Origin of the sequence: Lichenibacterium ramalinae (genome assembly GCF_004137085.1) — a bacterium.
GTDB lineage: Bacteria > Pseudomonadota > Alphaproteobacteria > Rhizobiales > Beijerinckiaceae > Lichenihabitans > Lichenihabitans ramalinae.
This window is the reverse complement of the sequence record NZ_QYBC01000021.1, coordinates 1-52911: the sequence shown is the minus strand read 5'-3', so window position 1 is coordinate 52911 and position 52911 is coordinate 1. Positions and strand designations below refer to the sequence as shown.

Genomic DNA, 52911 nt, shown 5'->3' with positions numbered 1-52911 from the left:
GAGTTCGGCCGGCGCGAGCTCGCCGGCGAGGTTGGCATATTGGGTGCTGCGCTGGGGCGCGATCTGGGCCGCGAGGACGAGGTCTGTGGACATGCGCTGGCTTGGGGGCTGTTCGGAACCATGGAGGGTGGCTCGACCGGAGCCATTGTCGGACGATCGGCAGGAGACGCGCGCCGTGCGTGGCCGAGCCGCGATCACGCGCAGGCCGAGGCCCCGGGCGACAAAACGGCCCAACTTCTCGGGGAACCGCCGGGCGGCGGCTGCACGGGGCGTCGAAACTCGTGCCGGCACGGACGCACCGGCTGCGCGCCTTCCCTGCCATGCGGTTCGTCGCGCCGCAATAGAGCCGCCCCCCAGGGTTCGTGACGGTCTCTCGACTGGCACATCCCCGGCGGTGCAGCGAGGCCGTCAGGGACCCCGCCTGCGGCCCTGGCAGAGCACCACGGGCGAGCCCAGCGCGTAGCCGAAGCCGCTGCCCTGGTAGACGGTCACGTTGGACTGGCCCGGGGACAGCGTGAACGTGCCCTGGACCACGCTGGGGCTGCCGCCGGCGCCGGCCAGCGTCCACGAATACGTGCAGATCTGGGTCGGCGCCGCGGGATCGACGTGGCTGCACAGGAGTTGCGCGCCGCCGAGTTGGGCGAAGCCCCCGCAGGAGAAGGGCGCGGCGGCCCGGGCCGGCCCGGACAGGGCCGCCATCACGGCGCACGAGACCGCGACCAGAGCGACGCCGGCGACCGTCGCGCCGCTCCAGGCCCGCCCGTGAACCCGCGGCCCCCGCATCGTCCCGCATCCGCGTCGCATCATCCCATTCTCCTTCGCTGTCCGGCCCGCCGTTCCATGCCGCCTCGTCATGGCAGGCCCCCGCCGGCCGCCTCCGCCTTGTCCCACCCGGCGAGAACCGCTACATGCAGATCATAAGCATGTCTATGATCGTATGTGTCACGATCTCGATGTCGAGAAACGTCCTTCGAAACGCCTACCCCGAGCCGCCCACGCATGAACTTCCCTTCCTCCCCGGTCGGCTTCCTCCTGCACGACGTGGCGCGGCTGATGCGTCGGCGGTTCGAGCAGCGCGCGGCCGCCCTCGGCTTCACGCGGGCGCAGTGGCAGGTGCTGCTGCATCTCAGCCGCAACGAGGGCATCAACCAGGCGGGGCTCGCCGAGATCCTCGAAGTCGAACCCATCTCGCTGGTGCGCATCCTCGACAAGCTCCAGGCCCGCGGCCTCGTCGAACGCCGCCAGAAGGACGGCGATCGCCGCTGCTGGCAGCTGTTCCTCACGCCCGACGCGCATCCGAGCCTCGCCCTGCTGCAGGACATCGGCGAGCAGACGCGGGCCGAGGCGCTGGCGGGAATCGATGCGCCCGAGCGTGATGCCCTGATCCGCACCCTTTCGCTTCTCAAGACCAACCTGGTCGACGCCTGCGCCAAGCCGGCGGTCGACGACGAGGCCCAGCATGGTTGACGGCACATCCGCGCGCGAGTTCTCCGACGCCGAGGCGTTCGAGCGCCGCGACGACCACGACGAGGCCGCGCCGGCGGCGCGCGAACGCGTTGCGCCGCGCCTCCCGCCCGGGCCGGCCCCGGCGAGCCCGTCGGCCATCCCGGCGAGCGCCCCTGCCTCGCCCGTCGCCCCTGCCGCACCCGTCGAGCCGCCGCCCCGCGCCAAGCGGCGCGTCCTGCGCCCGCTGCTCTTCGCCCTGCTGCCGGTGGCGCTGGTGGTGGGCGGCTACGACTACGTGACGGGCGGGCAGGTGATGTCGACCGACAATGCCTACGTCCAGGCCCGTTCGCTCGGCGTGTCGACCGACGTATCGGGCACGGTGGCGGCGATCGAGGTTCACGACAACCAGCACGTCGAGAAGGGGCAGGTCCTGTTCCGCCTCAAGCCCGACAGCTTCCGCATCGCGCTCGAGGGCGCGGAGGCGCAGCTCGGCACGGTGCGCAACCAGGTGCTGACGCTGCAGGCGAGCTACAAGCAGTCCTTGTCGCAGATCGCCCAGGCCCAGGCCGACGTGCCGTTCTACCAGGCGACCTTCAAGCGCCAGCAGGACCTCCTGTCCAACAACTACGCGTCCAAGGCGGCCTTCGACCAGGCCGAGCACGACGTGACGGCGACCCAGCAGCGCGTCGCCGTGGCGCAGTCGCAGGCCCAGTCCATGCTGGCCCAGCTCGGCAACGACGCGGACCAGCCGGCGGAGCGGAACCCCTTCTACCTCCAGGCCGAATCCGCCGTCGACGAGGCCCGCCGCGACCTCGCCGACACCGTGGTGCGGGCGCCGTTCCCGGGCGTCGTCACCAACGTCGACGCCCTGCAGGTCGGCGCCTACCTCAAGGCCTCGCAGGCCGGCTTCAGCCTGATCTCCGACCGCGAGATCTGGATCGAGGCGAGCCCCAAGGAGACCGAGCTCACCTACGTCAAGCCCGGCCAGGCCGCGACCGTGACGGTCGACACCTACCCGGACGTCGCCTGGCACGGCACGGTGGAGAGCATCAGCCCGGCCTCGGGCTCGTCCTTCTCGCTGCTGCCGGCCCAGAACACCACGGGCAATTGGGTGAAGGTGGTGCAGCGCATCCCCATGCGGGTGCGCGTCGCGCTCGACCCCGACAAGCCGCCGCTGCGCGTCGGCATGAGCGCGGTGGTGGATGTCGAGACCGGCCACGCCCGCGGCGTGCCGACCTCGATCCAGCATGCGGTGGACTGGGCGCGGGCCGAGGTGGCGGCGCTGCGGGAGCGCTTCCATGTCTAGTGCCGCCATCGCCGGCGTCGCGCGCGGCGCGCCGGCGCCGGACGAGCTCGTCGAGCCCATCGCTTCCCCGGCCGCCGCCGCGCCCTCGCCCCAAGCCCAGGCCGGGCCGGCCGTCGCCAACCGCGGCGCCATCACGGCCTGCGTCATCCTCGCCGTGGTGATGCAGGCGCTCGACACCACCATCGCCAACGTCGCGCTGCCCTACATCCAGGGCAGCGTCTCGGCCTCCTCCGACCAGATCAACTGGGTCCTCACCTCCTACATCACGGCCGCCGCCATCATGACGCCGGCGGCGGGCTATTTCGCCAACCGGTTCGGCCGCAAGCGCGTGCTGCTCATCTCGGTGGCGGGGTTCGTGGTGGCGTCGATCCTGTGCGGCATCGCGCAGTCGCTGGTCGAGATCGTGGGATTCCGCCTGCTGCAGGGTATGTTCGGCGCCGCCCTGGTGCCGCTGGCCCAGTCCATCCTGCTCGACATCTACACGCCCGAGGAGCGCGGCTCCGCCATGGCGGTGTTCGGCGTGTCCATCATGGTGGGGCCGGTGCTGGGCCCGGTGATCGGCGGCTGGCTCACCGACAACATCTCCTGGCGCTGGGTGTTCTACATCAACCTCGGCATCGGCGCCGTCGCCTTCGCCGGCATCTCGGCCTTCGTGACCGAGACGAAGCGCGACGCCCTGGCCCGGCTCGACTGGACGGGGTTCGGCGCGCTGAGCCTCACCATCGCGTCGCTGCAGATCTTCCTCGACCGGGGCGAGCAGCTCGACTGGTTCTCGTCCGGCGAGATCCAGATCGAGGCGCTGGTCTGCGCCTGCGCCTTCTACGTCTTCCTGGTCCACACCTTCACGGCGAAGAAGCCCTTCGTCGACCCGCGGCTGTTCCTCGACCGCAACTTCACCGTCGGCATCGTCTTCATCTTCGTCGTCGGCATCACCTATCTCGCCTCGATGGCGCTGATGACGCCCTACCTGCAGACGCTGATGGACTACCCCATCGTCACGGCGGGCCTCGTCATGGGCCCGCGCGGCATCGGCACGATGGCCAGCATGTTCCTGGTCGGCAAGCTGATCGGCCGGATCGAGGTGCGCTGGCTGCTGCTGGCGGGCCTCGTCCTCACCGCCTGGGCCATGAACGACATGACGGGCTGGACGCGCGACGTGTCCGAGATGCGCATCGTCGAGACCGGCTTCGTGCAGGGGGCGGGCCTGGGCTTCCTCTTCGTGCCGCTGTCGGTCGTGACCTTCTCGACCCTGTCGTCGGCGCAGCGCCAGGACGGCACGGGCCTCTACAACCTGTCGCGCAACATCGGCTCCTCGGTCGGCATCTCGGTCGTGACGGCGCTGCTGGCCGAGAACGTCCAGGCCAACCACGCCGACATCGCCGGCTACGTGACGGCCTTCAACCCCATGGTCCACCTGCCGGCCATCGCCCGCATGCTCAGCCCCTACACGGCCCATGGCCGCGCCGCGCTCGACGGCGTCGTCACCACCCAGGCGACGATGATCGCCTACATGGACGACTTCCGGCTCCTGATGATCATGGCGGTGGCCGCCATGCCATTGGTCTTCCTGCTGAAGAAGGCCGCCGGCCCGGTCGCCGTCGACCATTCGGCCGTGATGGAGTGAGGCGGCGTCCCGCCCGGCGCTCGCCCCGGGTGGCGCGACGGTTTGCAGGCGACGGCGGAATTTGCGACATCCCGAAGCCATCGATGGGGACGGCGCTTCGGTGAAACCATGATGCGGACGGTCATTCACCGGAGCGGCGACGCTGCCGGCGGCGAACTGCGGCCCCGGACCCTGCGGCTCCTGCGGTCGTCGACGCTGACGCTGCTCCTCGTCGCCGGGGCCTCGGCGGCGCGGGCGCAATCGGTGACGGTCGCGGTCGACCGGACCAGCTTCGTCCCCCTGGCGCCGCATTTCAGCGGCGCCAACATTTCCTCGCCCGACACGCCTGTGGAGTTCGGCGACGCCGCCGTGCGCGCCTTCGTCAAGCCCCTGCAGCCCGGCATCCTGCGCTGGCCGGGCGGCACCGTGAACGACGTCTTCGATTGGCAGACCGGGCTCATCCCGTCGCCCGAGGGCTCCGCCACGTCGCGGGGGCGTCCGGGCGTGCCGACCCCGATCGACATCCTGCGGGACGTCTACGCGCAGGACCCCACGGCTCCGTTCAACAAGCAGATCGCCCGGGCCGTATCCGACCTGCAGCCGATCCTCGCCGGCAAGGGCGGCAATCCGCTCGGGGACCGGTCCAGCGGCTTCGCGGGTTTCGCCACCGCGCTCGGAGCGCCGTTCGTCGTGGTGGTCAACGCCACCACCGACACGGTGGCGTCCGCGGAGCGGCTGGCCTTCGCCGTGGCGCATCGCCGCCTGCCCGTGGTGGCCTTCGAACTCGTCAACGAGCCCTACTTCCTCCAGATCCCGGGCTCGGCGGGACCGATCGTCCTGCCGGCGGGATCGCCGCCCGTGAGCGGCCCCTACGCGGACGGGGGCGACTACCTCACCAAGATGAAGCCCTACCGCGACGCCCTCAAGCGCGGCTTCGCCGCGGCCGGCCTCGACCCCGCCCGCGCCGTCGTGGCGATCGGTGGCGGCTACGCGGCCGACGGGTCCAGCCGGAACCGGACGTGGATGGCCGACCTCGCCGCCTACACGCAGGCGCATGGCGCGTGGTGGGATGCCGTGGCCTACCACTTCTATCCGCCCGAGTCCGACGGCGACGACTTCGGCCAGAAGCGGGCCTACGCCAACGACGCCCTCGCCATCGGCACCGACCCGTTCATCGCCGCCTACCGGGCCGCCAATTGGAGCGCCGGCAAGCGGCTGCTGGTGACCGAATTCGACACCACGCTGAACGACCGCACCATCCAGGGCAGCGTCTACGGCGGCGTGTTCACGGCCGAATACGTGGCCCGCATGTCCCGCTACGGCGAAGTCGCCGACGTGATGCTGCACGAACTGTTCTCATCCAGCGACGGCATCGGGTTGCCCCGCGCCGCGATCGACGGGACCGGCGACTGGAAGTCCGAGCTGACCGCGGCCGGACAGTCCGGGCAGACGCTGGACACCACCGGCCGCATCCAGGGGTTGTTCTACACCGTGCAGGTGTTGGCGCTCGGCCTCGCCGATGCCGCCGTCAACGCGAGCGACATGACCTACGGCACGACCGTCACGGGCGCGACCGGCACGGTGCCGACCCGCACCGCCACCCTGCCGGCCGTCTTCGCGCAGGCCTACCACGGCCGGGACGGGAGCCTTCACGTCCTCGTCACCAACAAGGGCGACAGCCCCAAGCTCCTCACGCTCGCCGTGGACGGGCAGGTCGTGTCGACGCCGCTGTCGGTCGACACGCTGGCGCCGACGAACGGCGACCCGGGCCAGAAGAACACCGCGTCGGCGCAACCCGTGGCGGTGGCGCATGCCGCCCTCGGGGGGTCGGTCACCATCCCGGGCTACAGCATCACGCATCTCGTGCTCGCGGCGCCGTAAGGTGCCGCGCCGGGCGCGCGTCCCACCCGCAGGGCCGGCCTGCTCTATCGGGGCGATGCGGGAGTCACGCGGCCTCGTCGAGGTGGGCCGTGATGTCCTCCAGATCATGGATGAGCCGAGCGACGTCGTCGGGCGGTACGGCCGTGCTGAGACCGCCATGAACCACGGCATGTCTCAGGTTCGTCAGCTCCCGGAGCCTCCGAGCATCGTTCTCTTCCAGGTACCCCATCTCGGCCAGTCTCTGAACGGCTTGAGCCGGCGACAAAGGGCGCAGGAGGTCCTTCTCCTGCTGAGGAGCGACCCGCCGAGCCAGCGCTTCCAAGAGCGACCATGCGATCACCAGTGCTGCTCGCTCGTGGCCGGTCTCCAGCAACACCCGAGCCTCCGCTAGGCCGGACGCGAGTTCGACCGCCGTTGCAGTCGATGAGTCCGACTTGGGTTCCGGGGATGGCGATACGTAGAAGAATCGGAAGCTCCAGCCCTGCTGGGACTCGACCAACTTCGCCAGTTTGGCCAAGCTCTCTCTCTGCAGGTCGTGCCCACGCGCTTTGATCTCGATGACGACTCCGCCACCTGGGCCGATGCCAAGTGCATCGGGACGGTAGCCTTCGAGGAACTCAGGTATCACCTCCGATGGCGGCCGGATGTAAAAGGTCCAGCCTCGCTTTTCAGCGTCCTTCTGCAGTCGATCCATGAGATCGGCGATCTGGGTGGAGGACTCCTCTGCAGAGGAGAATCGATACGTCACGTGATTTCCCTCCAACTCAGATCATCGTCGATCCTGATGTAGACGACCGGATGCTCGGTTTCGACCGCCTCTTCCAGTTTGTCCGTGATCGACGCGAACTCGACGATCATGCCCGGTTCTATTTTTTGAACAAGGACGCGCTCCACGACTCTGTCGTTCCGATACACGATTTGCAACATGCCATCAAGAATGAGCTTGACGATATTGTCGACGTCTCCATCCATGGGAGCAGGGGCGAAGTAGAGTATCTTTGCGGCGAGTGGACGGTCATCGAGCCAGGTGAATTCGCGTTGCGCATCGATGCAATCCTTTGCCGCCTGCCGCACCACCAGCTTCCATTGCTCTTTCGCTTGCGCGTTCTTGGACTGGAACGAACGGGCGTCTTCTGGATGAGAAATTCGATCGGAAACGGCAGCGCGAACTCATTGTCGATTGCGTCGCCCATGGCTGCCTTCCAAAGTCGCCCATCCATAGCCGCAGTAGCAATTCGGCGACCTCCAGTCACCGATGTAGGCACCGAGGTTGTGGCCATCTCGCCCATCCGATCAATCGGGGGAAGCGCGCCGGACAACTGCTGCAGCACGTCGAGCCAGTTCCCTCCCCAACTCGGCCTACGGCACGGTCCGGCCCATCGCGTTCGACCTCTAACTCCCGCGCCGCGCCACCCACACCACATGCCGGATGCCGCGCTTGCCGTGGGCGCGGGGCGTGGCGACGTCCACGGCGAAGCCGGCGCGCTTCAGCCGCGCCGTGAAGCGCTCGTCGGGTTCCGAGGCCCAGACGGCGAGCGTCCCGCCCGGCCGCAGCGCCGCGAAGGCCGCGTCGAGGCCGCGGGCCGTGTAGAGCGCGTCGTTGCCCTGGCGCGTCAGCCCGTCGGGGCCATTGTCGACGTCGAGCAGCACCGCGTCGTAGCGGGGGGCGGCGCCACCCGCCGCCGCCCGGCGGATCAGCGCCCCGACGTCGCCCTCGTGGATGGCGACGCGGGGGTCGTCGAGGCTGCCGGCATGGACGGCGGCGAGCGGCCCGCGCGCCCAGGCGACCACGGCCGGCACGAGTTCCGCCACCGTCACGGCCGCGCCGGGCCCGAGCAGCTTGAGGGTTTCGCGCAGCGTGAACCCCATGCCGAGGCCACCGATGAGCACGCGGGGCGCCGCCGCGCCCGCGGCACCGGCGCAGCCGAGCCGTGCCAGCACCTCTTCGGACTGGCCGGCCCGGCTCCCCATGAGGGCGATGGGGCCGAGCCAGATGATGAACTCGTGGCCGCGGCGCATGAGGCGCATCTCGCCGCCCCCGCCGGGCACCGTGGCGGTGTCGATGAGTTCCCAGGGTACCATGGCGGTCCTCGCTCCGGCCCCGATCGAGCCCGGCGGAGCTTTAGGACAGATCGGAGCCCGTGGCAGCCACCGTGGGCAGCCACCGCGCTCCCTCTGGTCGCCGCTCCTCCTCGCCGCCTCTGCTTGCCGCCTCTGCCGCGACCGCCTATGACGGCTCGCCGCGCCCCGCGGGGCGGGGCGGCACGCGACGGAGGCGGCATGGGTTCGGCCGGAGAGGACGAGGACGCGGGCAGGCCGCCGGTCGTCCCCGCCGACCGCGCCAGGCTCGACCGGCGCGCGGAAGCGCTGCGCGCCAACCTCAAGCGCCGCAAGGCCCAGACCAGGGCGCGGGACGAAGCTCGGCGCGAGCCGCCGCGCGCTCCCGACCCCGTGCCCGAGGGCTGATCGCCGGCAACAGACAGGGCGCGCGCATCGCCGCGCCGGCCCGGAGCGAGGACACATGGACCGCATTCGCGTCGTCGGGGGGCAGAAGCTCAACGGCATCATCCGCATCTCGGGCGCCAAGAACGCGGCGCTGCCGCTGATGATCGCCAGCCTGCTCACCGACGAGACGCTGACGCTGGAGAACGTGCCGCGCCTCGCGGACGTCAACCTGCTGGTCCGCATCCTCGGCAACCACGGCGTCGACTACACGCTGAAGGGCAAGCGCCCCGGCGAGGAGATGCAGTCGGGCCAGACGGTGGATCTGCGGGCCGAGCGCATCGTCGACACCACGGCCCCCTACGACCTCGTCAGCCGCATGCGGGCCTCGTTCTGGGTCATCGCCCCGCTCCTCGCCCGCATGGGCGAGTGCAAGGTGTCGCTGCCGGGCGGCTGCGCCATCGGCACCCGGCCGGTGGACCTGCTGCTCATGGTGCTGGAGCGGCTGGGCGCCAGCCTCACGATCGAGAACGGTTACGCCATCGCCCGGGCGCCGCGCGGCCTGCGCGGCGCCGAGATCGACTTCCCGAAGGTGACGGTGGGGGGGACCCACACGGCGCTGATGGCGGCGGCCCTCGCCGAGGGCCGCACCACGCTGCACAATGCCGCCCGCGAGCCCGAGGTCGTCGACCTCGCCGATTGCCTCAACAAGATGGGGGCCCGCATCGCCGGGGCCGGCACGGCGACGATCGAGATCGACGGCGTGGCCCGGCTGCACGGCGCGCGCCACGCCGTCCTGCCCGACCGCATCGAGGCCGGCACCTATGCCATGGCGGTCGCCATGACGGGCGGCGACGTGATGCTGGAGGGCGCGCGCGCCGACCTCCTCACCGGCGCGCTGGGCGCGCTGGAACAGGCGGGCGCGACGCTCGACAGCTCGTCCACGGGCCTGCGGGTCTGGCGCAACGGCAACGGCATCCTTCCCGTGGACATCTCGACCGCGCCGTTCCCGGGCTTCCCGACCGACCTCCAGGCGCAGTTCATGGCGCTGATGACGCGGGCCGCCGGCTCTTCCCGCATCACCGAGACCATCTTCGAGAACCGCTTCATGCACGTGGGCGAGCTCACGCGCTTCGGCGCCAGGATCCGGCTCGACGGCGATGCCGCCATCGTCGACGGCGTCGAGCGCCTGCAGGGCGCGCCCGTCATGGCGACCGACCTGCGGGCCTCGGTGTCGCTCGTCATCGCGGCGCTGGCCGCCGAAGGCGAGACCACGGTGAACCGCGTCTACCACCTCGACCGCGGCTTCGAGCACCTCGAGCACAAGCTCGGCCAGTGCGGTGCCGTGCTGGAGCGCATCTCCGGCCAGGGCTGAGCCGCCGACGCGTCGATCCGCTCACCGGTCCCGGGCCCGGCGCGATCCCCCGGCGCGCCGGACGGGTCGCTTCCGAACGGTGACATGCACCGGGCGTCAAGGCTGGCGGCACAGATCGCGCAGATGTGAAGTCGCGGCGGCGCCGGGCATCTTGTGCGGTGTCGCCGCCGTGTCATTCTTCCGTCGTCGCGCCGTCATGTCGCGCGATCGAACAGGGAGTTCAGGATGTCCTTGCAGGGCCATATCGCTGAATTGAGCCGGCGCCACCAGCTGATCGACAAGCAGATCGAGGTGGAAAAGACCCACCCGGCCTCCGACCCCGTCAGGTTGACCGAACTCAAGCGCAAGAAGCTCGGCCTCAAGGACGAGATGGCCAAGCTCCGGCATTGAGACCCTCGTCGTAGCGTCGGAACCGGCTCGCCTGGTCCGTCGCGGCGCGGTCGGACACGACGGCGCCCGGGCGACACACGCGGGATGCGGCGGTGCCGGGGGCAGATGGCCCCGGCCCCTCCCGGCGACAGGTGCGGCGCAGGCGACCCGGACGGTCCTGCGCCGTTTTCGCGCGTCGCCCCGTCGGATCGTCGCGCCCGGGATCGATCCTCGATTCCGCTGCGTTGGCCGACATCGCGGACAGCGGCGACGGCGCATTAATTCTTCGCCATGTCGACGATTGGCCATACGGGCGCTGCCCTCGGCCGTCTATAAGACGGGGTTGGCGAGTCGCTGTTCTAGGGGCGCTTGCCGGGGTCCGCCGTCCTGCGGGCTCCAGAAGGAGAACATCATGGCCTATGCGCTTCCGATCATTTCGGGTGAAAGCGGGCTCACGCGCTACCTCAACGAGATCCGCAAATTCCCCATGCTGGAGCCCCAGCAGGAATACATGCTGGCGAAACGCTGGCGCGAGCACGAGGACCGTGACGCCGCCCAGGAACTCGTGACGTCCCACCTCCGCCTCGTGGCCAAGATCGCCATGGGCTATCGCGGCTACGGCCTGCCGATCGGCGAGGTGATCTCGGAGGGCAACGTCGGCCTCATGCAGGCCGTGAAGCGCTTCGAGCCCGACAAGGGTTTCCGCCTCGCCACCTATGCGATCTGGTGGATCCGCGCCTCGATCCAGGAATACATCCTGCGCTCGTGGTCGCTCGTGAAGATGGGCACCACCGCCAGCCAGAAGAAGCTGTTCTTCAACCTGCGCAAGGCGAAGAGCCAGATCTCGGCGCTGGAGGAGGGCGAGCTGCGCCCCGAGCACGTCGCCACCATCGCCACCAAGCTCGGCGTCTCCGAGCAGGACGTGATCGACATGAACCGCCGCCTCAGCGGCGACACGTCGCTCAACGCGCCGATGCGCGAGGACGGCGAAGGCGAGTGGCAGGACTGGCTGGTCGACGATTCCACCAGCCAGGAAGTCATCCTGGCCGACGAGGAGGAGAAGCATAACCGCCACGACGCGCTGGTGGACGGGCTGAAGGTGCTGAACGCGCGCGAGCGGCGCATCTTCGAGGCCCGGCGCCTTGCCGAGGACCCCATCACCCTCGAGCAGCTGTCGGACGAGTTCAACATCTCGCGCGAGCGCGTGCGCCAGATCGAGGTGCGGGCCTTCGAGAAGGTCCAGTCGGCCGTCAAGGCCGGCATGGCGCGGATCGAATCCATCCCGGCCCGCGCCGCCGACCGCGCAGCCCTGCCGGCCCACTGAAGCCGGAACCGCGGCGGTGTGGCACCGCCGCGGCCGCCTCGCCGCTCCCCCTGGCGGCGCCGCTGCCCGGGCGGGAGGATCGGCTTCGGCGGAACAGCCGTTCGAGAGTCGGCGTCGGGCATCGACGGCGGGCGGCGCTGAGGTGTCGGAGCCTTCTCGCCTCCAACCTCCTTCCCGCCGGCGAGCCCCTCCCGGGCCCGGCCGGCCCCGGGCCTCCTGCCTCAGTCCGGCTTGGTGGCGATGCCGAAGAGGCGCGGCGGCATCATCATCACCCGCACCTCGCGCACCGTGAACCCGTCCAAGACGGCGTCGCGCAGCCCCTGCGGACTCAGGCGCCAATAGTCGGGCGCGTCGTGCACCCGATACGTGATGGTGGCATCCGCGATGGCGTTGCCCTTCTGCCCCGTGATGTTGATGCCGGTCTGGCCCGCGCTCTTCGAGAAGCCGGGTGACACCACCACCAGGGTGCCGCCGGGCTTCAGCACGCGGCGGATCTCGTCCATGGTGCGCCAGAACCGCTTGTCGTGGGCGAGGCCGTTGACCCACAGCACCGTGCCGAACTGCCCGTCGGCGAAGACCCCGGACAGGTCGTTGGGGTCGGCGACGCGGGCCGTCACGCCGTCGCGGGCGCGCCCGTCGCGCGGGCCGACGAAATGGCGGTCGGCGCCCGAGAAATCGGCGTGGTTCAGCACCGCATGCTGCGGCCCCTCGTGGCCGATCTCGAGGTAGGGGCCGGTCGCGCCGTAGGTTTGGGCGAAGATGGCGCATTCGCGCGCGATGCGGTCGCGCGGGCCCGCCGGCCCGGAAGCGTGGCCCGGCAGCGACACGCCCTCGGCGAGCGGGCTCTGGCCGATGTCGCATCCGGCGGCCTGCAGGGCTTCGAGCACCTCGCCGAGGTTGGGCAGCAGGCTCGCCACCGAGCGGGTGTTCTGCCCGCTCTGGAAGATCTTCTCGTCGATCAGGGCGCGGTGCTCGGCCACCTCCTCGGGCGTGAAGCCCAGGAAGTCGAACAGGCGGTGGAGGTGGGCGAGCCGCGCCTCGCGGCCGCCCGTGTAGAGGTCCTCGTACCAGACCTCGAGGCGGGGCACGTCGAGCGAGGCCAGCGTGTCGTTGATGAAGGTGGTGGAATCCTCGCTGTGCCGGTAGTGGCCCACCACGCGGTCGATCGGCAGGGGCGCCAGCTTGCGGTCGCCCTCGGCCACCTGGGTGAAGACCTTGCGGGCGTAGTCCTTGAACCACGTGCCCTGCGACTCGGCGATGAACTTCGACACCAGGCGCGAGGGCTCGTCCCGGCGGCGCAGGACGACGTGGCGGTAGGGCGTCGCGGCCGCGACCTGCAGCAGGTGCATGTTGAACGACATGCTGAGCAGTTCGTAGCAGTGCTTGATGAGGTAGCGCTGCGCGAACAGGCCCTCCAGCGAGGCCCGCAGCACCTCGGCATTGTGGCTGCTGTTCCAGGCTTCCGTGATGGGCCAGAACTGGCGCGGCTGCTTCTTGGCCCAGTTGAACGGCTCGTGCTCGGCGCTGCGGTGTTCGGACATCTCCATCAGCAGTTCGGTCAGCGACGTGCCGCCGGTGCGCTGCATGGTCCAGATGAAGAAGGGGGACGACATGGCAGGACAACCTTTCCCGGCGGCCGGCATCGGCAAACGCGACGACGGGTTCTAGAACACGAACGGAGCCGTTGGAATGGCATTCGCGCCGGGCCCGATGAAACCGAGCGGGGTGCCGCGCCGGGCCGGGCGCCGCGCCGGGCCGGGCGGGGGCGCCCCGGGCGGGTGGGAAAACTTCCGCCGATGGGGTAGACCGTTAACCATCTTTAACGCTCTGTTAACCGCCTTGGCGTCAGATCAGCCCATTAAAGGATCGTTAAGCGGCATGACGGATTCGGCCACCCCCTCCACCCCTGTCCGGTTCCGCGGCCGCTCGCTCATGGCGCTGGTGCTGCGGCCCGAGCCTCCCATCGACGATTGGCTGATCGGTCTCGATGACCTGCTCGGCCGCTCGCCGGGCTATTTCACCAGCCGCCCCGTGGTGGCCGACCTCAGCGCCATGCCGGGCGAGGGCGACCAGCTCCTGCACCTCATGGATAAGCTGCAGGGACGCAACATCCGCGTCATGGCGATCGAGGGGGCGGACCCCACCGTCCTCGGCGTCGACGTGGCGCGCCTGCCGCCGGTGGTGACCGACGGCCGGCCGGCTTCGGCCCCGGCGCTGCCGCCGGGCGGCGAGCCGCTGCCGGGGGCCTCGCCCGATGCCGCGGCGCTGGCGGCGGCCCTCGCCGCCCAGCCGCCGCGCAGCGTACCCTCGCTGATCGTCGACAAGCCGGTACGCTCCGGCCAGTCGATCACCTTCGCCGAGGGTGACGTGACGATCCTGGGTTCGGTGGCGTCGGGCGCCGAGGTGATGGCGGGCGGCTCCATCCACATCTATGGCACGCTGCGGGGCCGCGCCATGGCGGGCTTCGCCCACAAGGACGGCCGGATCTTCTGCTCGAAGCTCCATGCGGAGCTGCTGGCCATCGACGGCATCTACAAGACCGCGGACGAGATGGACGCGAAGCTGCGCGGCCGGGCCATCCAGGCCTGGACCAGCGGCGACACCCTCGTCATCGCGGGCCTGGACTGAATCATATGGCATTCGAAGGAGACAGGTACATGTCGCAGGTCGTCGTGGTGACATCGGGCAAGGGCGGCGTCGGCAAGACCACGTCGACGGCCGCCATCGGGGCCGCACTGGCGCAGAGCGGGCAGAACGTGGTCGTGGTGGATTTCGACGTCGGGCTGCGCAACCTCGACCTCATCCTCGGGGCCGAGCGGCGGGTCGTCTACGACCTCGTCAACGTCATCCAGGGCCACGCGAACCTCAGCCAGGCGCTGATCCGCGACAAGCGCTGCGAGACGCTCTACCTGCTGCCGGCCTCGCAGACGCGCGACAAGGACGCGCTGACCGAGGAGGGCGTGTTCCGCGTCATCGAGGAGCTGCGCCAGCGCTTCGACTGGGTGATCTGCGACAGCCCGGCCGGCATCGAGCGCGGCGCCCAGCTCGCCATGCGCCACGCCGACCTCGCCATCATCGTCACCAACCCCGAAGTGTCGTCGGTGCGCGACAGCGACCGGATCATCGGCCTGCTCGATTCCAAGACCGTGAAAGCCGAGCGCGGCGAGTGGATGGAGAAGCTCCTGCTCCTCACCCGCTACGATTCCGCCCGCGCCCAGCGCGGCGACATGCTCAAGACCGAGGACGTGCTCGAGATCCTGTCGATCCCGCTGCTCGGCATCATCCCGGAATCGCAGGACGTGCTGCGCGCCTCCAACGTCGGCGCCCCCGTCACGCTGAACAACCCGGCGAGCGCCCCGGCCAAGGCCTACATGGACGCCGCCCGCCGCCTCCGCGGCGAAAGCCTCGACGTGACGATCCCGCGCGACAAGAAGAGCCTGATGGGCATGCTGTTCGGAAGGAAGGCCGCATGAAACTGCTGAAGTTCCTCGGCGTCCGCGATTCGGCGCCCGTCGCGCGGGAAAGGCTGCAGATCCTGCTCGCCCACGAGCGCTCGCTCGTCGGCCGCTCCGATCTCGTCGCCATCCTGCGCGAAGAGATCCTCCAGGTCATCGCCAAGCACTGCGCGATCGACCGCGACAACGTCCGGGTCAAGATGGCCAAGGGCGACACGCTCTCGACCCTCGAGGTCGACCTCGAGATCCGCGCCCCCGGCGGCGCCGGCATCGCCCTCGCGTCCTGAGGGCGACCGCCCGAGACATCCCCTGGGTCGGCCTCTGCCGCGAGGCCCGCGCCCAGGGTCCGGCATCATCGCCCGGACGGCTGGACCGCGACCGCTCATGGCGGTGGGCGGTTCGCCGCCGCCGTTCGGTCGTGCCGGCCGACCGTCACCCGGTCCGACACCGTCGGCAACCGGGCGCGCATTTCCGCGTTCTTTCGGCATAGGCCGCGCGCAGGGAAGGGACCATGACGGGCATCGACCGACGCATCTGGTGGGTGGTGGGGGTCATCGTCCTCGCCATCGTGCTGTGGCTCCTGCTCGACCACGTGCTGTTCCCGACCCTGCCGGTCCCGGCCGGCGCGCCGGCCATCACGCGCTAGGGCGCTCCGACGGCGCGGCCCGGCAACCCGCGACGGGACGGCGACGTTGGCGGCGGTCCCGATCCCGTGCCCGAAGGAGCCGCCGTGTCGCCCACCCCCCGCCGCATGGGCCTCCTGCTCGTCCTGCTCGTCGTCGTGATCGCCGCCCTGCTGTTCGCCAGCCACGAGTTCTTCCCGGCCTTCAACCCGGCCGGAGGCACGTCGGCGGCGAAGTGACGGGTCAGGGTCGCAGCAGCGACCCGACCCCGTCCGCCAGGAAGCGGGCGAGCCGGCCCGCCACGTCGGGCGGGCGGCCGCCCCGGGCCACGAGGGCGAGTTCCGTCGGCTCGGGATCCGCGAAGCCCTGCGCCGAATCCAGGCGCCGGTGGGTCGCCACCACGGCATCGGTGGGCAGCAGGCCGATGCCGAGGCCGGACGCCACGGCGGCCTGCACGCCCGCGAGCCCCTGGCCCACGAAGGCGACACGCCAGCGCCGGCCCCGTGCCTCGACCGCCGCGATGGCCCGGGCGCGGTAGACGCAGCCCTGCGGGAACAGCGCCAACGGGACGGGGTCGGCGCCGAGGTCGGCGTCCCGCCCCGACACCCAGGCCAGGCGTTCGGGCCAGCGGGCGAGACAGGGACCCTCGCCGGCTTCGCGCTTGATCAGGGACAGGTCGAGGTCCCCGGCCTCCAGCAGGCGCCGGAGCTCGACGCTCCAGCCGCTCGTCGTGTCGAGCCGCAGCTCCGGGCAGGCCCGGGCGAAGCCGGACAGCAGGTCCGTCAGCCGCCGCCCCGCGAAGTCTTCCGGCACGCCGAGCCGCAGCACGGGCCGGAGGCCGGGTTCGCGCAGGGCATCGCGCGCCTCGGCGGCGATGGCCAGCAGCCGCCGCGCGTAGCCGAGCAGCATCTCGCCCTCCTCGGTCACGGACGGCACCGCGCCCGCCCGGTCGATGAGCCGCCGTCCGAGGTCGTCCTCGAGCTTGCGGATCTGCTGGCTGACGGTCGACTGCGTCCGGTGCACGCGCTCGGCGGCGCGGGTGAAGCCGCCCGCGTCCACCACCGCCACGAAGGTGCGCAGCAGGTCGAGGTCGAGCGTCGCGGCATTTGCGATGTCGATGGAAGCCATCGAGAGATCTCGTTTCCGAATGGGCGAACCCCGCGATACACCCTCCGGCATCGCCCGTCCAAGGAGATCGCGATGCTGACCGGACCTCGCCCGACCTGGATCACCTTCGATTGCTACGGGACGCTCGTGCAGTGGGACGAGGGCCTGCGCGCCGCCGTCGCCGAGATCCTCGCCGGCAAGGGGACGGCGATCGATGCCGAGCGGCTCATCGCCACCTACGACCGCCACGAGCATGCGCTGGAGCAGACCCCACCCCACCGGGCCTTCAAGGCCATCGTGGGCGAGGCGCTCGACCGCGCGCTGCGGGACCTCGGCGTCGCGGTCGGGCCGGGCGACGCCGCGACCCTCGTGGATGCGATCGCCCGCATGCCGCCCTTCCCCGAAGTGGTCGGCACGCTGGCGACGCTGAAGCGGCACGGCTTCGACCTCTGCATCGTGTCCAACACCGACGACGACATCATCGCGGGAAACGTGGCGCAGCTCGGCGGCCACATCGACCGCGTGGTCACGGCTGGACAGGCGGGCGCCTACAAGCCCGCGCGCCGCATCTTCGAGGTCGCCCATGCGGCGATCGGCGTCCGGCGCGACGCGGTGCTGCATGTCTGCGCCAGCCCGCATCTCGACCTCGTGGCCACGCGGGCGCTGGGGATCCGCGACGTGTGGATCGACCGCGGCACCGGGCGCCGGCCCGCCGACGGCTACCGGCCCGCGGCCGTGCTGCCGAGCCTCGACGGGCTGCCGGACCTGTTGGCGGCGGCCGGTTGGCTGTAGCGTGGCGCGGCGAGGAGAGCGTCCCCATGGCCCATGAACTCCGCCCGGCCGCCCGGCCGGCCCCCAACGACCCCGGCGAGATCGACGGCGACGCCCTGGCCCGGGCGCGCATCGACCTCGCCGCCTGCTTCCGCATGGCGGCCCGGCTCGGGCTGGAGGAGGGGATCTGCAACCACTTCTCCGCCCTGGTGCCCGGGCGCGACGACCTGTTCCTGGTCAATCCCTACGGCCTCGCCTTCTGCGAGGTGACGGCATCCAGCCTCCTCGTCTGCGACTTCGCCGGCCACGTGCTGGCGGGCGAGGGGCGCCCGGAGGCGACGGCCTTCTACATCCACGCGCGGCTGCACGCGCGGCTGCCGCGGGCGCGGGCGGCCTTCCACACCCACATGCCGAACGCGACGGCGCTCAGCATGGTGGAAGGCGAACCGCTCGCCTGGGCGGGGCAGACGGCGCTCAAGTTCTACGGCCGCACGGCCGTCGACGACGTCTACAACGGCCTCGCGCTCGACGAGGCCGAGGGCGACCGCATCGCCGCGACGCTGGGGGAGGCCGACATCCTGTTCCTGCGCAACCACGGCGTGATGGTGACGGGGCCGACCATCGCCGAGGCCTGGGACGACCTCTACTACCTGGAGCGGGCCGCCGAGGTTCAGGTGAAGGCGCTGGGCACCGGCCGGCCGCTGCGCATCGTCGACCCCGCGGTCGCCCGCCGCGCCGCCGCCCAGATGCGCGAAGGCGACCCCGAGAGCGCCCGGCTGCACCTCGAAAGCGTCAAACGCGTGCTGGCCCTGCAGGACCCGGGCTTCGCCGCTTGAACGGCCGGCGGCCTCATCCCGCCGCGGGCCGGCCGTAGCGCAGCAGGAACATGGCCACGACCTCGGTGACCCGCTCCTCGATCTCGTCGCGCCCCATGGGCGGCGGGTCCTGCAGCACGAGGCGGGCCGTGTGGGCCTGGGACGTCACGGCGCCGAGGAAGATGCTGGCGGCGAGGCCGGGCTTGTCGCCCAGGAACTCGCCGCGCGACCGGGCCGCTTCCAGCAGTTCCGTCAGCCGCTCGCGCGTGCGCTCCGGCCCGAGCGCGTAGAAGATGCGCCCGATCGCCGGGTCGCGCGGCGCCTCCGCCACCACGAGGCGGAGCAGCGCCGAGACTTCCGGGCTCGTCATGGCCTCGAGGAGGTTGATGCCGAAGTCGCGCAGCACCGCCGGCAGGGCGTTGGGCCGTTCGAGATCGGCGTCGAGGCGCCCGCGCAACATCCGCGCCCGGTTGCTCACCACCTCGGCGAAGAGACCTTCCTTGCTGCCGAAGTGCCGGTACAGCGTTTCCTTGGAGGCGCCGGCCCGCGCCGCGATGTCGCGCATGGTGGTCTCGGTGAAGCCCTGGGCGAGGAAAACGCCCTCGGCGACCCCGACGATCGCGTCGCGCCGGCGTGCCCCGCGGGGCACAGGCCCGGGTTCCATGCAGGTGGCGGCGGGAGATCGGCTTGACTTGGCGGACATCCGCTTGCCTTATATCCGAACCCGCGGGTTCGGTTACGCATGTGTCACGGTACTTGAACCGCCCCGCATCGCCTAGCCCCGAGCCTGAGGCCCGCAAGCCCCGGAAGAGCCTACGATGACCCCGAGCGACGCCGACGAGGCCCATGCGCAGGACGACGACCGCGCCCCGCCCCGCCGCCGCGCCAGACGCGACGTGCTCGAGATCGGCCGCGCCGGCGAGCGCCGCAACGGGGGGCGCGGTGCCGAACATGCGCGCGACCTCGACGAGGACGACGGGGACCGGCGTTCCGACGACCGCCCGCGCGGCCGCGACGCCGACCGCCGCCGCGACGACGACCGCCGGGACGACGATCGCGATGACCGGGACGGCAGGTCGCGCGGCGAGCGGCGTCGGGCGGACGAGGACGAGGACGACCGGCAGGATCGCGGCGGACAAGACCGCGGCGGGCGGGATCGCGGCGGGCGGGACGACCGCAAGGCGGACGACGACAAGAAAGGCGATGACAAGAAGGGCAAGGACGGCGAGGCGGACGGCGGCGACAAGCCGACCGGCAAGGACAGCGAAGAATCGCAGAACCGACGCAAGAGTCGCCGCCCGCTGGTGCTGACGATCGTCGGCATCGTGGTGCTGCTCGGGCTGGCCTACGCGGTGTATTACTACTTCACGCACAAGAACCTCATCTCGACGGACGACGCCTATACGGACGGCTACATCGTGGCGGTGGCGCCGCGCGTGTCGGGCCAGGTGATCTCGCTCGACGTCGTCGACAACCAGTTCGTCCACAAGGGCGACCCGCTCATCCACATCGACCCGCGGCCCTTCGCCTTCGACCGCGACCAGGCCAAGGGCCGCGTCGACAGCGACAAGGCGCAGATCGCCAACCAGAAGCTTGGCGTCGAGATCGCCAAGAAGAACTTCCCGGCGGCGCTCCAGCTCGCCCAGGCGAACCTCCTGTCGGCCAAGGCGCAGCTGCAGCTGCAGGAAGCCAACAACCGCCGCCAGCAGAACCTGCCGCGGCAGGCCACGACGCAGCAGGAGGTCGACACGACGTCCTCGGGCCAGCAGCAGGCCGAGGCCCAGGTGGCCCAGGCACAGGCGCGCGTCACCCAGGCCGAACCCGTGACGCAGAGCATCGGCCAGTCCGAAACGCAGGTGAACCAGCTGCAGGGCCAGGCCGAACAGAACGTCGCCCAGCTCGGCCAGGCGGAGCTCAACCTCGAATTCACGGTGGTGCGGGCCCAGCAGGACGGCTGGGTGACGCGCCGCAACGTCGATACCGGCAACTACGTCACCTCCGGCACGCAGATCATGTCGCTGGTGACGCCGGACGTGTGGGTGACGGCCAACTACAAGGAGACCGAGCTCGACGGCATGCGGCCGGGGCAGAAGGTCAAGATCACGGTCGACGCCTATCCCGACCTCGACCTGCAGGGCCACGTCGACTCGGTCCAGCACGGCTCGGGCTCGAAGTTCTCCGCCTTCCCGGCCGAGAACGCCACCGGCAACTTCGTCAAGATCGTGCAGCGCGTGCCCGTCAAGATCGTCATCGACTCGGGCCTCAAGCCCGACGAGCCCCTGCCGCTCGGCGTCAGCGTCGAGCCCACCGTGACGCTGAAATGAGCGGCGGGGACAACGGCGGGGTCGGCGCCGTCAACGGCTGGAAGCCGAAGTACAACCCCTGGCTCATCGCCATCGCGGTGACGCTGGCGGCCTTCATGGAGATCCTCGACACCACCATCGTCAACGTGGCGCTGCCCTACATCGCCGGCACGCTGGCGGCGTCGAGCGACGAGGCCACCTACGCGCTGACTGCCTATCTCGTCGCCAACGGCATCGTCCTCACGGTGGCGGGCTGGCTGTCGGACACGATCGGCCGCAAGCGCTACTTCCTCATCTGCCTCGGCGCCTTCACGGTCTGCTCGTTCCTGTGCGGCATCTCGCAGAGCCTCGGCCAGCTCGTGATCTTCCGTCTGTTCCAGGGCTTCTTCGGCGGCGGCCTGCAGCCCAACCAGCAGGCCATCATCCTCGACACGTTCCCGCCGGCCAAGCGCGGCGCCGCCTTCGCCGTGACGGCCATCGCCACCATCGTGGCGCCGGTGCTGGGGCCGACGCTCGGCGGCTACCTCATCGAGCACCTCGACTGGCGCTGGATCTTCTACGTCAACATCCCGGTCGGCATCGTGGCGGTGATCGTCAACTACATCCTCGTCGAGGATCCGCCGTGGGAGAAGGAGAAGCAGAAGAAGGGCGCGAAGAGCATCGACTTCATCGGCCTGTCGCTCATCACGCTCGGCCTCGGCGCCATGCAGATCATGATCGACCGGGGCGAGGACGACGACTGGTTCGGCTCGCCCTTCATCGTCGTGATGGCGATCCTGGCCTTCATCGGCATCTTCGGCGCCATCTGCTGGCTGCTCACCGCCAGGAAGCCCATCATCGACCTCGACGTGTTCCGGGACCGGAACTTCACCATGGGCTGCGTGCTGATCGCCGCCATGGGCATGATCCTCTACGCCTCGGCGGTGCTGATCCCGCAGTTCTCCCAGCAGGAGCTCGGCTACACGGCGCTGCTGTCCGGCCTCATCCTGTCGCCCGGCGGCATCGTCGTCATCGTGCTGATCCCCATCGTCGGCCGGCTCATGACCTTCGTGCCGACCCGCTACATCGTCATGACGGGCTTCACCATCATGGGCATCGCCCTCATGTATTCGAGCCGGCTGGTCCCCCAGGTGGATTATTGGACGCTGGTCGAGATGCGCTCGTTCCAGACGGCGGCGCTGGGCTTCCTCTTCGTGCCGATCTCGACCATCGCCTACCTGACGCTGCCCCAGACCATGCGCAGCGACGGGGCGGCGCTCTTCTCCATGTTCCGCAACGTGGGCGGCGCCATCGGCATCTCGGTCGCGACCGCGCTCGTCACCGAGCGCCGGCAGGCCGACCAGGCCCACCTGTCGAAGTTCATGACGCCGCTGAACCAGGGCTACAACGAGCTGATCCAGAAGTCGGAGGCGACGTTGCGCACGCTCGGGCGCGCGGCCGGCTCGGTGCACGACCAGGCCGTGTCCCATACCTACGAGACCTATATGCGCCAGGCTTCGGTGCTGGCCTACAACAACGTGTTCCAATATTCGGCCGTCCTGGCCTTCATGGTGGTGCCCTTGTGTTTCTTCATCTCCAAGAAGACCGCGGCGGGCGGCGGCGGCGGGGGGCACTGACCATGGCGCGGACCAGCCCAGTCTCGCGGGCGCTGCTGCGCGCCGCGACCGTGCTCGGGGGTTTCGGTGCGCCGGCACTGCTCGCCGGCTGTGCCATGGGCCCGGAATACGTGTCGCCGCTGCCGCCCATCGTCGAAAGCAAGACCTATCTCGACAACGGCACCAAGGTGCGCTCGCCGCTGCCGATCCTCGCCAAGACCACGGCGGCCGAGCCCGATGCCGAATGGTGGCGGGTGTTCCGCGACCCCGTGCTGGCCCGGCTCGAGGCCCGGGTGGCGACCCAGAACCTCGACGTGCAGACCGCGACGGCGCGGCTCACCGAGAGCCGGGCCCAGCTCGGCACCGCCGCCGCCGCCGCCCTGCCGCAGGTCAACGGCGCCAGTTCCATCTACCGCCAGCAGTACAGCCAGAACGGCATCATCAGCCTGATCCCGTCCGGCGTCCTCAACGGCAACAATGCCGGCAATAATGGGGGCAGCGGGAGCGGCGCCACCTCGCTGGGCAATCCCTTCGAAAGCTACACGGCCGGCTTCGACGCCTCCTGGGAGCTCGACCTGTGGGGCCGGGTCCGGCGCAACATCGAATCCTCGCAGGCCCAGGCGGACGCCTCGGCCGAGCAGCGGCGCGGCACCCTGATCTCGGCCCTGGCGGAACTCGCGCGCGACTACGTCCAGCTGCGCGGCATCCAGGAGCAGATCCGCATCGAGCAGGCCAACGCCAAGGTCAACCAGGACATCCTCAACATCGTGCAGTTGCGGGCCAAGGGCGGTCTCGTCACGGGGCTCGACGTCGCCAGCGCGGCCCAGCAGGTGGAAGGCATCCGGGCCAACATCCCGCAGCTGCAGCAGCAGGAGATCCAGGCCGTCAACGCCATCGGCCTGATCCTGGGCGAGCCGCCCCTGACGCTGTCCCAGGAGCTGATGACGGCCAAGGCCATCCCGCCGGTGCCGCCGAAGGTGCCGGTCGGCGTGCCGTCGGACTTGCTCATCCGCCGGCCCGACATCCGCCAGGCGGATGCCAGCCTGCATGCCGCCGTCGCCCAGATCGGCGTGGCGGAAGCGGAGTTCTTCCCCACCGTGACGATCACGGGCTCGCCGTCCTTCAACGCGCTCGACCCCGGCAAGGTGTTCCGCGGCAATTCCCTGCAATACATGAATGTGGGACCGTCGATCTCGATCCCGATCTTCGACGGCGGCCGGCTGCGGTCCAACCTCGTCCTGACCGAGGCGCGCCAGCAGGAGGCCGCCATCGCCTACCAGAAGGCGGTGCTGCAGGCCTGGCACGACGTCGTCAACGCGCTGGCGGCGCTCAAGGGCGACGAGGGCCGCCGCGCCTTCCTGCAGAAGCAGGTGTCCGACGCGCGCCGCGGGCTGCAACTGGCGCGGACCCGCTACACCCAGGGCGTCGACACGTTCACGACCGTGCTGCAGAACAGCCAGAACGTGCTCAATGCCGAGGTGAACCTCAGCCAGGCCACCGCCAACATCTCGACCGACTTCGTGGCCCTCTACAAGGCGCTCGGCGGCGGCTGGCAGACGACCTTCCCGGACAAGCCGATCCCGCCGCTGCCGCTCGCCGACGTCACCATCCCGCCGGGCGACCTCGCGCTGAAGCCCGACGGGCCGTGAGGGTCGGCGCGGCGCGCGCGTGCGGGGCGATGACGTCCCACCGGCGAGGATCCCTGGTCGACCGTGAACCCTGATCGGGCCGGCGCCAGGCGCCGGGAGCGGAACCGTCAGGCGGCGAGCAGGACGGGGGTGGCGGGCACCGCGCCCTCGGCCAGCACGATGGCGATGTCGTCGCGCACGGCCTGCGTCACCTGCCGGGTGGCGGCGATGCCCATGTCGCGCAACGCCGTCACGGCCCGGCGCAACGCGGTCTCGGCGCGCTCGACGGCCGAGGTGGCGCCGTCGTCCTGGCCGACGGCGTCGCGCGCGACGCGGGCGAGGATGCGGTCCTCGACGATGATGCTGCTGCTCATGCTGCGGTGTCCCGTCCCGGTGGATCGTCGTCCCACCTGACGCCGACAGCGTTAAGGAAGCCTTGCCCGCGGGGCTCCGGCCACCCTCCGGAACGACGACGCCCGCCCGGCGGGGCCGGGCGGGCGTCGGGCTGGATCATCGCCCGGTGCGGGCGACATCAGGATCTGTGGACGATGCGGACCTGGGCCCGAAGGCCCCTGGAAGCGGCGAGACACGTCTCGCCGCTTCCAGGGGAGGGGCTTCATCCGCGGAGGCTCAGTCCGCCATCTCGCGCACGTCGACGAAATGCCCCGCGATGGCGGCGGCGGCCGCCATGGCGGGCGACACGAGGTGGCTGCGGCCCTTGTGGCCCTGCCGGCCCTCGAAGTTGCGGTTCGAGGTCGTGGCGCAGCGCTCGTAGGGGCTGAGCTTGTCGGGGTTCATGCCGAGGCACATGGAGCAGCCCGGCTCGCGCCAGTCGAAGCCCGCCTCCTTGAAGATCCGATCGAGCCCCTCGCGCTCGGCCTGGAGCTTCACCAGCCCCGAACCCGGCACGATCATGGCGCTGATCGACGATGCGACGCGCTTGCCCTCGACGATCCTGGCGACGGCGCGCAGGTCCTCGATCCGGCCGTTGGTGCAGGAGCCGATGAAGATGCGGTCGATCTGCAGGTCGGTGATGCGCTCGCCGCCCTTGAGGCCCATGTAGTCGAGCGCGCGGCGCATCGTGGCGCGCTTGGTCTCGTCCGCCACCGCGTCGGGGCTCGGCACCGTGCCGGCGACCGAGACCACGTCCTGCGGGCTGGTGCCCCAGGACACGATGGGGGGCAGGGCGGCGGCGTCGAGCCGGACGACTTTGTCGAAATGCGCACCCTCGTCGGACTTCAGCGTCCGCCAGTAGCGCAGGGCCGCGTCCCAGGTCTCGCCCGTGGGGGATTTGGGGCGGCCCTCGAGGTAGGCGAAGGTCGTCTCGTCGGGGGCTACCAGGCCGGCGCGGGCGCCGCCCTCGATCGACATGTTGCAGATCGTCATGCGGCCTTCCATCGACAGCGCGCGGATGGCCTCGCCCGCATATTCGATGACGTAGCCGGTGCCGCCCGCCGTGCCGATCTCGCCGATGATGGCGAGGATGATGTCCTTGGCGGTGACGCCGGGCGGCAGTTGCCCGTTCACCTCCACCAGCATGTTCTTGGCCTTGGCCTGGATCAGCGTCTGGGTGGCGAGCACGTGCTCGACCTCCGACGTGCCGATGCCGTGCGCCAGCGCCCCGAAGGCGCCGTGGGTCGAGGTGTGGCTGTCGCCGCACACGATGGTGGTGCCGGGCAGGGTGAAGCCCTGTTCGGGCCCGATGATGTGGACGATGCCCTGCCGGCTGTCGAACTGGTCGAAATATTCGATGCCGAACTCGCGCACGTTCTCGGCGAGCGTCTCGACCTGCAGGCGCGACTCGGGCTCCTTGATGCCGCCGCGGCGGTCGGTCGTCTGGATGTTGTGGTCGACGACGGCCAGGGTGCGGCTCGGCGAGCGCACGCGACGCCCCGCCATGCGCAGGCCCTCGAAGGCCTGCGGGCTCGTCACCTCGTGGACGAGGTGGCGGTCGATGTAGAGCAGGCAGGTGCCGTCGGGCTGACGGTCGACGACGTGGTCGTCCCAGATCTTGTCGTAGAGAGTGCGGGGTCCCCGCGCGGCAGTCTCAACCATCGTCCCATCCCTCGGCGCCCGTCCGGCCCTCTCGGCCGGCGGCACGGGCTCGCGTTCGAAGCTGCCCACGGCCGGAGGAGCCGACGGTGGGCCGGAGCCGCTCGCCGGACGGCGAGCGGCCGGGCAGGCCGGTCTCGGATCTGCCCGGCCGGTCGCCGATCGATATGTAGGAGGCCGGCTTACTCGGCGGCAGTGGCCTTGGCGTTCTTCTCGTTCTTCTGCTTCGCCTTGGCGAGGTTCTTGGCTTTGGCGGCGGTGTCGACGCGCTCGGCGATACGGGCCGACTTGCCGCGACGGTCGCGCAGGTAATAGAGCTTGGCGCGACGCACCTTGCCGCGGCGGACCACCTTGATGGAATCGATGTTCGGCGAGTAGACCGGGAAGACGCGCTCGACGCCCTCGCCGTAGGAGATCTTGCGGACCGTGAAGGACTCCTGCAGGCCGCCGCCCGTGCGGGCGATGACGACGCCCTCGTAGGCCTGCACGCGGCTGCGCTCGCCTTCCTTCACCTTCACGTTCACCACGACGGTGTCGCCGGGCTGGAACTCCGGAATAGTCTTGCCGGCGGAAACGCGCTGCGCCTCTTCGGCGTCGAGAATCGCGAGAATGTCCATGGTGTCGGGTCCTTCGCCGGTCGCAGCATCGAGGCTGCAGCGTTTCGGCTCGCTGTTGTGAGTTGAGCGCGCCTCCTACAACGCATGGCGCCGCTTGTCACCCGTTTTCGCGCGGCTTCGGCCCGGCGGGCGCCTCGGCGGCGAGCCCCCTGGCGAAGGGCAGCGCCATGGCGCAGAGCGCCGCCATGGCCCAGAAGGCCCGGAGCCCGACGGCGCCGTAGAGGTAGCCGGACGCGAAGGTCAGCACCGCCGAGGCGGTGCCGAGCGCGAAGGTGCCGTAGACCGATTGCGCCGTGGCGGAAAGCCGGTCCGGGACCGCCGCCCCGATGACCCGCATGGCGGCGAGATGCAGCAGCGCGAAGGTCAGGCCGTGCAGCGACTGGACGGCGACGAGGGCCGGCAGGGCGCTGGTGGCCCCCATCACGCCCCAGCGCAGCATGCCGGCCGCGGCCGACAGGCTCGCCGCCCCCGCGGCACCGAGCCGGTCGATGAGCCAGGGGCCGAGCAGGAAGAACACCAGGACCTCCGCCACGACCGATTCCGACCACAGCAGGCTCACCACGGTGCCGTCGTAGCCGGCGTCCCGCCAGGTGATGACGGCGAAGGCGTCGTTGAGGGCGTGGCTGCCGATGACGAGGCTGACCACGACGAGCAGCGTCCGGTAGGCCGGGATGGCCAGCAGCCTCCCGAAGGCCCCGGATCCGCCGCTGGAGCCGGCCGCACCGGCGGAGCCGGCCGCGGGCTCGGTCCGGTCCCCCTCCGGCTCGGCCGGGGCCGCCACCCGGGCGGCGCAGGGCGCCATGAGCAGGAACAGCGCGGAACTCGCCACGATGATGCAGGCGAGGCCGAAGCGGTCGACGAGCTGGCCCGAGGCCAGCGTGCCTCCGACGAAGGCCGCCGAACCCGCCCCCCTGACCCAGCCGTAGCGGAAGCCGCGCGGGCCCGCCGCGGCCGGCACCGCCAGGGCGTCGCACAGGGGCGCGAGCGGCGCCGTCACGGCCGAATGGGCGAGGCAGACGGCGAGCAGCGGCAGGAGCCCGTAGGCGCCGAGATAGGCGGTGCCGACGAGGCCCGACAGGCCCGCGGCGGCGGCCAGGACGCCGCGGCGCGCCCCGAGCCGGTCGGCGAGGCGGCCCGCCGCCGGCCCCGCCAGGATGCGCACCACGGTTCCGGCGGCCAGCACGGTGCCGATGCTCTGGACCGGCAGGGCATGGGCCTGGAAGAAGGCCGGCAGGTAGGCCGATTCCGTCCCATAGGCGGCGTAGAGCGCGCCGTAGAGCAGCAGGAAGGCCGGCAGCGCGGCCGCGGCGCGGCGCGGCGCCGCCCCGCTGCGCGGGCCCGTCCCGCCTTGCCGGGCCGTCATGTCCCGCCCTTCGCGCCTTCCGGCACGGCCTCGCCCGCGCCGGCATCGCCGCCCTGACCCGCGGCGTCGCTCCGCCGGGCGAGCCGCCAGCCGACGATCCAGCCCGCCAGCCCGAGCAGCGCGACCCCGCCCAGCGTGGCGAAGGCGGCCGGGAAGCCCGCGAACTGCGCCACGAGGCCGGCCAGCACCGGGCTCAGCGCGGCTCCGGCCCCGTAGGCCGTCATGACGCCGCCGAGGCCTGCGTTGGTGTGGCCGGACTCCGACATGACGTCGATGACCAGCGCCGGGATGGCGACCCCGGCGAAGCCCATGGCGAGGCCTTCCAGCACCTCGACGAGGCCGATCATCGGCAGGGCCTGGCTCCACACCAGCAGGCCCGCCCGCACCACCACGAGGGCGAGCGCCGCCGCCAGCACGGCGACGTTGCCGAAGCGCGCCGCCAAGCGCGGCACGAGGGCTGCGGCGCCCACCATCACGACCTGCACCGTCACCGTCATGGCGCCCGTCGTGAGGCTCGGGTCGTGGCCGGACTTCACCAGCGCCTGGGCCAGGAAGGGCAGCATGGCGCCGCTCGACGTCATGAAGGCGAAGGCGGCGAAGCCCAGCATCAGCAGCGGCCGGCTGCCGAACAGGGCCCGGACAGCGGAGCGCGACCCCGGATCGCCGCCGCGCGCGGCCTCGTGGTCGATGGTGGCGGGATCGATGCGCGACACGACCGCGCCGGTGGCGGCCGCCATGACACCGATGGCCAGCGCCACCCAGCCGAGGCCCAGCCAGTAGCCGAGGGCGGCCGAGAGCGCGGCGTTCACGGCATTGCCGCCGTGGTTGAAGGTCTCGTTGCGGGCGACCTGGGCCGGGTAGCGGGAGCGTCCCACGATGCCGAGCGTCAGGGCCGAGACGAGCGGCGCCAGGCTGGTGTCGGCGATCCCGATCAGCACCTGGCCGATCGCCACCACCCACAGCGACTGGGTCAGCACGATCAGCACGGCTCCCGCCGCGATCATCGCCACGGCGAGGCCGACGGCGCCCCGCTTCACCTCGATCCGGTCGACGAGGGCGCTGAGCGGCGTCGTGGCGACCACGCCGGCGAGCCCGGCGAGGCTCATGGCGAAGCCGGTGCTGGCGGGGTCGAAACCCTGGTGCTGGAGATATACCCCCAGGAAGGGGCCGAACCCTTCGCGGGCTCCCGCCATGGCGAAGTTCAGGGCTTCGAGCCCCATCGGCAGATGCATCCGGCCTCCATCCCGCGCCCGCGGTCCCGCGCGGGCCGGACCGGGCCCCCACGGGAGCTACATATGGCGAACCCGCCGCAGCGGCACCGGGGACGCCTGCGGCGGATGGCGCCCGCGGCCGTGGCGGATGGCGCCCGCGGCGGGCCGTGGCTCAGCCCTTGTGCTCGACCTCGACGAAGCTCATCGGGGCTTCGCCGCCGTTCATCACGTCGTGGCGGACCCCGGCGGGGCGCGAATAGGCGGCGCCGGCCTCGAGCACGACGCGCGCCGGCTCCCCCGTCCCCGCATCGACCAGCATGGTGCCGGCCGTGACCATGACGATGGCGTAGGGCATGGCGTGTTCGTGCCAGCCCGTGGTGGCGCCGGGCGTGAAGTCCCAGCGCGTGATCCTCACCCGGTCGTCGTCCGCCAGCACGGTGGGGACCGCCGGGACCGTGCAGGTGAAGGCCATGATGAACTCCTCAGCGGGAAATGTCTTCGAGCGGCCGGTCGAGCGTGCGGGGGCCGAACACCCCGATCGCCAGCACCACGACCGCCATGGCGCCCGCGATGAAGACGAAGACGGCCCCGACGCCCTCGCGTGCCAGCAGCGCCGAGATGATGAGCCCGGCGAAGGCGCCCGACAGGCGGCTCCACGAATAGACGAAGCCCACCGCCCGGGCCCGCACTCGGGTCGGGAACAGCTCCGCCTGGTAGCCGTGGAACGCGAACGACATCCAGTTGTTCGACAGCGTCACGGCGACGCCGAGCGCGATCACGGCGTAGAAGCCCGCCGCCTGCGAGAACAGCAGCCCGAAGACGGCGGCCGCGATGGCGGCGGCGCAGATCTGCCACTTGCGCTCCATGCGGTCGGCGACGAGCAGGCCGAGCAGCGGGCCGAAGGGGTTGGAGACCGCGATGGTGAAGGAATATTGCAGGCTCTTGGTGACGTCGATGCCCTTGGCGATGAGCAGCGACGGCACCCAGGCGGCGAAGCCGTAGAAGCCGATGGTTTGGCAGAACTGGAACGCCGACAGCATCAGCGTGCGGCTGCGGTAGGGGGGGCGCCAGATCTCGGCGAAGCTGGCGCGGCTTTCGGGGGCGGGCGGGACGAAGGGCGCCACCACCGGGGGCAGCGTGCGGCCGGTGTCGCGTTCGGCGGCCCGCTCCAGGCGACGCACGATCCGTTCCGCGGCATCGACCCGGCCCTGGCGGGCGAGCCAGCGGGCCGATTCCGGCACGCCTCGCCGGATGAACCACACGAAGACCGCCCCGAGCGTGCCGACCAGCACCACCCAGCGCCAGCCGTCGACGCCGAGGGGCGCCTCCGGCACCAGCCGCCAGGCGAGCAGCGCCACCAGCGGCACGGCCAGAAAGGTGACGACCTGGTTCAGCGCATAGGCGCGGCCGCGGACCGATGCCGGCACGATCTCGGCGATGTAGGTGTCCACCGTGACGAGCTCCATGCCGAGCCCGATGCCGGTCACGAAGCGCCACAGGTCGACGCCGAAACCCGTGGTCTGCAGCGCCAGGACCAACGTGCTCAGCGAGTACCAGACGAGCGACCAGGTGAAGACGGCGCGCCGCCCGAACCGGTCCGCCACGCCGCCGAAGGCCGTGGTGCCGACCCAGAGCCCGGCGAAGGTGGCGAAGACGAAGGTGCCGAAGCCCGTGACGCCGATGCCCGCCAGGGCGTTGAAGGGGCCGAGGCTTTCGGGCGTGAACAGCCCGCCGCGCGTCATGCCGGGCGCCACGTAGGCGGTGACGAAGAGGTCGTAATATTCGAAGATCGCACCGGCGGAGAGCAGCGCCACCATGGTCCAGAGCGAGCGCGTGGCCGGCAGCCTGTCGAGCCGCGCCGCGACCGACGCGACGGCGGCGGCCTGCGTCGCGGCGTCATCGACCGCACCGGCCGCCTTCAGCCCGGCATGCGCCATCCCGATCCCTCCCGAACCCCGCCGTCGCGATTCGCCGCGATCGCGCCCAGGTCTAACCCGGCGCCCGCACCTTGGCGAGGTCGTCGACATCGCGCAGCGCGGGAAACAGGCGGGACCAGAGGAGCGCCACCGCCACGGTGCCGAGCCCGCCCAGCACCACGGCCGGCACGGTGCCGAGCAGCGAGGCCGTGACGCCGGACTCGAACTCGCCGAGCTGGTTCGACGTGCCGACGAACATGGAGTTCACCGCCGACACCCGCCCCCGCATGGCGTCGGGGGTCTGGAGCTGCACCAGCGAGGAGCGCACCACCATGGACAGCACGTCGGCGGCGCCCAGCACCGCCAGGGCGACGAGCGAGAGCGGGAAGGAGGTCGACAGGCCGAAGGCCACGGTGGCGAGGCCGAAGAGGCCCACGGCCAGGAACATCTTGGCGCCGGCCCGGTGCTTCAGCGGGTGGCGGGCCAGCGCGAAGGAGGTGAGGAGGGCCCCCACGGCCGGCGCGGCGCGCAGCACCCCGAGCCCCACCGGGGTCGTGTGCAGGATGTCGCGGGCATAGACGGGCAGGAGCGCCGTGGCGCCGCCGAGCAGCACGGCGAAGAGGTCGAGCGAGATGGCGCCCAGCACGATGCGATGGTGGCGGATGTAGGTGAAGCCCGACAGCAGCGTGGCGAGGCTCGGCGGCTCCCGCGCGGGCGGGGCGCGCTCGAGCCGGATGCCGCCGACGAGCAGGCTGGCCAGCGCGAAGACGAGCGCGATCGCGCCGTAGGCCAGCGTGGGACCGGCGATGTAGAGCGCGCCCCCGATGGCCGGGCCGAGGATCGTGGCGGTCTGGATCGCCGAGGCCGAGAGCGCGAAGGCGGAGGGCAGGGATTCGGTCGGCACGACGCCCGGCAGCAGCGCCGACACGGTGGGGCTTTCGAAGGTGCGGGCTGCCCCGATCACCGCCACGGCGGCGAAGATGCCGTGGGCCCCGAGCCAGCCCTGGACGCTGCCGAGCGCCAGGGCGGCGGCGGCGACGGCCTGGACGGCCTGGCACACCCGCACGACGGAACGCCGGTCGTATTGGTCGGCGACGTGGCCGGCCGGGATGGTCAGCAGCAGCATGGGGATGAACTGCATGAGGCCGATGAGGCCGAGCTGCAGCGTCGAGCCCGTGAGGGTGAAGATCTGCCAGCCCACCACGACCGCCACGATCTGGAAGGCCGCGGTCGACAGGGTCCGGGCCAGCCAGAAGCGCAGGAAGGCGGGCTGGCGCAGCAGGGGCGGGATTTGGGACGGGATGGGCTGCGGGGAAGCGGACAAGACGGCGGGGATCCTCGGGGGCGGGGTCCCCTTGTAAGCCCGGGCCTCCGCCCCGCGGCGCTTAAAATTTTGTTTCAGCGGCGTCCGGCCGCGGAAAGGGCCGGCTGAGGAAGCGCGACCCGGCGAGGCCGAAGCGCCAGGGCACGTCGGCGTTGCGGCTGATGCCGATCCGCGGGCCCGCGACGAGGGCCGGCGTGGCCGCCCGGGGCAGGAGCGCGAAGGGCGGGGCGCCGAGCGGCAGGCCGTCATGCGAGGCGTCGAGGCCCAGGGCCTGGCACAGGCGCCCGGGCCCGGCGCAGAGGCGGCGCGGGTCGTCGAGCTTGCGCCGGGCCCGCATGACGTCCAGCCCCCGGGTGGGCTCCAGCGCCCGGACCAGCACGGCGCAGCCCGGCTCCTCGCCGCCCACCACGTTGAAGCACCAGTGGATGCCGTAGGACCGGTACACGTAGGCGTGCCCCGCGGGGCCGAACATGGCGCGGTTGCGCGGCGTCGGGCCCTTGACCGAGTGGGACGCGGGGTCGTGGCGCCCGTAGGCCTCGGTCTCGACCACGATGCCGCCGACGCCGTCGAGCAGCAGCGTCATGCCGATGAGGTCGCGGGCGAGGTCGAGGACGGGGCGGGCGAAGGGAAGGGACTCGACCGGCCTGCGCGCCAAGCTCCCCCTCACCCCCGCGGCATGTCCACCCGGTGGCGCGCCACCGGGATCATGGCCCGCACCCGGTCGACCCGGGCGGGCTCGACGCGCCCCGCCGCGATGCCGACGCCGTCGCTGGCCCGGGCCGTGACGAGGCCCCAGGGGTCGACCAGCAGCGAATGGCCGTAGGTGGCGCGGGCTTCGCCGGCCTGGCGGAAACTCCCGGTTTGGGCCGCGGCGGCCACGTAGCATTCGGTTTCGATGGCGCGGGCCCGCAGCAGCACCTCCCAATGGTCCTTGCCGGTCTGCAGCGTGAAGGCGGCCGGCACGGCGATGAGCTGCGCGCCGCGGTCCATCAGGGCCTGGTAGAGGAAGGGGAAGCGCATGTCGTAGCAGATGGAGCATCCCACCGTGACGCCCTCGCAATCGTAGGTCACGACGGCGTCGCCCGGCTTGAACGAGGCGCTTTCCCGGTATTCGGTTCCGTCCGGCGCCGTGATGTCGAAGAGGTGGATCTTGCGATAGCGCGCCACCTCGCGCCCTTGCCGGTCGAACGCCACCGTGGTGTTGCCGATGCGCTCCTCGCCGGGCAGGCGCTCCAGCATGGAGCCCGCATGGATGAAGACCCCGTGGCGGGCCGCGAGGTCCCGCACGGTCCGGTAGGCCTCGCCGTCCGGGAACGGCTCCGCGGCGGCGAGCTTGCGCTCGCGGGTGCCGCCCAGGAAGTCGAAACATTCCGGCAGCAGCACCCAGTCGGGGCGCTCCTCGGCGACCGCACGGCCGACGAGATCCGCCACCTGCTGCAAGTTGGCGGCGCGGTCGTCGCCCGAGTTCATCTGGATCAGCGCGATCTTCATGTCGGGCTCCGTCCCGCTGCCTGTCCCATACCAACACGCCGTCGCGCCGCCCGGCAAGCCCGGCCTGCCGATCCGGCCCGTTTCGGGACGGAATCACACCAGAGCTTGGGGCACGACGATTGCAACCCGGCGATGCAGCCCTCCCGGGACGGACCTCCCGTCCGAACTGGGACCGGGTCCATCGTCAGGGGGCCGTCTTGAACCGCATTGCCGTCCCGTTCGCGCTGCCGCCCGCCCCGTCGCGCCGCCGCGCATCGGCGCGGGGCGGGCGTCACGCCTGGGTCAGCCGCTTCACGGCCAGCACGGCGACGACCCGCCTGGGCTTCACGGCGCTGGCGACGGGCCTCGATGCGGTCGCGATCCTGGCGGCGGCCGCCGCCATGGGCCGGCTGCTGGGCCACGGGTCGGGCGGGTTCAACGACCTCGTGCTCGGCGTCACGGTGGCGATGTTCTATATCCTGCCCGGGATCCTGCGGACCGATTACGCCATCACGCGCTATCTGTCCCACAAGGGGCACGTCAGGCACACGCTGAGCCTGTGGAGCGTGGCCGTCACGGGAGCCGTCGTGCTGGCCTTCCTCACCAAGACCAGCGACGCCTTCTCGCGCTCCGCCTCGCTCGGCCTCGCCGTCGCCGGATACGGCGCCCTGCTCGCCGTCCGCGGCCTGCTGGTGGCGGGGCTGCAGAGCCGGGTCACGGCGGGCCGCCTGGCGTCCCGCCACATCTTCCTCGTGGGCGACGAGGAGATGATCCGCGCCTTCTCGGACCGCCACAGGCTGCATCAGACGGGGCTGCGCATCGTCGGGGCGGCCGTGCTGCGGCCGGGCGACGAGAACCGCGCCGACGACCTCGTGCTGGCGGCGGCCTCGGCGCGGGTGCTGCGGCCCGACGACATCTATATCCTCGTGCCCTGGGCCGAGCGCGAGCGGCTCGAGGCCTGCATCGACACGTTCATGGGCCTGCCGGCCACCATCCAGCTCGCCCCCGAGCGCTTCCTCGACCAGTTCGACGACCTCCACGTCGTCCGCAACGGCTCGGTGGCGTCCATCCACCTGGTGCGGCGGCCGCTGTCCTCCAGCGAGGTGCTGGCCAAGCGCGCGCTCGACCTCGTGGTGGCTTCGGCGGCGCTGGCCCTGCTGGCGCCGGTCTTCGCCGTGGTGGCGCTGCTCATCCGGCGCGAAGGCGGCGGGCCGGTGTTCTTCGTGCAGCGGCGCTACGGCTTCAACCAGGAGCCGTTCGGCATCTACAAGTTCCGCTCGATGCGGGCCATGGAGGACGGGCGCGCGGTGCGCCAGGCCACGGCCGGGGACAGCCGCATCACGCGGGTCGGCCGGTTCCTGCGCCGCACCAACATCGACGAGCTGCCGCAGCTCATCAACGTGCTGCGGGGCGAGATGTCGCTGGTCGGGCCGCGGCCCCACGCCATGGCGCACGACCAGGCCTTCGAGCGCGACGTGGCGCTCTACGCCCGGCGCCACAACGTCCGGCCCGGCATCACGGGCTGGGCCCAGGTGAACGGCTGGCGCGGCGAGACCGACACGCCCGAGAAGGTCGTGGGCCGCGTCGAGCACGACCTCTACTACATCGACAATTGGTCGCTGCTGCTCGACATCTCGATCATGGTCAGGACGGTGGTGTCGCGGAAGGCCTACCGCAACGCCCGGTGAGCGCCGGCCCGTCAGGCGGCGTTCAGCGGGTGCAGGTCCCGCACCATGGCCTTGGTGCGCTCGTCGAGCACGTGGGTGTAGATCTGGGTCGTCGAGATGTCGGCATGGCCGAGCAGCTCCTGGACGACGCGCAGGTCGGCCCCGTTCTGCAGGAGGTGGCTGGCGAAGGCGTGGCGCAGCACGTGCGGGCTGACCCGCGCCGCCGCGATGCCCGCCGCCGCCGCCACGGCCTTGAGGTCGCGCGCGAAGGCCTGGCGGGTCATGAAGCCCTGCTCGCTGTCGGCCGGGAACAGCCAGGCGCCCGCATCGAGCGCCGCCGCCCGGCCCGCCGTCTTGGCGGCCGCGCGGTAGAGCGCGACGGCGCGGCGGGCGGGGTCGGAGAGCGGGACCAGCCGCTCGCACCCGCCCTTGCCGCGGATCGTCAGGGTGTCGCCCTTTCCGGCGGCGGCGCGGGCCGCCGCGCGGGGCAGCGCCACCAGCTCCGACACGCGCAGCCCCGTGGCGTAGAGGAGTTCCAGCAGGCAGTTCATGCGGGCGCTGCGCCAGCGCGCGACCGGGTCGCCGTCGGGGTCTTCGAGCCCGGCACGCGCCGCCGCGAGCAGGCGCTCGACCTCCTCCGGGCCCAGGACCTTGGGCAGCGGCCGGCCCCGGCGCGGCCCCTCCAGCACCGTCGTGGGGTCGGTGGGTCGATGCCCCTCGGCGAAGAGGAAGCGGTGGAACTGCCGCACGGCCGACAGGCGCCGCGCCGCCGAGGCCGGCTTCAGCCCGTCGCGCTCGAGCTTGGCGAGGTAGTCCCGCACCCGGGCGGTTTCGGCCCGCGCCGGGTGGTCGGCGTGGGCGGCGAGGAAGCCGAGATAGTCGGCGAGGTCGCGCCCGTAGGCGTCGAGCGTGTTCTTCGCGGCGCCGCGCTCGGCCGCGATCATGTCGAGGAACAGGTCGCGCAACGCCGCGGGCGCGGGGGCGTGGGAGAGCGGGGGCGCCGTCACGACTTCGGCGGGTTCAGCTTGGCGGCGGGGATGGCCTGCTCCATCGGTCGGGTCACGGGCTGGACGGAGGCGACGAGCGCCAGCATGGCGCCGTAGGCCAGGGCCGCCAGAACCGCCACGACGATCAGGAAACGGAAGAAGCTCGGCATGGACTCCGCGACTTGTGACGGCCCGTCTCCGTCACATTGCGGAGCGCCGCTGAACCTTCCCTTAAGGCTGCGGATCCAGGCGGCGTTCCGCGGGCCTCACCGGGGTCCCGCGATCGTCAGCGGGCGAGGCCGGTGTCCCGCAGCGCCGCCGCCTGCTTGTCGGCCAGGACCTGCTGGTCGAAGCCCGCGATGGCGGCGTTGAACTGGGCGTAGAAGTTGAGTTCCGCCTTGAGGTGCAGGAACACGGCGCCGAGCCCCACCGCGGCCCGGTCCATGAAGACGAACTCGCGCGGCACCGTGATGCCACCGTGCTTCTTCAGCGCCTGGTGGACCTGGAAGGCCTCCTTGCGGCCGTATTGGCCGGGCTCGACGCCGTTCGCCACGGTGCGGACGCGGTCGTCGAGGATCGGCCCGTAGATGAAGCCCGCCCAGATGTTCAGCGTCTCGATCAGCGGCCGGCTGAGATTCTTGAAGCCCCAGGTCTCGTAGGCGTGGACGATGCGGGCTTCGTCGCCCTGGCGCAGCCCCTCGTAGAGGTCGACGACGCCGCCGACGAACTTCGGCGGGAAGACCCGGATGCAGCCGTAGTCGAGCAGGTTGATGCCGTCGACCTGCGCCTCGTCGCCCCGCACCGTGTAGTTGCCGAGGTGCGGGTCGCCGTGGATGACGCCGTAATGGCTGAACGGCACCCACCAGGCCTTGAACATCGCGACCGCGATGCGGTTGCGGATGTCGAGCGGCGCGTCCTTGAAGCTGAGGAGCTTGCGGCCGTCGAGCCATTCCATGGTGAGGAGGCGGTCGGTGGACAGGTCCGCCTGCATCCGGGGCACCCGCACCTGGTCGACGCCGTCGAGCATCAGGCCGTAGAGGGCAGCGTGCTTGGCTTCGCGGCGATAGTCGAGTTCCTCGCGCAGCCGCTCGCCGATCTCCTTGATGGCTTCGCGCGCGTCGATGGCGGGGCTCATCCGGCGCTGGATGGCGAGCAGCACGTCGAGTTGCTTGAGGTCGGCCTCCACCGCCGAGGTCATGTCGGGATATTGCAGCTTGCAGGCGAGGGCGAGGCCGTCGTGCGAGACGGCGCGGTGCACCTGGCCGAGGGATGCCGCGGCGGCGGGCTTGAAGTCGAAGCTGGCGAAGCGGTTCTGCCAGTCGAGCCCGAGTTCGGCCGCCATGCGGCGGCGCACGAAGGCCGCGCCCATGGGGGGCGCCTCGTTCTGCAGCTTGGCGAGTTCCTCGGCATATTCGGCCGGGATGGCGTCCGGAATGGTCGAGAGCAACTGGGCGACCTTCATCAGCGGGCCCTTGAGGCCGCCGAGCGCCTTGGTCAGCGCCACCGCGTTGGCGGCATCGCTGTCGCCGCCGAACAGGCGCGTCCCCGCCATCCTGGCCGCCACGCCGCCGACGTTGGCGCCGACGCGTGCGTAGCGCGCCGCCCGGGCGGAGAAGCGGTTCTGTTCCTGGTCGGTCATGAGGTTCGCTGCCGGAGGGAGACGGACCCCAGATGTGTTGCGCGGCCCCGCCCTTGTCGAGGCCGCGCGGCATGCCTTTTGTCGCGGCGCCCCCCGGGCGCCCGGCCGTCAGCCGTTGGCGGTCTGCTTCACGGGGACGCCCGCCCCGGTGAAGTGGGTGGCGAGCTCGCCCGACTGGAACATCTCGCGGATGATGTCGCAGCCCCCCACGAACTCGCCCTTCACGTAGAGCTGCGGGATCGTCGGCCAGTTGGTGTATTCCTTGATGCCCTGGCGCAGTTCCGCATCGTCGAGCACGTTCACGCCCTTGTAGGGCACGCCGAGGTAGTCGAGGATCTGCACGCACTGGCCCGAGAACCCGCACATGGGGAACTGCGGCGTGCCCTTCATGAAGAGCACCACGTCGTTGTTCTTGACTTCCGTGTCGATCGTCTCGTGAGCGCTGGGCATCGTGTCGTCCTTTCGCGTCGCGGCGCGGCCCTGCCGCCACCCGCTTTCGGGCATCATATAGGATCGTCCTAAAACCGGCACTAGAGCCGTCCCGGCTCAGAACGCCACGGCGTCGATGCGGGTCAGCGTCGTGCGGGCCGCGACGCCCGGCGCATGGGCGAAGTGCCAGGCCACGTATTGCTCGGCATAGGGCTCCGTCGACGACAGGCCGTCCACCGGCACCACCACGTCGTAGCCGTGCAGCGCCGCATCGGTGCCGGTGTCGAGGACGGCGCCTTCGGCCGCCGTGCCGACGATGACCAGGGTCCTGGCCCCCCGCTTCGCCAGGATGTCGCCGAGCGCGGTGCCGATGAACTTGTCCGGCCCCGCCTTCACGACCGGCTCGCCCGGCGCCGGCGCCACGCCGGGCCGGATGTCGGCGGGGACGCCGTTGGCGCTGGTGCTGTGCACCACGGCGACGCCCGCCGCCCGCGCCCTGGCGATCAGGCCCGCCACGGCCGGGATGGTGGCGAGGCAGCGCGGCTTCGTGGCGGCGTTGCAGGGCCCGCTCGCGGCCTCCTCGTGGCCGTTGAAATCGAGGACCAGCAGGGCGGTGGTGCGGGCGTCGAGCCGGGCGGGCTTCAGCTCCGGCGCGGGCGGCACCGCCACGCTGCTCCAGCCGTCGACGATGGTGCCGGCGCGGCCCGGCGCGGCGCCGCAGAGGGCTGCCAGCAGGGAAGCGAGCAGGGGGACGAGGATGCGGGGCTTCACCTGGATCTCCTTCGGGGCGGCGCGCCATCCTACCATGCCGGCCGCGCGGCGCAGCGGAAGCCGATGTCGGCCGTGGCGCCGGCAAGCCGCCGCCGGGAATCCAGCCATGCCGGGGCGGTCGAGCGGCGCGGCGTCGGAGTCCCGGCCGCGTCGCGGCCGTGCTATGGCGCATCCGGGGCCCGATGCCCCGGCCTGACCAGGGACCGACGCCGCCGCATGAAGTGCCTCATCGTCCAACCCGTCCACGCCGATGGCCTGGAGATGCTGCGGGCCGCCGGCCTGGAACCGGTGATCTGCCCCGATGCCGCGCACGACACCGTGCTGGGGCTGCTGCCGGGCTGCACCGCCGCCATCACGCGCGACGCCGGCTTCCCGGCCGCCTGGTTCGCTGCCGCGGCGGGCCTGCGGGTGTTGGTCGTGCACGGCGCCGGGCACGACGCCGTCGACAAGGCCGCGGCGTCGCGGGCCGGCGTGCTGGTGTGCAACGCGCCCGGCCACAATGCCCGCTCGGTGTCGGAATTGGCGCTGGGCCTGGCGCTGGCGGCGGCGCGCCTCGTGCCCGCCGCGGACCGCGACGAGCGCGCGGGCCGGCCCGGCTTCCGCGAGCGCCACGGCTTCGCGGAACTATCGGGCAAGACCGCGCTGGTGGTGGGCTGGGGGGCGACGGGCTCCGGCCTCGGGCGCATGCTGGCGGCGGCGCTCGACATGCGGGTCCTGGTGCATTCGCCCCGCGCCGCCGGCACCGACGGGTTCACCCGCGTCGCGACGCTCGGCGACGGCCTGCGCCAGGCCGATCTCGTCTCGCTGCACACCCCGATGCGGCCGGAAACGCGGGGGCTGATCGGGCCCGCCACGCTGGCCGAGGTCAAGCCCGGCGCCATCCTGGTCAACACGGCCCGCGCCGGCCTCGTCGACGAGGACGCCCTGGCGGACGCCATCGCGCAGGGCCGCATCGCCGCCGCGGCGCTCGACGTCTACAGCCACGGCGCGCCGCAGGGCCCGCTCGGCACGACCGACCGCGTCATCTTCACGCCCCACCTCGGCGGCGCCACGGTGGAGGCGCTGAAGCGCATGGCGGTGGCTTCCGCCGGCACGGTGCTCGAGGCCCTGGCCGGCCGCACGCCCGCGACGGCCCTCAATGCCCCCGTCGGCGCCTATGCGGCGCCCGCTCCGAAGGGCTGATGCGAGCCGCGGCCACGCTGCCGGCCCCCTCGGCCGCCCGCGGCCCGCGTCAGGGCGCCGGGGTGGCGAGCTGCCGTTCGATCGCGCCGCGGTCGACCAGCGACCAGACCTCGGCGATCCTGCCGTCGGCGAAGCGGTAGATCACGTTCTCGGCGAAGGCGACCCGCCGCCCGTCGACCGGGAGGCCGAGGAAGCGCCCCTTCGGCGTGCAATCGAACAGCAGACGCGCCGCGACGTGGGGCGGCTCGGCGACCAGCAGCCCGATCTCGAAGCGCAGGTCCGGGATCTCGGCGACGTCGCGCTCCAGCATCGCCCGGTAGGTGGCGAGCCCGCGGCCCGCGGGATGGTGCACGACCGCGTCGCCGACAAACCGGTCGAGCCGCGCCCAGTCCCGCGCGTTGAGGCAGGCGATATAGGCCCGGTAAAGCTCGGCGAGGTCGGACGGCGTCATGGCTCTCGGTCTCCCGCTCGGGTTCGGCGACGGGCGCGAAGCGGCGCCGCCCTGCGGCCGACGCGCCCCGGCCCGGCAAGGCGAGCCGCGTCGCCCGTCGACGCGACGTGGCTTCAACGTCGACCCGGGGAGTCTTAAGATGGGGTTTCCGGCGCGGACGCGACCGGGGCGCGGCTTCGGCCGCAGCCGATGGGGGAGGACGCGATGTTTGCCGAAAAGCTGAGGTTGGACGGGCGCGTGGCGGTGGTGACGGGCGGCGGGCGCGGCATCGGCCTGTCCTGCGCCGAGGCGCTGTGCGAACACGGCGCCAGCGTGGTCATCGCCGATCTCGACGCCGGCATCGCCGAGCAGGGGCGGGACGAACTCCGGGCCAAGGGCCATGCCGTCGACATCCGCCAGGTCGACGTCACGCGCTCGGCCGAGGTCGATGCGCTCGCCGAGGCCGTGCTCGCCCGGCACGGCCGGGTCGACGTCCTCGTCGCCAATGCCGGCATCGCCCGCTCCGGGACGGCCGCCGAGGACGTGACGGACGAACACTGGACCGCCGTCAACGACGTCAACTACAACGGCGTCTTCTGGTGCGACCGCGCCTTCGCCCGGCCGATGCTGAAGGCCCGGCGCGGCGCCATCGTCAACATCGGCTCCATGTCGGGCCTCATCTGCAACAGGCCGCAGAAGCAGACCTATTACAACGCGTCCAAGGCCGCCGTGCACCAGCTGACGCGCTCGCTGGCCGCCGAGTGGGCCGACCGCGGCGTGCGGGTCAACGCGGTGGCGCCGACCTACGTCGAGACCCCGCTGACGCGGTTCGCCACGGAGGAGGGCGGCCTGCTCGATGCCTGGCTGCGCGACACCCCCATGGGGCGGCTCGGCCAGCCGGACGAGGTCGCCTCGGTGGTGCATTTCCTCGCCTCGGACGCCGCCAGCCTGATGACGGGCTCGGTCGTGGTGGTGGACGGCGGCTTCACCTGCTGGTGAGGCGCATTCCCGCCTGACCGGGCCGGCCGGTCGATCGAGCCGGCTTTCGTCGCTTCACCATCCGGCCATGCCGCCCACGAGCAGCGCCACGCGCTCGGCGCGGGCGCCCGGCCTGATCCGGCCCGAGCGCTCGAGTTCGGCCAACCCATGCAGCGCCGCCCAGAAGGTCTCGGTCGCGACGTCGGCATCGGCCGTCGCCGGCGCCACCACCGTGGCGAGCGCCGCGAAGGCCTCCTTCAGTTCCGGCCGGGTCTCGTTTTGCGCGAATGTCAGGCCGGTCGGCAGGTTGAACATGGCCTCGTAGAGTGCCGCATGCTGCCGGGCGAAGGCGAGATAGGCCAGGGCGACGGCTTCGACGGCTTCGCCCCGGCCGGTCGCCTGCAGCGCCGCCGCCTGCAGCGCCGCCGTCAGCTCCTGGAACCCCGCGAGCGCGACGGCGGCGACGATCGCCTCCCTGTTGTCGAAGTGCGAATACAGGACCGGCTGGCTGTGTTCGATCTCCTCCGCCAGGCGGCGGATCGTGACGGCACCCCAGCCTTCGCGCTCCGCGACGAGGCGCGCCGCCGCCACGATGCGCTGCCGGCGCTCGGCCCGCTGCCTGTCCTTCCTGTCGGCGATGCCCAAGCTGCGATCTCCCGGCGCCGGTCCGCCATGGGTCCGGACCATAGCAGAGCTTGACGATCTAGCATTGCTAGAATATCTAGGTGCCTGTCATGGAGGCGCGGATGCACTGGGCTGCGGATGGACTGGCGCTGATGCTGGCGCTCGCGATCGTCGCGATCGGCATCTGGTATGTGGCGCGCCCGAGGGGGGCGACCCGGGGCTTCGGCCTGCCGCTTCCCGAGGTGGGCCCGAACATCGCGGCTTGGCTCCGGCTCAAGGGGGTCCGCGACATCGTTTCGGGGCTGGTGGTGCTGGCCTGCATGGCGCGGGGCGAGCCGCGGGTCGTCGGCGTCGTCCTGCTCGTCGAGGCCCTCATCCCCTTGGGCGATATGCTGGTGGTCCTCACCGGTCGGGGTTCGGTGAGGCGGGCCGTCGGCATCCATGGGCTGACGGCCGTCCTGATGCTCCTGGCGGCCCTTCCCCTGACGATGCGGGAGGCCTGAGATGCCGCAGGCCGTCTCGATCTGGCTCCTCGTCGCCGGGCTCGCCGGCGCGGGGCTGTTCAACGCGGTCGGCACGCCGGCGACGCGGAGCGGCTTCGTCCGCTGGGGCTACCCCGCCTGGTGGGGCCTCGTGACCGGCGCGCTCGAGGTGGCGAGCGCGGTGCTCATCGCGCGTCCCGGCACCCGCGACGCGGGCCTCGTCCTCGGGGCGGCGATCGTCGCGGCCGCGGTCGTGACCGTCGCGCGTCACCGTGAATGGTCCCACCTCGCGCCGCTCGGGGTCTTCGCCGTCCTGCTGGCGCTGGCGGCGCTCCCGTCCTGACGGGGCGGCGCCCGGGACGCGGCGCGCCTTTTTGCGCTGGCGTGCGTCGGCGACGGCGTGACATAGCCTCCGCCTCCGACAGCCCGGTCCCGCGGGCGCCGACCGGAGGTCCCCGATGCGCCCACCCAGTTCCGTCCTGCTCGACCTCGACGGCACGCTCGTCGATTCCAAGCCCGGCATCGTGGCGAGCTACGACGCCGCGCTGCGCGACCTCGGCCACGTCCCGGACCCGGGCTTCGACCTCACCTTCGTGATCGGCCCGGTGCTGGGCGACGTGATGGGCGAGGTGCTGGCGCATTACGGCGACACGCGGGTGGACGAGGCGATCGCGGCCTACCGCCGCCACTACGGCGAAACCGGCATCTTCGGCGTCGCGCCCTACGAGGGCGTCCCGGCGCTGCTCGACACGCTGCGGGCGGGCGGCGCGGCGCTGTACCTCGCCACCTCCAAACGCACGGCCTTCGCGGCCCGCATCCTCGAACACCTCGGCTTGATCGGCCATTTCGCCGGCGTCTACGGCTCCGAGCCCGACGGCTTCCGCGACCACAAGCCCGAACTCATCGCCGACATCGTGAAGCGGCACGGCCTGCGGCCCGACGAGTCCGTGATGGTGGGCGACCGGCGCTACGACGTCGTCGGCGCCCATGCCAACGGGCTGCGCGCCGTGGGCGCCCTGTGGGGATACGGCGGACGCGAGGAACTCGAGGCGGCGGGGGTCGACCTCCTGGCCGACAGCCCCGCCGCCCTGGCACGCCTGCTGGCCTGACGGTTCGCCAGGCCGACACCGCGCTCCGGGACCGTGCCACGGCGCGGCCGCCGGCCCCGACGCCTATTGGCCCGCCTTGGTGATGCCGGGCGGGGTCGTGTCGCCCTTGAGCGGCACCGTGCCGGCGTTGGCCGCCCCGGCGGGGGCCGCGGGGCTGCTGCCGCCGGCCGGGCGCGGCGCCGTCCCGGGGTCGGCCGGCGCGCGCGTCTCGTTGCCGATCTGCGGCGCCGAAGGGGCGGTGGGCGGCGGTGCCGCGGTGGACTGCGCCCGGGCGGCGCCGAGGCCCGCCGCCGACAGGGCCAGCCCAAGCAGCAGGGCACGGGCGAGGCCCGCCGTGGGTTGCTGGAGGTTCGGCATGCGTGGGATCTCCGACCGGCATCCGCGACGGGGCCGGCACGCCGCTCAACGGCCGGCATCGGAGCCGGGTCCCCCGGCCACCGGCGAGCCACCGTGGCTTCACCGCCCGTCATCGTTCCTCAATAAGGGAATCGGGAGGTCGCGATGCGTTTTGGAGACGCAGCGCTATGGCGCGCGGCCTCCGGGGTGGCAATATGGCGGGTCTCACAGCCCGAGGCGTTCCATGTTCCCATACAAGATCCGCCGCTCGACCGACGAGGCCCGGGTCGGCAGGTCCATCCGGCGGGCCAGGCTGGTCGAGGGGATGTCGCAGGCCTCCCTCGCCATGCGGATCGGGATCGGCCTCGAAGAGCTGCAGGGCTACGAGATGGGCGCGCTGTGCATCCCCAACGCCGTGCTGGCCGCCGTCGCCGACTGCCTGGACATCCCGGTCTCCAGACTGTTCGGCTCCGTTCAGGACATGGAGGAGGCGAGCCGGCCCACCCCGTCGCCCCGGCTGCACTGACGCGCCCGAGGGCCGCGCACCGTCGTCGGCGAAATGTGACAACCACATGACGGCTTGTTGTTTTGGGCATGGCTTGCTGGGAAATAGCGGGCAGCCATGCAGTAATAACAGGTGCGGGCCTCGTGATCATGTCGTATACGCAGAGCGCGCTTTCGAGCGTATGCCCTTCTTGGGCGTTTCCTCCCTAGACTTGGGCCGCTCGCCGAAAGGCTGAGCGGCCTCTTTCTTTGGCGGGACGGCGTCGGGTCTGGGTGGAGTGCCGCCGGTCCCCGGTCTCCAAGTCGCGTCAGGCACGAAAGCCCCGGGGGCGGGTCGCCGCAGCCCGGTCCGGGCGGGTTCTTTCGGCAGTCCCGTCGCGGTCGGACGGCGCCACGGCCGCATACCATTCGGCATAGGGCGTGGTCCGGGCCATGTGTCGGTTGAGGTCCGGCGCACCATCCGTCCACCACACCGGCCCGCGTTCGCCGAGCCCGTGCTTCGCCAGGTCGACCGCGGCGCGGGCCGCGGCCTCGGCCTCCGGATCCCGGGTCCGCTTCGCCGCCGCCACGCCGCGGCGGGCCGTCATCAAGGCGTGGACGAGCCGCTCGCGCTCGGCCTCGGGCAGGGCCGGGTCGGCGCGGCGCCACAGGCGTCCCCGCACGACGAGGTAACGGCCGTCCGGCGTCACGGGAGCGGGGCGGGCCGCCTCGGCGGGCAGGGGAGTGGGCATGCGGTGCAAGTCTTCCTTTTCGAACGAGCCACATGAGACCAAGCTCATAAAGCAACGCAGGCCCGCCAGGGCCGTTATAGATCCGATGGTGCTGCCTCCCGCAGCCCTCGACGGAGAACGGCATGCGTCACTTCATCATCTCTGCTGTGTGCGCCGGAGCCCTGCTGGTGGCGCCGACCGTGGCCGAGGCCCGCGGCTGCATCAAGGGTGCGCTGGTCGGCGGCCTGGCCGGCCACGCGGTCGGCCACGGCGTGCTGGGGGCCGTCGGCGGATGCCTGGCGGGTCGCGCCATCTCGAAGCGGAGCCGCGTCGGAAACTACCGCTACGGCCGCAGGATCGCGCCGGCCTATCGCTGAGCGTCCGTGAAGGGATGCTCCCCTCCTCAGGACGGCCGGTGCCTCCGGTAGCGTTTGATGGGGGAGGAATGGTGCCGCGCCCCGGCGGAGATGGACCGCTGGGTCGTGGTGGTGATGGCGGACCCGGCCGGTGCCGCCGCGACGTCGGCGGCGGCGAGGAGCCCGGCCACGGCGACGAAGCAGAGGACCAGATGGCGGCCGGAGGCCGGAGGGGCTGCTGGACGCATGGTCGGGACCTCGCGCAGGCGGTGGTGCGGCACCGCGGGGACGCTGCAGCTTGCACCCATCCGCCCGCCGATGCCACTGACGCCGCGGGCGACCCAAAGCGCCGAGTTCGGGTCGACGTGGAAGCGTCGGGAGCGCCCTTCTCCCGCTGGCGGGAGAAGGTGGCGCCGCGCAGCGGCGTCGGATGAGGGTGGGAGCCCCGCGCAGGCTCCGTGCATCGACGCTTTGGCGTTTCACCCCGTCGTGACCCCTCATCCGGCGCTTCGCGCCACCGTCTCCCCAGAGGGGAGAAGGGCGAAACGGCACCGTCGACCTGAGTTCGGCGACCCGGCGGGCGACCGGCGGGGCGAGCCGGCCGTCCGTGCGGGAGCGCCGACGATGTGCGACCGTTGCCCCGTATGGGCGGCAAGCGCTTCCGCTCTCGGCGGATCCGCTCCCGCCGCGGGCCGACCAGGAGAACGCCATGACCGAACGCCAGGACAAGGCCCTGACCGCCGCCGAGGTGACGATGCTGGAGGGGTTGCTGGCCAAGGTCAGCGGAAGCGGCGGCGACCTGCCCTGGCCGCTGTTCCGCTTCGTCACCGAGGTCGCGGCGACGAGCAACATCGACCTCCTGGTGCGCGACGCCGACGCAGGCGTGCTCCTCGCCTGGCGGGACGACCCTTTCGGGACCGGCTGGCACGTGCCCGGCAGCATCATCCGCCACCGGGAAGAGATCGGCCACCGCATCGCGGCCTGCGCCCGCGAGGAGTTCGGCTGCGACGTGGCGGTGACCGGCGGTGTCGTCGCCGTCGTGCAGATCTTCGACGACCGCGGCCACTCGGTCTCGCTGTGCTATCCGGCACGGCTCTGCGGCGAGCCGGGCCGCCGCGTCCTCGCGGCCGGCGAGGTGCCGCGGGCGGGAGACCTGCGCTGGTTCGCGACCTGTCCGGACCACCTCTATCCCAGCCACGGCGTGTACCGGGAGGTTCTGGCGGCGCTCGCCGGCGGGATGCCGGGGGAGGGCGCGCCCCTGTTCACCCAGCATGTCGGGCGGCGCGACGCCGCTTCGGCCTCGCCGAAGGGCTGGATCGACCCGGACGTCGCGCTGGCCTGAGGTCCGTGAACGAGCGCCCCATGCCCGACATCGCAGGGAAACGTTTCGCGGTTTTCCGCGGCCGTTCCGGCGCAGGTGCGAGACCTTCGCGGGCTCCGAGGCCGTCTCGCACTGCCGTCCAGGCCCGCGGCGTTGACGGCGCGCCGGCCCGGGCGACCTGCCGGCTGGTGGAATGGCACGCCTGCGCGGGCCCGGCTTGCCCCGGCCGCAGGCCTGTGGTGGGTTCCGCTCGGCGGCGCCCGACAGGCCCGCTTCACCGTCCGTGCGCGTCGTGTGTGGTCGTGCGGCAGTGATCCACCCATCGGGCGATCCCAGCCCTAAGAAGGAAGATCCCATGTCCTATCGGATCATGGCCCGGACGACCGAAAGGTCGACCGGCATCACCCGCCCCACCGCCCTCCAGGCGCTGCAGGCCGTCCGCAGCCTGTCCGGCGACGGGTTCCGCTTGACGGCCATCATCGACGACGACGGCGACGCCGTCCCGGTCGAAAAACTCGAGGAACTCGCGCGGAGCGAGGACCGGCACGCCCGGTGACGGGCGTCCGTTGACGGGCTTGGGCCGCAGGCGGCCTTGCACGGAGGTCCGCCGACAACGCAGCGGATGGAAACCGGGCCGAGGCAGGCCCGGCTTCCATCCCCGGTAGGTCGTTTAACCGCCCATTAACCATGCCGGCACGAAGATGCGGGGGTTGAGGCAGGGCGGGGACGGCGATGATGGAGAGTGCCTTCGGACGCGACAGGGGAGGCGACGTGCTCGACCTCGCGCATCTGGCGGAGATCGGGACCTTCATGGACCGGGTCTTCCACCCGCGGGAGCGCCCCGAGGTGGCACCGCCGGCCGCGGTGGCGGCCCTCGAGGGACCTTCGGGCGAGCCCGAGGGCTTCGACGGGCTCCTCCACAAGGCGTCGCGGGCCATCGAGATCCTGGCCACGCGCTGTGAGATCCTGGAACACGATCTCGCCGAGGCGGGCGAGCGCGCCGCCGAGCACGAGCAGACGAGCGAGCGATGGAAGTCCATCGCGGTGGAGTTGCGGACGCAGGCGTCCTTTCACCGCAAGGAGATCGACGAGCTGAAGGCGCGCTCGGAACTGGTCGAAGCCCAGGTCCTGCTGCTCGAAGCCGCCACCATGGAAGCGCGGGAGCGCGTGGCGGCCGCCGATGCCCGCTCGACGCGGCTGCAGGGCCAGGTTGTGGCCGCCTTCGGCCGCAAGTCGCCGATCCATTCCGTCCTGCAGTCCATCACCCTGCGGGAAGCCGCCGAATAGCCCGGGTCAGGGCCGCGCGGCCGGGAGGCCGGCGGAGAGGCGCGCCCGGGCTTCGGCGCTCGTCAGGCTCTCGTCGGCGAGCTGCCGGTTCAGGCCCTCGCCGAGGTCCTCGAGGCTCGCCCGGCCCGCGTCCTCGGCCCCGACGTTCCCCCGCGTGATGAGCTTGCGGATGCAGGCCCAGGCATCGGTGAAGCCGGGGTTCACCGCCATGCACTGGTGGGTGGCGCTGGCGAAGGCGCCGCCGTCCTCCGGTGCGGTGGCGCAGGCCGCCAGCGCGACGGCCAGCAGGCCGCAGGTGATGAACGGTCGGGGCGGGATCCCACCGGCCCGGGGCACGGGCGGCGGCGCCGCGACCCTCGTCACGGGCGGTCCGGCATAGGTCTGGCGCGCAGGGACTTGGCCCTGCCGACGGCCCGCGCCGTGCCGATCGGCATGAGGTCCACCCCGGCCGCCATCAGGTCGGCACGCCTGGCGACGGCGCCAGCGGTTCCGGCCCCGGGCGCGAACGCGACCGCAGCGGGTGCCAGGCCTCTCGGCAGCGAGACGGCGCCGACCGCGACGGCCGTCAAGGTGAAGAGGGTCAGCCACTCGCTGCGGAAGCGCATCTGCCTTTGCCTTGGTTCATGAAACCTTCGATTCGGATCCGCATCATGGGCCGAGAGCGTTAGTGAAGGCTCAACTTCAGGGCAGCGCCCCCAGGGCCGCCCCGCGCAGCACGTCGGCGTAGCCCCGGAGCTCCCCGGCCCGGGCGTCGAAGTCGCCGGCGGACTTCACGCGGTTCATGCGTCTCGCATCCTCCGCCATGCGCTCGATCAGGACGGCGCGTTCCTCGACGATCCGCAGCGCCACCCGGATGGCCTCGTCGACGGCGACCTGACAGTGGGGCCGTGGCGGTGGATCGGCCTCGATGTCGGACAGGGGCCCGAAGCCATCTGGGCAGGCCAGGGCCACGGGCTCGCCCATGGCCGAGATCGTGCCGGACAGGCAGGGCCGCCCGAGCGCGATGTCGATCTCGAGCGCGATGCGGCGGGGCACCGGCACGCGAGGGCCCGGCGCCTCGCCCACCAGCGTGGCCAGCAGGGACGGGAGGTTCTTCAGCGAGGCGCGATGATCCACCTCGCTCGCCTGCAGGGCGCCGAACGGCATGTCCGGAACGGTCGCGTCGAGCGGGTTTTCCACCACGGTGACGCCGCCGCACCGCTTCAGGTCCGCCAGGCCCGCCGCGCCGTCGTTCAGCCGGCCGCTGAGCAAGACCCCGATGGCGGCCGGCCCGTAGCTCTCCGCCACGGAGCGGAACAGGGGATCGATGGCCGGCCGCGCCATGTTCTCGCGCGGTCCCCGGCCGAGCCGCACGACGCCGTCGACGACCAGGAGGTGGTGGCCGGCCGGGCCCACGTAGACGTGGCCCGGCTGCACGCTCTGCCCGTCGGCCGCGGTCTCGACCCGCAAGGGGCAGAGCCCGTCGAGGATGCCGGCCAGCAGGTTGCGGCCGTCCGCGCCCACATGCAGGACGACGAGCACCGCCGCCGCCAGGTCGGGCGGGAGCCCGGCGCAGAGCGTCTTCAACCCTTCGACGGCACCGGTGGACCCGCCCACCGCGATCACGCTGCGCTGCCCCATGTGACGCTCCGATCAAGGCGGCAACGCGCTCCCGACGATGGGGGTTTGACCGGCCTCGCGCCGGGCCCGGCGGCCGCCACGCCCGCGCCTCCCCGCGGGGCTGGCGTGTTCACCGGTTCGTGTGTTGCGCGCCGACCCGTAACCTTCTAGCCACGCCGGCCGAAGCCAGGGTTCTGGGCGCCGAGAGTGAGAGTGGATGTGCCGCGATTCTTCTTCGACACGCATGACGGCCGGGACGGGTTCCGAGACGAGGTCGGTGTCGAACTGCCGAAGGCCGACGACGTGGCCCACGAGGCCTTCGGCCTGCTGCGCGACCTGAGCCACCACGCGATGCCGCGCGGCGAGACGGTGCTGTCCACCTCCGTCCGCGACCGTGACGGGACCGTGGTGTTCCGTGCCACCATGACGATCGTCATCGACCAGGACCCTCGACCGCCGGGCGGCGAGCCGCGGGTGCCCGGCGGCGAACCGTGAAGGCGAGGAGCAGGCGCCTTCGGCCGGTCCGGCGCCCGACGCCGGCGCGCCGGGCTGGGCTGACCGGCGGCCGAGCGGGGCAGGGCGCCGTCAGGCGCGGCGCCACGTCCCCTTCTTGATGTCGAAGGCCAGCTTTCCCTCGCCGCGCATCTTCATCAGCAGGACCTGCAGGGACTCGGTCGAGCCGCCGGGGTCGGTCGCCTGCAGGATGGAATAAAGCTTCCTCGGCTTGTCCAGGGCGGCCAGGACCGCGTCTTCAGTCACCATCGTCTCGCTTCCACGACCGTTCCGACGGCAGGGCAACGCCTGCCGGGCGCGATGGGTCGACCGTCACGCCAGACTTTGTACCGGGCTGCCGGTCACCTGCAGGCGCTCGCCGCGGTCGCCGTGGTCGCTCCGGCGGGACCCGGAGCCGCGGGCGAACTGTTCGGCGTCACCGCCACCACGGCGTCGAAGGGCGTCCGCCCGGCGGAGCCCCGCAACCCGCCACGGACGGAGGCCGTTTCTCCCGGCGAGGTCGCTCGCGCCCGTGCGCGGGAGGCCGGCGGCGACGGAGACCAGCATGGACCAGGACCAGGACCAGGACCGGGATCGCCCCGGGGGTCGGCGCCCGACCCCGTCGCGGACCGTCCCACGGCGACCATCGACGCCGACCGTGCCGCCGATGCCGCCCCGGAACAGTTCCAGCCGGGCGAGGACCTCAAAGCCCGCCAGGATCGATTGCTCGACGAAGCCCTGCAGGAAAGCTTCCCCGGCAGCGACCCGATCTCGCCCTGCCAGATCGCCTGACACCCTCGCTGCCCGGTATCGGTCACGCGGCGGCAGGCCTGAGGCACCAAAATGCCATGCCGGACAAGTGACGGCGACAGAGTATAAAATATAATTTAGGGTCACTCGCGCCTCTCCGCCGCAACATCGACTTGTCAGAGGCATTGGATCGTTTTCTGATCTGGAGATGATCATGACGATGCTCAGAATGACGGCGATGGCTGCGCTCCTGGCGGGGCCGGTCGTGGGGATGTCTTTGCCGGCTCGGGCGGCGACGGCTCACAACAGCCAGGCGGGCGAGTTCGGCGCCAGCAGCAACCCGACGAGCTCCACTCCCGCCTCGCGCCGCGTTCGGCACGCCTCCAAGGCCGCCGTCACCGCGCCCGAGACCGACCGCGACGCCGGCATGTATGTGGTGAAGCCGGAGTCGGCGCCGGAATCCTTCGGCCATGCGACCGGCTCGGATGGGTCGATGACCTCCGAGTGAGGCCGTCCGCGGTCGAGCCCGGAACACGGGTCGGCCCGCGCTCGGTGAAGGCCGCAGCCGTCCGGCGCGTGCTCTGCGGCACGGCCGGCGTCGTCGGCCGGGAGGAGCCCGGCCACGACCGCGAAAAAGGGCGAAGCGCGAGAACGCTTCCGCCGCCGGCGCATTCGCTCCAACTCCCAATCGAGAGCAGTCCCATCGGCTCGGCGTCGCCGAGGCCAGTCCGGGAAAGTCGAGACCGCTCTCGACGCTATGCCGCGACGGCCTGCCCGCGGTCCCGCTCCATGTGCGGAGCGTCGCTCCCGAAACGCACGATGGCGTCGCCGAAACCGAGCGCGGTCCGGCCTCTCGGCGACCTGCCGTCCCCGAACTCCGGTTCATCGTCCAGACAGGTGGGATGCGGTTGAAGTCTCGGCACCCCGCAACCGGGGTCTGCCAGGGGCTGCAGACCCCGCGCGAGGGCGATCAGGGGAGCGATCGGTGCTGGATGTCGATGCCGAGCGCCTGCGTCAACTCGCGGCGCTGTATCTTGACGGTCACGACGTGGAGGACCTGCCCGTCCTCGCCGTCCCGGAGGTGAGGGCCATCGCGGCGCGCGCCCTCGACGATCCCCGCAGCGTCACGCCGGCCGAACTGGCGGCGATCGCGCTCTTCGCGATCAGGACGGGCGAGACCGGTCATTGAAAAGCCCGGCAGAGCCGGGCTTTCCGAGTGCGAGATTGTGCTTGGCGTCGCTCAGAAGTCGCGCTCGGCGCGGA

General features: G+C 71.7%; 65 protein-coding genes (1 of these 65 only partly in view). 33 read left to right on the top strand and 32 right to left on the bottom strand.

Annotated features, from left to right (window positions below; genetic code table 11):
* Nucleotides 1-93, bottom strand: the start of a protein-coding gene (locus D3272_RS21705) for a TRM11 family methyltransferase (RefSeq protein WP_129221305.1). The gene continues 924 nt to the left of window position 1, outside the view; 93 of the gene's 1017 nt are visible here — the first part of the coding sequence; the start codon lies at nt 91-93; its stop codon lies off the left edge, out of view.
* Between the two features lie 315 nt (nt 94-408).
* Nucleotides 409-807, bottom strand: a complete 399-nt coding sequence (locus D3272_RS21700) for a hypothetical protein (RefSeq protein ID WP_129221304.1) — start codon at nt 805-807, stop codon at nt 409-411.
* A gap of 192 nt (nt 808-999) precedes the next feature.
* Between D3272_RS21700 and D3272_RS21695 the strand changes: the two genes are divergently transcribed.
* The 4 genes from D3272_RS21695 (at nt 1000) to D3272_RS21680 (ending at nt 6236) form a co-directional block, all read left to right on the top strand.
* The gene (locus D3272_RS21695; RefSeq protein WP_129221303.1) at nt 1000-1467 is read left to right on the top strand and encodes a MarR family winged helix-turn-helix transcriptional regulator; all 468 of its coding nucleotides are present in this window, start codon (nt 1000-1002) and stop codon (nt 1465-1467) included.
* On the top strand, nt 1460-2752 hold the full coding sequence (locus D3272_RS21690; RefSeq protein WP_129221302.1) for an HlyD family secretion protein: 1293 nt from the start codon (nt 1460-1462) through the stop codon (nt 2750-2752). Before D3272_RS21695 ends, D3272_RS21690 begins: the two co-directional genes overlap by 8 nt.
* Complete coding sequence (locus D3272_RS21685) at nt 2745-4376, top strand: DHA2 family efflux MFS transporter permease subunit (RefSeq protein WP_129221301.1); 1632 nt, start codon at nt 2745-2747, stop codon at nt 4374-4376. Before D3272_RS21690 ends, D3272_RS21685 begins: the two co-directional genes overlap by 8 nt.
* Before the next feature lie 108 nt (nt 4377-4484).
* Nucleotides 4485-6236: a hypothetical protein gene (locus tag D3272_RS21680; RefSeq protein ID WP_129221300.1), complete on the top strand. Its 1752-nt coding sequence runs from the start codon at nt 4485-4487 to the stop codon at nt 6234-6236.
* Nucleotides 6237-6300: 64 nt separating this feature from the next.
* Here the strand turns inward: D3272_RS21680 and D3272_RS21675 are convergent, their stop codons facing one another.
* The 3 genes from D3272_RS21675 to D3272_RS21665 all read right to left on the bottom strand — a co-directional run bounded on the left by D3272_RS21675 (nt 6301) and on the right by D3272_RS21665 (nt 8318).
* Nucleotides 6301-6984: a hypothetical protein gene (locus D3272_RS21675; protein ID WP_129221299.1), complete on the bottom strand. Its 684-nt coding sequence runs from the start codon at nt 6982-6984 to the stop codon at nt 6301-6303.
* Entirely contained in the window at nt 6981-7382 is a 402-nt protein-coding gene (locus D3272_RS21670) for a RusA family crossover junction endodeoxyribonuclease (protein WP_129221298.1), read from the bottom strand. Before D3272_RS21670 ends, D3272_RS21675 begins: the two co-directional genes overlap by 4 nt.
* Before the next feature lie 246 nt (nt 7383-7628).
* Nucleotides 7629-8318, bottom strand: a complete 690-nt coding sequence (locus D3272_RS21665) for a spermine/spermidine synthase domain-containing protein (RefSeq protein WP_129221297.1) — start codon at nt 8316-8318, stop codon at nt 7629-7631.
* A 198-nt stretch (nt 8319-8516) separates the two neighbouring features.
* Here D3272_RS21665 and D3272_RS21660 point away from each other — a divergent pair, with 198 nt between their 5' ends.
* The 4 genes from D3272_RS21660 (at nt 8517) to rpoH (ending at nt 11746) form a co-directional block, all read left to right on the top strand.
* Entirely contained in the window at nt 8517-8702 is a 186-nt protein-coding gene (locus tag D3272_RS21660; RefSeq protein WP_129221296.1) for a hypothetical protein, read from the top strand.
* 55 nt (nt 8703-8757) lie between these two features.
* On the top strand, nt 8758-10053 hold the full coding sequence (gene murA, locus D3272_RS21655) for a UDP-N-acetylglucosamine 1-carboxyvinyltransferase (RefSeq protein ID WP_129221295.1): 1296 nt from the start codon (nt 8758-8760) through the stop codon (nt 10051-10053).
* 225 nt (nt 10054-10278) lie between these two features.
* On the top strand, nt 10279-10443 hold the full coding sequence (locus D3272_RS21650) for a YdcH family protein (protein WP_129221294.1): 165 nt from the start codon (nt 10279-10281) through the stop codon (nt 10441-10443).
* Nucleotides 10444-10834: 391 nt separating this feature from the next.
* Nucleotides 10835-11746 (top strand): RNA polymerase sigma factor RpoH, encoded by a 912-nt coding sequence (gene rpoH, locus D3272_RS21645; protein WP_129221293.1) that lies wholly within the window; start codon nt 10835-10837, stop codon nt 11744-11746.
* Nucleotides 11747-11967: 221 nt separating this feature from the next.
* On the opposite strand, the gene D3272_RS21640 is transcribed toward rpoH, so the two are convergent.
* Nucleotides 11968-13359, bottom strand: coding sequence for a class I SAM-dependent methyltransferase (locus D3272_RS21640; protein WP_165361462.1), 1392 nt, complete (start codon nt 13357-13359; stop codon nt 11968-11970).
* A 265-nt stretch (nt 13360-13624) separates the two neighbouring features.
* On the opposite strand from D3272_RS21640, the gene minC reads away from it, so the two are divergent.
* From minC to D3272_RS28235, 5 genes are all read left to right on the top strand, one after another.
* On the top strand, nt 13625-14374 hold the full coding sequence (gene minC / locus D3272_RS21635; RefSeq protein ID WP_129221291.1) for a septum site-determining protein MinC: 750 nt from the start codon (nt 13625-13627) through the stop codon (nt 14372-14374).
* 29 nt (nt 14375-14403) lie between these two features.
* Nucleotides 14404-15219: a septum site-determining protein MinD gene (minD, locus tag D3272_RS21630; protein ID WP_129221290.1), complete on the top strand. Its 816-nt coding sequence runs from the start codon at nt 14404-14406 to the stop codon at nt 15217-15219.
* Nucleotides 15216-15488 (top strand): cell division topological specificity factor MinE, encoded by a 273-nt coding sequence (minE, locus tag D3272_RS21625; protein ID WP_129221289.1) that lies wholly within the window; start codon nt 15216-15218, stop codon nt 15486-15488. The genes minD and minE overlap by 4 nt, the downstream gene beginning before the upstream one ends.
* 224 nt (nt 15489-15712) lie before the next feature.
* Nucleotides 15713-15847 carry a hypothetical protein gene (locus D3272_RS28240; protein WP_281010993.1) on the top strand — a complete coding sequence of 45 codons (135 nt, stop codon included), beginning with the start codon at nt 15713-15715 and terminating at the stop codon, nt 15845-15847.
* A gap of 84 nt (nt 15848-15931) precedes the next feature.
* On the top strand, nt 15932-16063 hold the full coding sequence (locus D3272_RS28235) for a hypothetical protein (RefSeq protein WP_281010992.1): 132 nt from the start codon (nt 15932-15934) through the stop codon (nt 16061-16063).
* Between the two features lie 4 nt (nt 16064-16067).
* Here D3272_RS28235 and D3272_RS21620 read toward each other — a convergent pair whose 3' ends face one another.
* Nucleotides 16068-16952 (bottom strand): LysR substrate-binding domain-containing protein, encoded by an 885-nt coding sequence (locus D3272_RS21620; protein WP_129221288.1) that lies wholly within the window; start codon nt 16950-16952, stop codon nt 16068-16070.
* Nucleotides 16953-17024: 72 nt separating this feature from the next.
* On the opposite strand from D3272_RS21620, the gene D3272_RS21615 reads away from it, so the two are divergent.
* Entirely contained in the window at nt 17025-17723 is a 699-nt protein-coding gene (locus D3272_RS21615) for a haloacid dehalogenase type II (protein WP_207210279.1), read from the top strand.
* Between the two features lie 26 nt (nt 17724-17749).
* Nucleotides 17750-18538, top strand: a complete 789-nt coding sequence (locus D3272_RS21610) for an aldolase (protein ID WP_129221287.1) — start codon at nt 17750-17752, stop codon at nt 18536-18538.
* Between the two features lie 13 nt (nt 18539-18551).
* Here D3272_RS21610 and D3272_RS21605 read toward each other — a convergent pair whose 3' ends face one another.
* Nucleotides 18552-19166: a TetR/AcrR family transcriptional regulator gene (locus tag D3272_RS21605; protein ID WP_165361461.1), complete on the bottom strand. Its 615-nt coding sequence runs from the start codon at nt 19164-19166 to the stop codon at nt 18552-18554.
* 169 nt (nt 19167-19335) lie between these two features.
* Between D3272_RS21605 and D3272_RS21600 the strand changes: the two genes are divergently transcribed.
* The 3 genes from D3272_RS21600 to D3272_RS21590 are packed head-to-tail and all read left to right on the top strand — an operon-like array spanning nt 19336 to nt 24064.
* Nucleotides 19336-20841, top strand: a complete 1506-nt coding sequence (locus tag D3272_RS21600; protein ID WP_165361460.1) for an HlyD family secretion protein — start codon at nt 19336-19338, stop codon at nt 20839-20841.
* Nucleotides 20838-22436: a DHA2 family efflux MFS transporter permease subunit gene (locus D3272_RS21595; RefSeq protein ID WP_129221285.1), complete on the top strand. Its 1599-nt coding sequence runs from the start codon at nt 20838-20840 to the stop codon at nt 22434-22436. The genes D3272_RS21600 and D3272_RS21595 overlap by 4 nt, the downstream gene beginning before the upstream one ends.
* A 2-nt stretch (nt 22437-22438) precedes the next feature.
* Nucleotides 22439-24064, top strand: a complete 1626-nt coding sequence (locus D3272_RS21590) for an efflux transporter outer membrane subunit (protein ID WP_129221284.1) — start codon at nt 22439-22441, stop codon at nt 24062-24064.
* A 107-nt stretch (nt 24065-24171) separates the two neighbouring features.
* Here D3272_RS21590 and D3272_RS21585 read toward each other — a convergent pair whose 3' ends face one another.
* The 10 genes from D3272_RS21585 to D3272_RS21540 form a co-directional block, all read right to left on the bottom strand.
* Nucleotides 24172-24417: a hypothetical protein gene (locus D3272_RS21585; protein WP_129221283.1), complete on the bottom strand. Its 246-nt coding sequence runs from the start codon at nt 24415-24417 to the stop codon at nt 24172-24174.
* Nucleotides 24418-24673: 256 nt separating this feature from the next.
* Nucleotides 24674-26098: a 3-isopropylmalate dehydratase large subunit gene (leuC, locus tag D3272_RS21580; RefSeq protein WP_129221282.1), complete on the bottom strand. Its 1425-nt coding sequence runs from the start codon at nt 26096-26098 to the stop codon at nt 24674-24676.
* A 179-nt stretch (nt 26099-26277) separates the two neighbouring features.
* A complete protein-coding gene (rplS, locus tag D3272_RS21575; protein WP_129221281.1) occupies nt 26278-26712 on the bottom strand; it encodes a 50S ribosomal protein L19 in 435 nt (144 codons plus the stop codon).
* A 97-nt stretch (nt 26713-26809) separates the two neighbouring features.
* Entirely contained in the window at nt 26810-28075 is a 1266-nt protein-coding gene (locus tag D3272_RS21570; RefSeq protein ID WP_129221280.1) for an MFS transporter, read from the bottom strand.
* Nucleotides 28072-29307: an MFS transporter gene (locus D3272_RS21565; protein ID WP_129221279.1), complete on the bottom strand. Its 1236-nt coding sequence runs from the start codon at nt 29305-29307 to the stop codon at nt 28072-28074. The genes D3272_RS21570 and D3272_RS21565 overlap by 4 nt, the downstream gene beginning before the upstream one ends.
* 151 nt (nt 29308-29458) lie before the next feature.
* The gene (locus D3272_RS21560) at nt 29459-29758 is read right to left on the bottom strand and encodes a cupin domain-containing protein (RefSeq protein WP_129221278.1); all 300 of its coding nucleotides are present in this window, start codon (nt 29756-29758) and stop codon (nt 29459-29461) included.
* Between the two features lie 10 nt (nt 29759-29768).
* Nucleotides 29769-31223 (bottom strand): MFS transporter, encoded by a 1455-nt coding sequence (locus D3272_RS21555; protein ID WP_129221277.1) that lies wholly within the window; start codon nt 31221-31223, stop codon nt 29769-29771.
* Between the two features lie 52 nt (nt 31224-31275).
* Nucleotides 31276-32526: an MFS transporter gene (locus tag D3272_RS21550; RefSeq protein ID WP_245496716.1), complete on the bottom strand. Its 1251-nt coding sequence runs from the start codon at nt 32524-32526 to the stop codon at nt 31276-31278.
* Between the two features lie 61 nt (nt 32527-32587).
* Nucleotides 32588-33181: a DNA-3-methyladenine glycosylase gene (locus D3272_RS21545; protein WP_129221276.1), complete on the bottom strand. Its 594-nt coding sequence runs from the start codon at nt 33179-33181 to the stop codon at nt 32588-32590.
* Between the two features lie 8 nt (nt 33182-33189).
* Nucleotides 33190-34017, bottom strand: a complete 828-nt coding sequence (locus tag D3272_RS21540; RefSeq protein WP_129221275.1) for a carbon-nitrogen hydrolase family protein — start codon at nt 34015-34017, stop codon at nt 33190-33192.
* A 197-nt stretch (nt 34018-34214) separates the two neighbouring features.
* Between D3272_RS21540 and D3272_RS21535 the strand changes: the two genes are divergently transcribed.
* On the top strand, nt 34215-35684 hold the full coding sequence (locus D3272_RS21535) for an exopolysaccharide biosynthesis polyprenyl glycosylphosphotransferase (protein WP_129221274.1): 1470 nt from the start codon (nt 34215-34217) through the stop codon (nt 35682-35684).
* Nucleotides 35685-35695: 11 nt separating this feature from the next.
* On the opposite strand, the gene D3272_RS21530 is transcribed toward D3272_RS21535, so the two are convergent.
* From D3272_RS21530 to D3272_RS21510, 5 genes are all read right to left on the bottom strand, one after another.
* On the bottom strand, nt 35696-36670 hold the full coding sequence (locus D3272_RS21530) for a tyrosine recombinase (RefSeq protein WP_281010990.1): 975 nt from the start codon (nt 36668-36670) through the stop codon (nt 35696-35698).
* Entirely contained in the window at nt 36667-36819 is a 153-nt protein-coding gene (locus D3272_RS21525; protein ID WP_129221273.1) for a histidine kinase, read from the bottom strand. The genes D3272_RS21530 and D3272_RS21525 overlap by 4 nt, the downstream gene beginning before the upstream one ends.
* Before the next feature lie 116 nt (nt 36820-36935).
* Nucleotides 36936-38288: an ABC1 kinase family protein gene (locus tag D3272_RS21520; RefSeq protein ID WP_129221272.1), complete on the bottom strand. Its 1353-nt coding sequence runs from the start codon at nt 38286-38288 to the stop codon at nt 36936-36938.
* Between the two features lie 108 nt (nt 38289-38396).
* Nucleotides 38397-38738, bottom strand: coding sequence for a Grx4 family monothiol glutaredoxin (gene grxD, locus D3272_RS21515; RefSeq protein ID WP_129221271.1), 342 nt, complete (start codon nt 38736-38738; stop codon nt 38397-38399).
* A gap of 96 nt (nt 38739-38834) precedes the next feature.
* Nucleotides 38835-39488, bottom strand: a complete 654-nt coding sequence (locus D3272_RS21510) for a cysteine hydrolase family protein (protein WP_245496715.1) — start codon at nt 39486-39488, stop codon at nt 38835-38837.
* 216 nt (nt 39489-39704) lie between these two features.
* On the opposite strand from D3272_RS21510, the gene D3272_RS21505 reads away from it, so the two are divergent.
* Nucleotides 39705-40670, top strand: a complete 966-nt coding sequence (locus D3272_RS21505; protein ID WP_129221269.1) for an NAD(P)-dependent oxidoreductase — start codon at nt 39705-39707, stop codon at nt 40668-40670.
* 49 nt (nt 40671-40719) lie between these two features.
* Here D3272_RS21505 and D3272_RS21500 read toward each other — a convergent pair whose 3' ends face one another.
* The gene (locus tag D3272_RS21500; protein WP_129221268.1) at nt 40720-41121 is read right to left on the bottom strand and encodes an ester cyclase; all 402 of its coding nucleotides are present in this window, start codon (nt 41119-41121) and stop codon (nt 40720-40722) included.
* 204 nt (nt 41122-41325) lie between these two features.
* On the opposite strand from D3272_RS21500, the gene D3272_RS21495 reads away from it, so the two are divergent.
* Nucleotides 41326-42099 (top strand): SDR family NAD(P)-dependent oxidoreductase, encoded by a 774-nt coding sequence (locus tag D3272_RS21495; protein ID WP_129221267.1) that lies wholly within the window; start codon nt 41326-41328, stop codon nt 42097-42099.
* A gap of 54 nt (nt 42100-42153) precedes the next feature.
* Here D3272_RS21495 and D3272_RS21490 read toward each other — a convergent pair whose 3' ends face one another.
* Nucleotides 42154-42723, bottom strand: coding sequence for a TetR/AcrR family transcriptional regulator (locus tag D3272_RS21490; protein ID WP_129221266.1), 570 nt, complete (start codon nt 42721-42723; stop codon nt 42154-42156).
* Nucleotides 42724-42824: 101 nt separating this feature from the next.
* On the opposite strand from D3272_RS21490, the gene D3272_RS21485 reads away from it, so the two are divergent.
* The 3 genes from D3272_RS21485 (at nt 42825) to D3272_RS21475 (ending at nt 44293) form a co-directional block, all read left to right on the top strand.
* The gene (locus D3272_RS21485) at nt 42825-43205 is read left to right on the top strand and encodes a DUF4267 domain-containing protein (RefSeq protein WP_129221265.1); all 381 of its coding nucleotides are present in this window, start codon (nt 42825-42827) and stop codon (nt 43203-43205) included.
* Nucleotide 43206: 1 nt separating this feature from the next.
* The gene (locus D3272_RS21480) at nt 43207-43527 is read left to right on the top strand and encodes a DoxX family protein (RefSeq protein ID WP_129221264.1); all 321 of its coding nucleotides are present in this window, start codon (nt 43207-43209) and stop codon (nt 43525-43527) included.
* A 115-nt stretch (nt 43528-43642) separates the two neighbouring features.
* Nucleotides 43643-44293, top strand: a complete 651-nt coding sequence (locus D3272_RS21475) for an HAD hydrolase-like protein (protein WP_129221263.1) — start codon at nt 43643-43645, stop codon at nt 44291-44293.
* Nucleotides 44294-44356: 63 nt separating this feature from the next.
* On the opposite strand, the gene D3272_RS21470 is transcribed toward D3272_RS21475, so the two are convergent.
* On the bottom strand, nt 44357-44650 hold the full coding sequence (locus D3272_RS21470; protein WP_129221262.1) for a hypothetical protein: 294 nt from the start codon (nt 44648-44650) through the stop codon (nt 44357-44359).
* A 223-nt stretch (nt 44651-44873) separates the two neighbouring features.
* On the opposite strand from D3272_RS21470, the gene D3272_RS21465 reads away from it, so the two are divergent.
* A complete protein-coding gene (locus D3272_RS21465) occupies nt 44874-45155 on the top strand; it encodes a helix-turn-helix domain-containing protein (RefSeq protein WP_129221261.1) in 282 nt (93 codons plus the stop codon).
* Between the two features lie 286 nt (nt 45156-45441).
* On the opposite strand, the gene D3272_RS21460 is transcribed toward D3272_RS21465, so the two are convergent.
* Nucleotides 45442-45864: a hypothetical protein gene (locus D3272_RS21460; protein ID WP_245496714.1), complete on the bottom strand. Its 423-nt coding sequence runs from the start codon at nt 45862-45864 to the stop codon at nt 45442-45444.
* A 122-nt stretch (nt 45865-45986) separates the two neighbouring features.
* On the opposite strand from D3272_RS21460, the gene D3272_RS21455 reads away from it, so the two are divergent.
* On the top strand, nt 45987-46220 hold the full coding sequence (locus D3272_RS21455; protein ID WP_129221260.1) for a hypothetical protein: 234 nt from the start codon (nt 45987-45989) through the stop codon (nt 46218-46220).
* Between the two features lie 26 nt (nt 46221-46246).
* Here D3272_RS21455 and D3272_RS21450 read toward each other — a convergent pair whose 3' ends face one another.
* Complete coding sequence (locus tag D3272_RS21450; RefSeq protein WP_129221259.1) at nt 46247-46447, bottom strand: hypothetical protein; 201 nt, start codon at nt 46445-46447, stop codon at nt 46247-46249.
* Between the two features lie 461 nt (nt 46448-46908).
* On the opposite strand from D3272_RS21450, the gene D3272_RS21445 reads away from it, so the two are divergent.
* From D3272_RS21445 to D3272_RS21435, 3 genes are all read left to right on the top strand, one after another.
* Nucleotides 46909-47541, top strand: a complete 633-nt coding sequence (locus D3272_RS21445; protein ID WP_129221258.1) for an NUDIX hydrolase — start codon at nt 46909-46911, stop codon at nt 47539-47541.
* 334 nt (nt 47542-47875) lie between these two features.
* Entirely contained in the window at nt 47876-48076 is a 201-nt protein-coding gene (locus tag D3272_RS21440; protein ID WP_129221257.1) for a hypothetical protein, read from the top strand.
* 176 nt (nt 48077-48252) lie between these two features.
* Nucleotides 48253-48807 (top strand): hypothetical protein, encoded by a 555-nt coding sequence (locus tag D3272_RS21435; protein WP_129221256.1) that lies wholly within the window; start codon nt 48253-48255, stop codon nt 48805-48807.
* Nucleotides 48808-48813: 6 nt separating this feature from the next.
* Here the strand turns inward: D3272_RS21435 and D3272_RS21430 are convergent, their stop codons facing one another.
* The 3 genes from D3272_RS21430 to D3272_RS21420 all read right to left on the bottom strand — a co-directional run bounded on the left by D3272_RS21430 (nt 48814) and on the right by D3272_RS21420 (nt 50427).
* On the bottom strand, nt 48814-49170 hold the full coding sequence (locus D3272_RS21430) for a hypothetical protein (RefSeq protein WP_129221255.1): 357 nt from the start codon (nt 49168-49170) through the stop codon (nt 48814-48816).
* The gene (locus tag D3272_RS21425; protein WP_129221254.1) at nt 49167-49412 is read right to left on the bottom strand and encodes a hypothetical protein; all 246 of its coding nucleotides are present in this window, start codon (nt 49410-49412) and stop codon (nt 49167-49169) included. The genes D3272_RS21430 and D3272_RS21425 overlap by 4 nt, the downstream gene beginning before the upstream one ends.
* 76 nt (nt 49413-49488) lie before the next feature.
* Nucleotides 49489-50427, bottom strand: a complete 939-nt coding sequence (locus D3272_RS21420) for a chemotaxis protein CheB (protein ID WP_129221253.1) — start codon at nt 50425-50427, stop codon at nt 49489-49491.
* A gap of 192 nt (nt 50428-50619) precedes the next feature.
* On the opposite strand from D3272_RS21420, the gene D3272_RS21415 reads away from it, so the two are divergent.
* A complete protein-coding gene (locus D3272_RS21415; protein WP_129221252.1) occupies nt 50620-50901 on the top strand; it encodes a DUF6894 family protein in 282 nt (93 codons plus the stop codon).
* 90 nt (nt 50902-50991) lie between these two features.
* Here the strand turns inward: D3272_RS21415 and D3272_RS27480 are convergent, their stop codons facing one another.
* Nucleotides 50992-51168, bottom strand: a complete 177-nt coding sequence (locus D3272_RS27480; RefSeq protein ID WP_165361459.1) for a hypothetical protein — start codon at nt 51166-51168, stop codon at nt 50992-50994.
* 75 nt (nt 51169-51243) lie between these two features.
* Here D3272_RS27480 and D3272_RS21410 point away from each other — a divergent pair, with 75 nt between their 5' ends.
* The 3 genes from D3272_RS21410 to D3272_RS21400 all read left to right on the top strand — a co-directional run bounded on the left by D3272_RS21410 (nt 51244) and on the right by D3272_RS21400 (nt 52837).
* Nucleotides 51244-51690: a hypothetical protein gene (locus D3272_RS21410; RefSeq protein WP_165361458.1), complete on the top strand. Its 447-nt coding sequence runs from the start codon at nt 51244-51246 to the stop codon at nt 51688-51690.
* Nucleotides 51691-51862: 172 nt separating this feature from the next.
* Nucleotides 51863-52156: a hypothetical protein gene (locus tag D3272_RS21405; protein ID WP_129221250.1), complete on the top strand. Its 294-nt coding sequence runs from the start codon at nt 51863-51865 to the stop codon at nt 52154-52156.
* A gap of 477 nt (nt 52157-52633) precedes the next feature.
* Nucleotides 52634-52837 (top strand): hypothetical protein, encoded by a 204-nt coding sequence (locus D3272_RS21400; protein ID WP_129221249.1) that lies wholly within the window; start codon nt 52634-52636, stop codon nt 52835-52837.
* The last annotated feature ends 74 nt before the right edge of the window (nt 52838-52911 follow it).

What these genes read in the sequence shown, in the direction of transcription:
- D3272_RS21700 (WP_129221304.1), bottom strand. Translation starts at nt 807, where the DNA reads ATGATGCGACGCGGATGCGGGACGATGCGGGGGCCGCGGGTTCACGGG.
- D3272_RS21695 (WP_129221303.1), top strand. Translation starts at nt 1,000, where the DNA reads ATGAACTTCCCTTCCTCCCCGGTCGGCTTCCTCCTGCACGACGTGGCG.
- D3272_RS21690 (WP_129221302.1), top strand. Translation starts at nt 1,460, where the DNA reads ATGGTTGACGGCACATCCGCGCGCGAGTTCTCCGACGCCGAGGCGTTC.
- D3272_RS21685 (WP_129221301.1), top strand. Translation starts at nt 2,745, where the DNA reads ATGTCTAGTGCCGCCATCGCCGGCGTCGCGCGCGGCGCGCCGGCGCCG.
- D3272_RS21680 (WP_129221300.1), top strand. Translation starts at nt 4,485, where the DNA reads ATGATGCGGACGGTCATTCACCGGAGCGGCGACGCTGCCGGCGGCGAA.
- D3272_RS21665 (WP_129221297.1), bottom strand. Translation starts at nt 8,318, where the DNA reads ATGGTACCCTGGGAACTCATCGACACCGCCACGGTGCCCGGCGGGGGC.
- D3272_RS21660 (WP_129221296.1), top strand. Translation starts at nt 8,517, where the DNA reads ATGGGTTCGGCCGGAGAGGACGAGGACGCGGGCAGGCCGCCGGTCGTC.
- murA (WP_129221295.1), top strand. Translation starts at nt 8,758, where the DNA reads ATGGACCGCATTCGCGTCGTCGGGGGGCAGAAGCTCAACGGCATCATC.
- D3272_RS21650 (WP_129221294.1), top strand. Translation starts at nt 10,279, where the DNA reads ATGTCCTTGCAGGGCCATATCGCTGAATTGAGCCGGCGCCACCAGCTG.
- rpoH (WP_129221293.1), top strand. Translation starts at nt 10,835, where the DNA reads ATGGCCTATGCGCTTCCGATCATTTCGGGTGAAAGCGGGCTCACGCGC.
- D3272_RS21640 (WP_165361462.1), bottom strand. Translation starts at nt 13,359, where the DNA reads ATGTCGTCCCCCTTCTTCATCTGGACCATGCAGCGCACCGGCGGCACG.
- minC (WP_129221291.1), top strand. Translation starts at nt 13,625, where the DNA reads ATGACGGATTCGGCCACCCCCTCCACCCCTGTCCGGTTCCGCGGCCGC.
- minD (WP_129221290.1), top strand. Translation starts at nt 14,404, where the DNA reads ATGTCGCAGGTCGTCGTGGTGACATCGGGCAAGGGCGGCGTCGGCAAG.
- minE (WP_129221289.1), top strand. Translation starts at nt 15,216, where the DNA reads ATGAAACTGCTGAAGTTCCTCGGCGTCCGCGATTCGGCGCCCGTCGCG.
- D3272_RS28240 (WP_281010993.1), top strand. Translation starts at nt 15,713, where the DNA reads ATGACGGGCATCGACCGACGCATCTGGTGGGTGGTGGGGGTCATCGTC.
- D3272_RS21620 (WP_129221288.1), bottom strand. Translation starts at nt 16,952, where the DNA reads ATGGCTTCCATCGACATCGCAAATGCCGCGACGCTCGACCTCGACCTG.
- D3272_RS21615 (WP_207210279.1), top strand. Translation starts at nt 17,025, where the DNA reads ATGCTGACCGGACCTCGCCCGACCTGGATCACCTTCGATTGCTACGGG.
- D3272_RS21610 (WP_129221287.1), top strand. Translation starts at nt 17,750, where the DNA reads ATGGCCCATGAACTCCGCCCGGCCGCCCGGCCGGCCCCCAACGACCCC.
- D3272_RS21600 (WP_165361460.1), top strand. Translation starts at nt 19,336, where the DNA reads ATGACCCCGAGCGACGCCGACGAGGCCCATGCGCAGGACGACGACCGC.
- D3272_RS21595 (WP_129221285.1), top strand. Translation starts at nt 20,838, where the DNA reads ATGAGCGGCGGGGACAACGGCGGGGTCGGCGCCGTCAACGGCTGGAAG.
- D3272_RS21590 (WP_129221284.1), top strand. Translation starts at nt 22,439, where the DNA reads ATGGCGCGGACCAGCCCAGTCTCGCGGGCGCTGCTGCGCGCCGCGACC.
- D3272_RS21585 (WP_129221283.1), bottom strand. Translation starts at nt 24,417, where the DNA reads ATGAGCAGCAGCATCATCGTCGAGGACCGCATCCTCGCCCGCGTCGCG.
- leuC (WP_129221282.1), bottom strand. Translation starts at nt 26,098, where the DNA reads ATGGTTGAGACTGCCGCGCGGGGACCCCGCACTCTCTACGACAAGATC.
- rplS (WP_129221281.1), bottom strand. Translation starts at nt 26,712, where the DNA reads ATGGACATTCTCGCGATTCTCGACGCCGAAGAGGCGCAGCGCGTTTCC.
- D3272_RS21570 (WP_129221280.1), bottom strand. Translation starts at nt 28,075, where the DNA reads ATGACGGCCCGGCAAGGCGGGACGGGCCCGCGCAGCGGGGCGGCGCCG.
- D3272_RS21565 (WP_129221279.1), bottom strand. Translation starts at nt 29,307, where the DNA reads ATGCATCTGCCGATGGGGCTCGAAGCCCTGAACTTCGCCATGGCGGGA.
- D3272_RS21560 (WP_129221278.1), bottom strand. Translation starts at nt 29,758, where the DNA reads ATGGCCTTCACCTGCACGGTCCCGGCGGTCCCCACCGTGCTGGCGGAC.
- D3272_RS21555 (WP_129221277.1), bottom strand. Translation starts at nt 31,223, where the DNA reads ATGGCGCATGCCGGGCTGAAGGCGGCCGGTGCGGTCGATGACGCCGCG.
- D3272_RS21540 (WP_129221275.1), bottom strand. Translation starts at nt 34,017, where the DNA reads ATGAAGATCGCGCTGATCCAGATGAACTCGGGCGACGACCGCGCCGCC.
- D3272_RS21525 (WP_129221273.1), bottom strand. Translation starts at nt 36,819, where the DNA reads ATGCCGAGCTTCTTCCGTTTCCTGATCGTCGTGGCGGTTCTGGCGGCC.
- D3272_RS21520 (WP_129221272.1), bottom strand. Translation starts at nt 38,288, where the DNA reads ATGACCGACCAGGAACAGAACCGCTTCTCCGCCCGGGCGGCGCGCTAC.
- grxD (WP_129221271.1), bottom strand. Translation starts at nt 38,738, where the DNA reads ATGCCCAGCGCTCACGAGACGATCGACACGGAAGTCAAGAACAACGAC.
- D3272_RS21505 (WP_129221269.1), top strand. Translation starts at nt 39,705, where the DNA reads ATGAAGTGCCTCATCGTCCAACCCGTCCACGCCGATGGCCTGGAGATG.
- D3272_RS21500 (WP_129221268.1), bottom strand. Translation starts at nt 41,121, where the DNA reads ATGACGCCGTCCGACCTCGCCGAGCTTTACCGGGCCTATATCGCCTGC.
- D3272_RS21495 (WP_129221267.1), top strand. Translation starts at nt 41,326, where the DNA reads ATGTTTGCCGAAAAGCTGAGGTTGGACGGGCGCGTGGCGGTGGTGACG.
- D3272_RS21485 (WP_129221265.1), top strand. Translation starts at nt 42,825, where the DNA reads ATGCACTGGGCTGCGGATGGACTGGCGCTGATGCTGGCGCTCGCGATC.
- D3272_RS21480 (WP_129221264.1), top strand. Translation starts at nt 43,207, where the DNA reads ATGCCGCAGGCCGTCTCGATCTGGCTCCTCGTCGCCGGGCTCGCCGGC.
- D3272_RS21475 (WP_129221263.1), top strand. Translation starts at nt 43,643, where the DNA reads ATGCGCCCACCCAGTTCCGTCCTGCTCGACCTCGACGGCACGCTCGTC.
- D3272_RS21470 (WP_129221262.1), bottom strand. Translation starts at nt 44,650, where the DNA reads ATGCCGAACCTCCAGCAACCCACGGCGGGCCTCGCCCGTGCCCTGCTG.
- D3272_RS21465 (WP_129221261.1), top strand. Translation starts at nt 44,874, where the DNA reads ATGTTCCCATACAAGATCCGCCGCTCGACCGACGAGGCCCGGGTCGGC.
- D3272_RS21460 (WP_245496714.1), bottom strand. Translation starts at nt 45,864, where the DNA reads ATGCCCACTCCCCTGCCCGCCGAGGCGGCCCGCCCCGCTCCCGTGACG.
- D3272_RS21455 (WP_129221260.1), top strand. Translation starts at nt 45,987, where the DNA reads ATGCGTCACTTCATCATCTCTGCTGTGTGCGCCGGAGCCCTGCTGGTG.
- D3272_RS21450 (WP_129221259.1), bottom strand. Translation starts at nt 46,447, where the DNA reads ATGCGTCCAGCAGCCCCTCCGGCCTCCGGCCGCCATCTGGTCCTCTGC.
- D3272_RS21445 (WP_129221258.1), top strand. Translation starts at nt 46,909, where the DNA reads ATGACCGAACGCCAGGACAAGGCCCTGACCGCCGCCGAGGTGACGATG.
- D3272_RS21440 (WP_129221257.1), top strand. Translation starts at nt 47,876, where the DNA reads ATGTCCTATCGGATCATGGCCCGGACGACCGAAAGGTCGACCGGCATC.
- D3272_RS21435 (WP_129221256.1), top strand. Translation starts at nt 48,253, where the DNA reads ATGATGGAGAGTGCCTTCGGACGCGACAGGGGAGGCGACGTGCTCGAC.
- D3272_RS21425 (WP_129221254.1), bottom strand. Translation starts at nt 49,412, where the DNA reads ATGCGCTTCCGCAGCGAGTGGCTGACCCTCTTCACCTTGACGGCCGTC.
- D3272_RS21420 (WP_129221253.1), bottom strand. Translation starts at nt 50,427, where the DNA reads ATGGGGCAGCGCAGCGTGATCGCGGTGGGCGGGTCCACCGGTGCCGTC.
- D3272_RS27480 (WP_165361459.1), bottom strand. Translation starts at nt 51,168, where the DNA reads ATGGTGACTGAAGACGCGGTCCTGGCCGCCCTGGACAAGCCGAGGAAG.
- D3272_RS21405 (WP_129221250.1), top strand. Translation starts at nt 51,863, where the DNA reads ATGACGATGCTCAGAATGACGGCGATGGCTGCGCTCCTGGCGGGGCCG.